This is a genomic window from Spirosoma arboris (genome assembly GCF_009754945.1).
Classification (GTDB): Bacteria; Bacteroidota; Bacteroidia; order Cytophagales; family Spirosomataceae; genus Spirosoma; species Spirosoma arboris.
Genome location: NZ_WPIN01000023.1, coordinates 57,672 through 115,342 on the forward strand (window position 1 = coordinate 57,672; position 57,671 = coordinate 115,342).

The following is a 57,671-nucleotide window of genomic DNA, read 5'->3' on the forward strand; positions in this document are numbered from 1 at the left end:
AATCCGTGGGGCTTGCAATTTGATCGGTGGGGTCAAAGTTTTCTGACAGATGGTGCTGGTTTTGAAGGTATTAACTACGCATTCCCAGGCGCCACCTTTCTCACGTCGCCCGGTGCCGCCCGAATCCTGCGCGGACTAAATCCGGGTCAACCCAAGCATAGTGGATTGGATGTAGTTTCGGGTCGCCACCTGCCCGAATCCTGGCAGGGAAGTGTCATCACCAACGACTTTCGGGCCAACCGGATCAACCGGTTTAAGCTCGAAGAACAGGGGAGTGGCTATGCATCCAAGCAGGCAGAGGATTTGTTATGGACGGATCATGTCGCGTTTCGGCCAGTCGATATCTCTGTTGGCCCAGATGGTGCCATTTACGTAGCCGACTGGTACAATCCTATTATTCAGCATGGTGAGGTAGATTTTCATGATCCACGCCGGGATCACGAACATGGCCGTATCTGGCGGATTGTTGCCAAGAACCGACCATTAGTCAAAAAGACGCAGTTAAGTAAAGCCAGTATCAGCGAACTTTTGGAAGACCTGAAAGTACCCGAAGACTGGACCCGTTTGCAGGCCAAGCAGGTTCTTAAAGCGCGCGGAACAAAAGAGGTGATTCCTGCCCTCCAAAAATGGGTTCAGGAATTGGACAAAAAGGACGCCGACTACGAACATCAGTTGCTGGAAGCACTTTGGCTGTATCAAACGCTTGAGGTAGTCAACGAGCCGCTTTTACTACAGCTTTTGAACGCCGAGAATCACAAGGCTCGGGCGGCTGCGTTGCGGGCGCTTGAATTATGGTATCCTAAACTAAGCAATGTACCCGCTCTTCTTACCAAAGCAGTAGGAGACAAGCATCCGCAGGTACGTCTGGAAGCCGTGATCGCTCTCCGAAAAGTACAAACGGCAGAGGCCGCCCGCACAGCGTTGACCGTATTAGACAACCCAATGGACGAATTCCTGGATTTTGCTCTTTGGCAAACTGTGCGGGAACTGGAGCCGTTGTGGATGACACGATTGAAAAGTGATCCTGCTTTCTTCGGCAATTTCAAGAAGGCCACCTTTGCGCTGAAATCGGTGAGTAACCCCACGGCGGTTGCTCAACTGGCTCAACTGTATCAAAAAGATCAGATACCCGAAGAATATCAAAAAGATGTAATAGGGTCGATTGCCAAATTCGGCAGTGCCGCCGATTTGACGATCATTTTTGACAAAGCCCTTCAGGAGAACAGCAGTTCAACGAAACGGGTAACCACACAAACTAGTCAATTGAGCGCTCTGGAAGAAGCAGCCCGTCGGGGTGTGAAACCCAGTGGTAATCTGAACAGAATTACCGGCTTTATCGATAACGAAGATGATGCCATTGCCACGAATGCTATCCGGCTGATTGGTTTATGGGGGCTGAATGAACAAAATGAAACACTGGTAAGTCTGGCTCAAAAAGGCGATAAAGGTAAACGGAAAGCCGCTTTGGGGGCACTGGCTGCACTGAATACCGATCAGGCCCGAAAGTCGCTAATTGACTTGACGGGTGCGAAAAATCCGGCCGATGTACGACTGGCAGCCGCTTCTCAATATGTTTCCGTAAATGGAACGGAAGCGGCCAAAATTGGGGCCGACCTGCTACGAACTTTGCCGCCACAAACGGATGTATCTGAGCTTTTTCAGGCATTTTTGACAAATAAGCAAGGTACACGAGCACTTGCCGATGAGTTGACGGCGCGGAAAATACCAGAAAATAGAGCCAAAGAAGGGCGGCAGTTTATGCAGCGTGGCGTACCATATAATCGGCGTAACGCTGATGAGGTTAAACTCCTGACACAAGCCCTGGAAGCATCTGGTGGTGTTTTAGTTCCTGAGAAAATGCCACAGGAACTAACTGCCCAGGAAATCACCAGCCTGGCAAAAACGGCGAAAGAAACGGCTGACCCTGTTAAAGGAGAGCTGGTCTTTCGGAAAAGTAACCTCACCTGCCTCACGTGCCATGCGATAGGCGGAGCCGGAGGGCGCATTGGTCCGGACTTGAGTAGCCTCGGAACCAGTTCACCCGCCGAGACGATTATCCGGTCTATTCTTTACCCAAACCAATCCATTAAAGAAGGGTTCGAGCTGCAGCGTGTCGCGAAAAAAGATGGTAGTGAATTAATGGGCTATCTGGTTGGCAATGGCAGTTCCGAACTCATAATTCGTGACGTCTCGGGCTCAGAAGTTTCCATTCCTAAAAGCCAGATCAGCAGTATTGAAAAAATACCGGGTTCACTAATGCCGCCGGGATTAACCGCCAGCCTAGATAAAGAGGAGTTTGTGAACCTCATTGGATTTCTGTCAAAAATGGGTGAATCGGGGAAATTCCGAGTACCCACAGCCCGATTTGTACGTCGCTGGAATACCGTTTCGGCCAACAAAGAACTGGCTAAAAAAATTGGGACAGACGGGATCGGCTACATTGCGAAGGATAATGCAAAAGTATCGTGGCAACCTGCGTATAGTAAAGTAGCTGGCGACTTGCCTCTGGACGAACTACCGGTCATTGACGTGAATGCAGGTAAGCGATACAGCTTCGTTCGATTCGATATTGAAGTGGTTAGTAAAGGAAATGTAAATCTGGCCATGAACTCAACGGCTGGTTTAAGTGCCTGGGTGGGTCAAAAGCCACTTAAACTAACCGATCGTGGCGTAGTGGCCGACTTTTCGCAGGGAATTCATTCGATTACAGTGGCGATTGACCGAAGTGTACAGAAAGATGGCTCTCTTAGTATTCAACTTCTGGACGCAGATAGTTCACCTGCTCAAACAAGGCTTGTGATAGGACGTTAGTTAATGTACCCACGGGCTGAAGCCCGTGGGTACAATTCATACAACCTACAACTTTAGAAATTATGAACCCGGAAATGAAATCTGGTCTCGCTGAGCTCATTGCTCAATTAGAAGCACTACAAATAAAGGCAACGAGCTTGTTGGGATCTGTTGACGCGAATCACCCTGATGCGCACCAGATTACCGACGCAGCCGGATTTATTACGGACGCCATCAATAGTCTGCAAAAAATAGGATTTGGTCTGGAATCCGAAACCAGCTATGACGACTAGTCGTTCTGTTGATCTATCCCAAGTATAGAGGCAAAATTTCAAACGCAGAGACGCGGAGAACACAGCGTGGATAAATCATCCTCAACTCTATGTTCTCCGCGTCTCTGCGTTTAAAGAATATAACTACTTACTGGTCATTACTGTGTCGGACATCCAGCAACGTAACGGTCTCAAACCAGTAGGTTTTTAAATTGCTTAAATACGTCTTCCAGTCACCGTAGCTAAACGGTTTAACCGTAAAGGAGGACGCACCGAATATATAAGCTCGCTCTACAATCTGAGCTGTTTTATTCGCCGACAACACGACAACGGGTAGGACACGGCCTTTCGGATGGGCACGTAACAGCGCAAGAAAGTCTAATCCGTCAACTTTATCCTGTAAGTCGATATCGAGTAAAACAATTTTTGGGCCTTTTCCTTCGAGCTCTTCGATATACTGTTTTGCTTCTTCGAATGAGCTGACATGGATAAATGAAGCTTCGGTGAAGCTAGTTTTTGCCGCCTTACTCAGGATATCGGCTACATTGGGGTCATCATCGACCAGTAAAATGGGAAATTGGCTGGACATATCCGGTTAAGAGTGGGTTTATGCAGGAAAATACAAGCTAAAGGTAGCGCCTTGCCCAGGTTTACTATGAGCCGTAATAGCACCACCGTGGTTAGCTACTACTTTTTCGCAGATGGCTAGCCCAATGCCTGTTCCAGCAAATTCACTCTTGCTATGCAGTCGTTGGAAAACCTGAAATATACGATCTATATACTTTTCGTCAAAACCAATACCGTTGTCTGAGACCTCAATACAATGGTACATTGGTGTTACGCGGCCAGGCTTTATAGAGGGAGAAAGCTCAGAATTAGCTACCGTTCTGGCAGTTACCTGAATCACTGGAGCGATAGTGGGCTGGCGAAACTTTAGTGCATTACTCAGTAAGTTCTGAAATAACTGCTCCAGCTGTGACTTGTCGCCCTGAATTCTGGGTAACGGATCGACTGTGACAAGAGCACCCGTTTCCTGGATACGCAAATCTAAATCGCCCAGAACGGTGCCAACTACATTATTAAGAGAGACTAAAGAGGATGCGTCTTGCCGGGTAGAAATCCGTGAAAAACTCAGCAGGTCTTTAATCAGGTTTGACATCCGGCTGGCTGCTGCCTGCATGCGCTCCAGATAGCCAATGCCATCGCCCAATTGGGCTGCATACTGACTTTTGAGCAAATCACCGAATTGCTGCACCTTGCGCAATGGCTCCTGTAAGTCATGACTGGCTACATAAGCGAACCGCTGCAAGTTCTCATTGGATCGGCTATATAGCTGATTGGCTTCTTCCAGTTCTTCGTTGGTGGCTGCGTATTCTTCATTCGTAGCTGCCAGTTCTTCGTTGATTGCCGAAAGTTCTTCATTCGCAGCTTCCAATTCTTCTGTGCGTTCCTGCACCTGATGTTCCAGGGCAATCTGTAACTGACGTTGGGAAGTAATATCCTGTGCTGTACCCGTAAGCGACAATGGCTCTCCAGCGTCATCATAAAACACCTGTGCCTGTGCACTTATAATACGTACCTGACCCGTAAGCCGGTTAATAATTGGATGCTCATTGTGATAAATACCGGATGAACCGGGCGCAATAGTGGCGGCTATTGCATCGGCAACCGATTGCCTGAACTCGTCGGGGAGCGGATTATAGGCTTCGTCCATGCTCTTCGTTGACTCGGAGAAACCTAGCCAGTCCATAAATCGCTCCGAATAGCTAAAGCGGCTGGTTTTGACGTCCATACTCCAGGTAGCGAGTTCGGCTAGTTCAATAGCCCCCCGAAGAGAAGATTCTGTTTTTTCCAGTTGCTGCTTGGCCAGAATCAGGTCTGTTATTTCGGCAGCCGTATTCATTACGCCGTACACCTTTCCCGAAGCGTCGTAGAGGGGTGTAAAACTATAATTGAAATAGTACGGCTGTAATTTCCCATCTACAGTAATATCGACACGTTGGTTTTTGGCGTGGAAAGGCGTACCAGTTGTGTACACATGATCCAGCTGCTCAAAAATTTCCTGATTTGACAGTTCGGGTAATAGCTCCGAATACAACTTGCCCACCACATCATCGCCCTTTCCGAATACCGCTTTAATTGACTGATTAGCAAGTTGTATCCGCATGTTGCGACCCACATAAACGCCAATAGGGAAGGGCGCACTTTCGACCAGACTGCGCATTTGGGCTTCGCTGTTCTCAAGTTTCTGCAAGGCTAGTACCTGATCTGTAACGTCCAGGACCAGACCTGTAACCTCCCATGGTTTGCCTGACTCATCCATGATGTAAGCTCCCTGCACGCGAATCCAGTGAACAGAGCCATCGTGCCAGATAAACCGAACTTCAAATCGAATCCTACCCGTTACTAACCCATCGGCATAAGCTTGCTGCCGAATAGCACGATCATCGGGATGGATAAAATTAGCCAGCGTAAACTGATCGAACTGCGTGGTTTCTAGCCCCGTTAGAATTTTAGCCAGTAAAGGTTGGTAATCAATATGTCCATCGGCTAACCGAAGATGAAAAGTGGCTACATCGGCCACCTCAGTAGCTAGCTGGTTAATCTGCTCCGAAGTAGCTAAATGCTCCTGTTGCCGTATCAGGGCCGTAACGTCCTGAGCAATACCCGATAACCGAATGGGATTTCCCTGTTGATCAAAATGGGCTTTGCCTTTACATTGCACCCAACGTGATGGATGAGCGTCGCTCTCGAGGGTACGGAGTTGAATATCAAACAGACCATCGGATGGGCTATCGAACGCTTCTTGCCTGGCTGCATCTACCCGCTCCCGATCGTCGGGATGAATTCGGGTGAGTACCTGCTGGAAAGGAACCGTCTCCTCGCCCGGAAAACCAAATAGTTCCTGGCAACGAGTATTCCAACGGATAAGCTGGTTACCGGGGGTAAAATCCCAGGTACCGATTCCGGTAGCCTGTAGTGTAAATTGTAACCGCTCAAGTTCGGCGGCTATATCCTGATCGAAGGGCTTTTGCTCGTCGGTCATTGATTCGTCAGTGATTACAGATAAATTTCTTGCAGTTAACTAGATATAGCAAAGTAAGGTTTTACGTTTAGAGGAAACCGTCATCTATTAGCTTACTTTTTTGGTAAATAGCAGAACTTGGGATAATTAGTAGGGCAGCTTGGGAATAGTCAAATTCATCGTCGGTTTTTGTAAGGCAATACGTTTATGATTTTTGATGCGATTGTGGTCGGATTAGGGGCTATGGGTAGTGCTGCCCTTTATCAGCTATCCAAACAAACACCTCATGTATTGGGTCTTGATCAATTTTCGCCACCGCACACATTAGGGTCTACATACGGCGAAACCCGAATTACGCGACAGGCCATAGGCGAAGGTACTTATTTTGTGCCTTTGGCCCTGCGATCCTACGAAATCTGGCGGGAGCTTGAGCAGCAGACTGGCGAGCGTCTATTGACCATTACAGGTGGTCTTTTTGTTGGCCAGGAGCAGTCTGACGTACAAATGCATCATAAACCCGGCTGGCTCCGAACAACTATTGAGGCTGCGGAGTCATTTGGTATCGCCCATCGTATGCTGGATACGGCTACGCTACAGCGGGAGTTTCCGCAGTTTAAGTTTCGTAGCAATGATATTGGCTATTATGAAAAGGAAGCTGGCTTTCTGAATCCAGAACGTTGCATTTCAGTACAACTGGATCAGGCTCGCAAAAACGGCGCAGCTGTTCGGACAAATGAGCGAATGCTGTCGATTGAGTCGAAGGGAGATTTAGTGACAATACGAACGGATCAGGCGACGTACCAAACCCGGAAATTGATTCTTACGACCGGCTCCTGGATCGCTGAATCGCTTCGGGATACCCCTTATTCTAACCTACTGCGGGTTTATAGGCAGGTTTTGTACTGGTTTGCTATTCGGGGCGACTATCGGCAATATACCCCTGATCGATTTCCTGTGTTTATTCTGAGTGATCGGGAAGTGTATGGTTTCCCGGCAGTTGGTGGCCCTGCTGGTGGGCTCAAAATTGCGACAGAAGTATATGAACACTCAACTTCCCCCGAATCCGTAAATCGCATCGTGAGTCAGGCCGAAACGCAGGCAATGTATGAGCAGCACATTGCTCCAAATTTTGTAGGAATTGGTCCTGAATGCGTTAAATCGGCGGTTTGCTTATATACCATGACACCCAACGGTGATTTTATCATTGATCAGCATCCAACCAACCCTTCTATCTTACTGGCCTCTGTCTGTTCAGGTCACGGCTTTAAACATTCGGCTGCTGTAGGTCAAATTTTAGCTGAGCTGGCCTTAGAAGAACAGACAAGGTTTGCTATTCAGGCGTTTCGGCTAGCGCGCTTTTCTTGACTTTATGATTAGTTAACTAATTGAGATTATTGGTATATAAAATAGGTTCTCTACTATGAAAAAAATAAGGTTGTAACACATTGGTAAATGAATTACTGGCATGATTGATGATGTGTTTACTCAGAAAAGTCAATTATGATCCTTGACAAACAAACTCGTACTGTTTTCTCATCTATCAGCCAACCGCTTATCTGTTTTTGGAATGCCAGAGCCAGTCAGGTGAAGGAAGTTTACGAGGCTTACACAAGTTTGTGGTCATCAACACCAAGTGAGGCCCAGGCCAGAGATATTTATGATTCTCTGATTGCCATAGCTCTGGCCGAAGGTAAATGCTATCCCATAAATTGGCTGATAGAGGAGATACGATTTGAGGCATTCGCTGCGGCAACGGGCGATCGTAAGTGGGCTGCTCTTATGGATTTGACCTATGGCAAAAAGAGTGACGAAGAGCTGGATCTATACAATGAGCGAATGACAAGAGAGCTCTAAATAGAGTTTAGGTATTAAGGATCGTCAATATATTATCTATTTAGTAGAATCCACAGAATCTATTTTGGTCAGGCTCTGGAATCATCGATTTGCTGGATCGGGCAGAAAAGTCCGTTATTTACTGTGAGATCTGAATTTTCTTAGGCCGCTTACCAAAACAAAAGAAGTAAACAAGCCCGCCAAAGCTCCTGTAGCACCCCAGCCAATATCCTCAAAACTAAAGAAGCGACTAGGAATAAGAAGCTGACCGACCTCTGCAAGGGTCACAATTCCTACCAGAATCAGCCACAATATCAGCCATTGGAATATTGAACGAGGCTGAGAAGAGGGTAAAAAACCGGCAAATAAACCCATAAACACAAAAGGAACCGCCGTGCGTATATTGCCATTTGCGTGAACGTCGGTCCAACGCGATACCCAATTAGGAATAAACCATATATGCTTAAAATCATAATGGGGTTGCCAGCTTAAATAGAGAATCAGAGCAACACCAATAGAAAGTATTAAATAGGTTAAACGCATAGGTAATCCGCAATTTTGATTGCAAAAATGTTAATAATGGTCCACTTCTTAATCGAGTCTACGCTCGTTTGTTTACCTCAGATAAGATACATACTTATTTGCTAGCTTCTCTGCCTAAATCACATGTTATCAAACGTAGACTGAATAACAGGTAGTTCTGCTTCAAGCGTCTGCAAATATTGGTTTACCAGAGGTGTTACCTTAGCCACTGTCTGGCCATCGCCTATTTGAGCTCCCAGCACCTGACTTAGGCGAACCATTTCGGTTAAGCCAAACATTTTGAAGGCGACTTTTTGTGTATGTATAATTCCGCCAATGGTAGCTAAGTCGCTTTGCTCCAGGCATTCCTGAATTTTCTGAATCTCACCAGGCGTTTGCTCCAAAAATAACTCCATGACTTCCGCTGCAAATTCCCGGTCGTTGTCCAGGGCGCTCAGTAATACCTCTAATGAGAAACTGGGTTTTACATCCACCACCGCTTTCGGTTTTGTTGAAGACGGTCCCTCCGAATAATGGAGAGGGGTGTACTTGCGTAAAATACGCTGCAACTCCTCCACCTGAAAAGGTTTAGGCAGGAAGTCGTTCATGCCGGCCTGTAGGCACTGCTCTCGCTCGCTCGCTAAGGCATGAGCCGTCATGGCGATGATTGGCACATCTTTTTTCAAGGTAGTACGAATGTGGCGAGTGGCCGTGTACCCATCCATGACTGGCATTTGAATATCCATTAACACAAGATCAAAATCTTCTTTCTGCAGGCGAGCGAGTGCTAACTGACCGTTTTCAGCTAGCTGGGCCGTGTACCCCAACCGTTTAAGGACCTGAAGAGCCAGTTTCTGATTCATCAGGTTATCTTCCACGATTAGAATACGAAGGTTTGAGTGTTCTGGATTCAAGGCAATGGCCGAGCCTGGCGTAATCAGATCAACCGGAATAGCGGCTATTCTGTAGGGAAGCTCCAGGGTAAAACAGGAACCCTCTCCAAGTGTACTGGATACGTTAACCCAGCCGCCCTGCATTTCGGCGAGCGATTTAACAATATTCAGACCGAGACCCGTGCCACCATAATACCGGGTTGTGAAATCGCTGGCCTGGCGGAATCGCTCAAAAATGTGAGGTAAGATATCTGGCGCCATGCCAATACCCGTGTCCTGCACAATGAAGCGTATTCGTACCGATTCTGCCGTTTCCGCCCTTTTTTCAATGCGTACCCGAACACCCCCTTTCTGGGTGAACTTGATTGCATTGTTCAATAAATTAACTAAAATCTGCGTCAGGCGGGTTGGATCACCTAACACAACTGCTGGCAGGGTAGGGTCAGTTTCGACGGTAAGCCATAGATTCTTTTCCGTAGCTGCCGAGTGAAGCATTGTCCGAATAGAATCGGCCAGTGATGGAATACTAAACGGAATAGATTCTAAAGGCAACATGCCGGCTTCAATCTTCGAAATGTCGAGAATGTCATTGACGATATTGAGCAGGTTTTTGCCGGCTGTCCGGATAAAACTGGTGAATTCGGTTTGTTCCGAATCAAGAACGGTCATTTCGAGGAGGTTCGAAAAGCCGAGGATTGCATTTAGAGGAGTGCGAATCTCATGGCTCATATTAGCCAGAAACTGCTTTTCTGTATGTCGAGCATCTTCTGCTATCTGGCGAGCCTGAGCCAGTTCTTCTTCAAGACGTTTGCGCTCGCTCAAATCGAAATGGATACCCATTGAGCCAACTAAAGCGCCGTTTTCGTCGAATATAGGTACACCGCTCACCAGCACCCAGATTCGGGTACCGTCTTTCCGCATCAGTGCCATTTCGTAGGAGCCTGTATTGCCCTGTTTTCGTTGCCCCTGCTGCTGGTTAAGCACCGGCTTATATTCAGGATGTACCAGTAAATCAGCGGCATTCTGGCCAACTAATTCCTCCTGCGTGTAACCCATCATGTCGCAGAATCGGTCGTAGGCGCGCAAAATCGTTTGCTCGTTATCGACTTCGAGTAAGCCCAGTTCCATCGTGTTCATGATGGATCGATATTTTTCTTCGCTTCTGCGGATACGTTCGTCCGTCTGGTATTTTTGAGTAATGTCTCTGTACTTCCATAAATGGCCCCGGTATTGGCCAGCCAGCCAGATAGGAATATAATCCCACTCCAGTATTCGGCCGTCGGCCAGATTAATCATTCTATCTCTGACTGCGACTCGATTGGCTACAACCTCGTCCATCCCTTGAAAGAATTGTTCCGCATTCGCAAATAAAAGGGCTGGCGGAACAGCTACTGAAACGAACTCCTGACCAACCAATGCATCGGGTGACTGGTCAATGCTGAACAGATCGCAATACAACTGATTGGTTAAGGTAATTTTTCGGTTTTCATCTTCCACCAGCACACCCGTATGCAGGTTGGTAATGAGTGATTCCAGTCGAGCTTGGGTCAATTGAAAGGAATCTTCCGTGAGTTTTCGTTGGGTAATATCCCGGGCCACAGCTACTAGTTCGGGAACCTGCCGATCGTCCTTAACCAGTCCAACCGTCTGACCAATCCAAACGGTACGACCATCTTTAGCCCGAACCGGAAACTCAATGTAAGTGGCAGATTGACCAGTTTGAACCATTGTCTGGTAGAACTTGATCAACTCCGCCCGATAATCAGGTAGGATCAGATGGACAAAATGCCGGCCAATCAGTTCTGCCTGAGTGTAGCCTAAACAGTTCTCCATCATCGAATTAGCAAATGTAAAATAGCCTTCAGGCGAAATTTTGAAAATTATATCCTGAACCGAATCGATGAGTTGTCGGTACTGGTATTCACTTTGCTGGCCTTGCTCAAGATTGATTTTTATCTGTTGGTTTAATTTATTGGTGAGCAGGCTGTGCTGCTCCTCCAACTTGGCAAGGCGTAATGATTTTATTTTCAGTTGGCGCTCAACCCGTCGTTGCTCCTTTTGCTGGCAGACTAACTGACGCTTGAGACGGCTAAACCGACGCTGTATAGGTTCTGGCGAGTTCATATTTATGCATTGATACTAACAAAGGTGGCAACTCCTACGGGAAGATACCTGCGTATGGCTCACTACTTTTACTTTATTATATACCTATTTTTGATTTTTCTACAAGTAGGTGTTTAAACCTCAAGAAAGATACAATCACTAAGAACGTGGGAATACTGTATAATTTCTGAAAGGTGCCTGCATCAAGGGTAGCCAACGTCAATACACCCGCTAATCTGGAAACTCCGCCTGACGCACCGAATTGTCTTTTTATGAAGAAGACTAAGGCAGGATGACTAGTTGTTAAACTAAAACAAATTAAGTTAAGGCCGAACTGTATGCGCACATTTGCAGGAAATTCAGTTAATACAATGCGCATCTCACTCAGATAAGCAACAAGCTAGGATGTATTGGTATTTGTTACCAAAAATATATTATAATGTCTATATTTCAATTTTTGTGCTATTTTATTTTGACTTGACTTTCTCTTTAGTTGTCAATTTAAGATTCTTGTATAATTGAAGATTGTTTGATTTTGCCTTCGAGAGCCTGAGTTTGATCTAATGGAGTATTTTCAGAGAAGCTTTTTTATCGGGCTAGATAACTGATTGTCTAGCATTTAATCAATTGATTGATCAAACAAAGTAGCTTACTACTCTTGTCCTCTTTATGGCAATAAAGCATCTGGCAGCATAATCCTGACCAGATGAAAGAGATAGTATAGCTCACAACTATGACCCAGCCCAATGATAAAAACGATCCGGATGTTGGCCGTCAGAGGAAGCTGCTGGAAGATATGATTGGGCAGTGTGATGCCTTAATCGATGAGCTATATGAGACGATTGAGTTATTTACGCTGGATGGTGCTTCTCCTGAAGACGAAGCTATGCACACGACTACAGCCCAGGAATTGGTGTATTACACCCGTAAGCGCATTGAACTGGTAGACGCTGTGCGGTTACTGTCAACAGACACTTCATCTCAGGCTTCAGATTAACAAATGCCCCCGCTCGAAATCACAGTTCTTGCATTCGAGCGGGGGCATGACATACTTTATCTATCGTCTACTAAGAAGCGATTCGTCGATTACTTGCGAAAAACACATCATGAGGCACCTTAGTAGCTACAGGTCGTAGTATGGTAATACGACTCGACTGGATCGCCTTTGGCTGTACCGAAAATGAAGCTGGACAAGGGGTTACAACAGAATCTGAATGGTAACTATATAGACTGTACTCAACAGAGGACGGCATAGCCTGGCAAGGGATTCGAAGGATTCTAGGGCGACGGCGGGGCGGTTCTATTAACAAAAACGAGCAAACCCGAAACAGCCAGCCCCCATAGCCCTGCCAAAGCGAACCAGTGCAGCTTACGGGTAACGAGAAACAATAACGGCCAGAGCCAGAGATAATTTTCATAAAAGCATAATGAAGTGACAGACTAAATAACTTTTAGACTGTTTTTTTAGTGGAAGTAATTGTAGCGATTCGTTTAATCTACCTCGAAGTGGGATTAAAAAGCTCTTTAAGGGTAAGCAGGAAGAGCGAGGATGCTATGGAAAGCATCGCCAGCCAAGTGATTGGCGTAAAAAAGTTTGTTTTCATGAGTTTATGTTACGGTGAATGGTTTAGACAAATATATTTATTTGTTGGATATCCGTGTACTAAATTTACTGAGCGTTACGAAATATAATTATGAGTGACTACAGGATTGTTCGTTCAGTAAGAACTGAGTCGATAAATAGATGATTGATCGTGAGCCTGTAGGAATTGCAGCGGCATCTGCCTCGTTGAAGGATCGTTTATTGACACATCGCTAGCCTCCGTCTAATCAATAAGTTATCTAGTCTATATCAGGTTATTTATTTTAGGTTCGATTGCGCCATTCACTAGATGCAGTCTATTATGGGTTGATTGGGAAGCGTTGACACTTTTAGCGTCAACGCTTTTTTCAATCCAAGAATTAAGTACACATTAATGCGAACGGGACCTACTGGTTAAAGGAAACCTCCGCCAGGCATATACAGTCTCCTGCCGTACACAATGAAAAATAGGGGAAAAATACGGTGTGGCTTATGAGATTGATAATCTGGCCTTTATCCTATCTTTATACGGTACCTATTCCTAACCTAATGATCTCCCTTCATTCACCAGAGAGACTACGACACTTCTCTTTATACCTGATGGTTGCCCTATCCATCAGTCAGTTACAGTCCTGCAAACCCAGAATTTATTCCTTTACGGCAAATCCACGTACCATTGGCCCAAATGACAGTATTCAGGTTAATTGGAAAACCAGAGGAATGGCGACGTTACTTATTCATGATCGACCTATGCCTGGACCCGACACTACGAGTCGATTACGGGAGTTGACGTTAGTGGTACAAAAAAATGGGCATGAAATCAGTAAAATGATTCAGGTCGCGGTGTTGCCCAATGGAATAACAGACAAGATCGTTTTTAAAACCGTGTTGCATGGCGACACGCTGATAGCTGCGGGTGTAAACAATCCCTTACGCTGGGGAGATGCATTTGATATTCGAACAGTACAGGAGGGATCGGGCAGATCGCTTACAGTTCTTCATGCAGGCCATATATTACATCTGGAGCCTTCTTCCGAGCCCAATAAAGCGCTATTGGGAACGCCAGTTAAAGGGAATTGGGAGTTTCGGTCATTACTGACACCGGCAGAAAAGGCAGATCATCGACTGGCTCCAGACCGTTTGAGTATACTTATTACTGTACAACACCACTAATATGGCTATCGAAAATATTAAGACCATTATCCTGCTCATGTTTGAGAATCGCTCGTTTGATCACATGCTGGGTCACTTGAGCTATGAAGGATTACAACCCAATGCTGACGGCTTACGGGAGCCTCTGCAACAGTACGAGAATATATATCAGGGGGGGAGCTATATACCATTTTCAATACCCAGCGATACCCAATTATCTTCAGATATTCCGCACGAGTTTAATCAGGTAGCTACCCAGCTGGCTCGTTCAAGTGTCAACGGAAAACTGACTATGTCCGGATTCGTTGAAGCCTACGCTGATTTTACGCAGGAGAATCCTAATGTGCAGGCCGAACCGATGGGTTTCTTCAAATCGACTCAAGTGCCTATTACCAGCTTTTTAGCCCGTCAATATTGCGTCTGTGACCGATGGTTTTCATCGCTGCCAACGAGCACACAACCTAATCGTACGATGGCATTTTGTGGAGAAAGCGCCATTTACAAGACGGGTCTACAGGTGATTCCTGCTACGGGTAATTTATTTGACTGGCTGAATCAGGCTGGGATTAGCTGGCGGGTCTACCATGATGGTTTTTCTTTTTTTGGATTGTATCCCAGTTTGTGGAGCTATGTCCTGGGGAGTAAGTTTCGGGATTATGAACGTCTCTATAGCGATATGCAGCAGGGAGATGTTCCGCAAGTAATTATTGTGGAGCCAAGCTATCAGGATGCTCCGCATATTGGCCCTGACCATCCCAACGACAATCATGCTCCGTTAGCAATTGGTTGGGGAGAAGATTTCCTGCGCAGAACCTATGAAGCCGCTATCGCTAATCCGGCTGTCTGGAAAGAAACATTAATGGTCGTTTACTATGACGAGCATGGCGGTTTCTATGATCATGTGGCACCACCCGATTTTCAAAGTCAGACTACGCATACGCCACCTTTTACATTTGATAGTTTAGGACCAAGGATACCAGGTATTCTGATTTCACCCTGGGTTAAATCAGGGAGTGTTTGCCATTCGCTTTTCGATCACACGTCTGTATTACAATTTCTGGCCGAAAAATTTACTCCTGGTAAACCATATTCAGCTGCTGTGGAGGCCAGAAGGAAGCAAACTCCCGGAATTGCCAGCCTATCTGCCGCCTTGAGTGATACGTCTTCTCTACAGCCAACACCGCCACCCGCTGGCCCTATCTTCGTACAGTCGGCTTTAGGAGACACGATTGCTACTCCGCCAGATAGTGCCATGGGACAGTCTTTTGAGCAGGCAGCCCGACAAATGATGACCCTTAAGCCGAAAAAGGTACGTGATAAATACCCCGAATTATATCAATGGAAGGCTGCTGTTGACCAGGCGAGATCTGGTTAAGGTTCACTTAGGGATAATAAAGTTGATTTGTCTGAAAATCAGTAACTAACTCTTCAGGCTGATAGTCCATTAACATCGATTTTTCGTAGTATTGAACAGTCACGTACAGCGATGTACGATGGTGTGGATAAGATTGCTCAAACGCCAGTCTCGCTGAGGCTGGCGTTTTTTTGCGATAAATGCAACAAGAGTTACAGTATTTGCAACAAGAGTGATAGTCTGGCGGGCGTCATCAAGCTAATTTTGAACCGTTATTCAGAGGTCGCTTGCGACTGGGAAATCTGAATGACGCTTCAACCATACCCTTTGTAAAGCCAAAAGCCCCAACCGCAAGGAAGGGGCTTTTGAGTTATAAAGAAAAAAATAGATCGATCCGAATAGTCGTGGGGAGCCAGAAACGCAACGAGCGATATTGAGGAATATCCCGCCAATATTGGCGGGATATTTACCGCACTACATTTCTTAACTTAAATTCTGACTCTACTTACAAGTCAGGCAAATCAAGCGTAAAGCCGAATGACATTGGGAAATTCCGATAAAGATTTTCGTTTAATCCTATGATGTAAAAATTTATGATCTAAACCACCCTCGCGCTACAATCGGTGGTATGCCTTTCGGTTTCATGATTTATTCTTACAATACTTATTTGCCCTACCATTTTGAAAAACAACCTTACCAAAATGGAAAACTATCCGCGGGTTCACAGTTAGAACATTTTTAGTTTATATCTAGTAATGGGCTCATTAATAGTGTCTTATAGGTAATAGGCTGCGGCAAGAATACAATCTGGCACAGGTTTGGCTAAACGAATTCATCCACTAGCTGCGAACTGTATCGGATTACCCAAAATGCAGCAGACAGATGTGATTAAGTTACGTTTCTCGGTGCATAATCCTGTTTTCCAATTAATGAAAACCAGGTATAAAATATATAGCTTATTGATCGTCGGTATACCGTTACTGGGCGTTTGGCTGGTATGGGATTATCTGCCCGGTCGATTCCCAATCTACCTAAATGACAATGATAAGCCCGATCATTTTGTGTCGCGGCAGGAATGGCTGCGCATGTTGTTGAGTGTCCTGTTCATCCTGGGACTCATTCGTAGTGTGGTTCTTGCCCTTCTGAGTAAACGTATCAATGAGCAAGACGTGCGTTTTACACGAATTTACCTCCTGTCCGCAGCTTTCATAAGTAGCATTCTGGGGCTATTTACGATGAAGACTGTTTATCATTCTTCTGATTTTCTACCTGTTCTACTCGTGCTGTTTGGGGCTGCTGGTGTGTATCTGACAGTTGCTACAAACAGACCTTCTGATGATCAGACGGTTAACTCAAGCCTTGTCCGCCAACGGAATGAATCGTTAAGCCAGATGCATACGCTATCTCGTCTGGCGCTCATTCGAGTGAATCTACTGGCTGCTTTAGTAATGCTCTTCGCGAGGAGTGAGGATCGCTGGACAATTGGTATAACGGCTAATCTGCTGGCATTAGCTGCCCTATCTGTTATGGAAGTAATTCGTCGACCATCAGGTTAAATTCAATCGATTAATAACCTGATGGAGAATGGCTGTTTTCCCAACGGGAGCTCATTGCTCAGCCTAGTATACAACCGACCAAAGGGTGCATTGTACGCAACCACCCTACTTAATTTCTATGACTGATAAAAAAAATATCGATACTGTTTCGGCGGCTGGGTTGCTGGTTGCCATGGGTATCATTTATGGAGATATTGGTACCTCACCACTCTATACGTTACGGGCTATTATTGGGCCAACAGCTGCCATTAAAGCAGAGGTCGTACTGGGGGCGCTTTCCTGCGTATTCTGGACGCTTACTTTACAAACAACGGTGAAGTATGTTATTCTGATCTTGCGGGCCGATAACCGGGGAGAGGGTGGCATTTTTGCGCTTTACGCACTCATTCGCCGGCATGCCCGCTGGTTAACGTTGCCTGCCATTATAGGCGGTTCGGCCCTATTGGCCGATGGCATTATTACGCCCCCTATTTCAGTTTCCTCGGCGGTTGAAGGCCTGCGGCTGCTGTATCCGACCATTACGGACACGCTGATTATTCAGATTGTCCTGGTCATCCTAACCATTCTTTTTCTAATTCAGGCGTTTGGGACTAGTGTGGTGGGTACTGCTTTTGGCCCTATTATGTTAGTCTGGTTTATCATGTTGGGTACGCTGGGTATTTTTCAGATTGTGCAGGCTCCCGGTATTCTTACTGCGTTAAACCCATACCATGCCTGGTGGTTAGTATCAGAATACCCCGGCGGATTCTGGTTATTAGGCTCAGTATTTCTATGCACAACAGGGGCCGAAGCCTTGTATTCAGACATGGGTCACTGTGGGCGAGGCAATATTCGATTGAGCTGGGCATTCGTGAAAACGTGCCTGATCCTGAATTATTTGGGGCAGGGTGCCTGGTTGCTGAGTGTAGAAGGTCAGTCACTGAATGAACGAATTCCGTTCTATGAGTTAATGCCCCCCTGGTTTCTTACTCTGGGCATTATTATCGCTACTGCGGCCACGGTCATTGCCAGCCAGGCGCTGATTAGTGGGTCGTTTACCCTGATCAGCGAAGCCATTCGACTAAACTTCTGGCCCAAGGTTCAACTGCGATACCCTAGTGCACAAAAGGGGCAGCTGTATGTGCCGAGCGTTAACCTGCTGCTATGGGCAGGATGCGTTGGCGTTGTCCTTTACTTCCAGAAATCGTCCAATATGGAAGCCGCTTATGGGTTGGCTATTACGCTGACGATGTTGATGACAACATTACTGATGTCGTATTACCTGTATACTCACAAGTACCAGGCTTGGTGGGTCGTTTTATTTCTGACGGTCTATCTAGGTCTGGAAGGTAGTTTTTTAGTGGCTAACCTGATCAAGTTTCCGCATGGTGGCTGGGTTTCTGTGTTAATTGGAGCGGCCATTGCGTCGGTTATGTATATCTGGTTGCAAGCCTTTCAGATTAAGTTACGCCTGACCGAATATGTGCGGATTGACCACTATATCCAGGCAATCAAAGAGCTTAGTCGGGATATTAGTATTCCCAAGTATGCTACTCACCTGGTATTCATGAGCAATGCAGGTCGCCAGTCGGAAATTGAGTCGAAAATCATTTATTCGATTTTTCAAAAACGACCCAAACGCGCTGATATCTACTGGTTTGTGCACGTGGATACCACCGATGATCCGTATACAATGGAATATAAAGTGAACACCATCGCTCCCGATGATGCCTATAAGGTGACGTTTAAACTGGGTTTCCGGGTCGAGCAGCGGATCAATCTATTCTTCCGCAAAGTGATCGAAGACATGGTTCGTAATAAGGAGGTTGATATTACGAGTCGCTATGAATCGCTCAGTCGTCAGAACGTCATTGGTGATTTTCGATTTGTGGTTCTGGAGAAGTTCCTTTCTTTTGAAAATGAACTGCCCTTTCGTGAGCGGTTCATCATGAATATTTACTTTTTTATTAAGGGATATACTACGTCTGAAGATCGCTGGTTTGGCCTGGACAGCAGTTCGGTTAAAATTGAAAAAGTACCCTTAGTGATTCGCCCGGTTGATAATATTCAATTAAAACGATTGGCTACTTAAACGAGGCTTTCTGAATTAGTCAATTGACTGTTTCTTAGCCTAAAGACTGATAGTGATAGCGATAAAGTAGCCCCCAGGCAGCCACTATATTACCAACGGCAAGCAGTTCTGTAAATCCGAACAGAATGAGTAAAAGGGAAAAAGTAAACAACCCGAATACTGCCCGTAAATAATAATCCATACGTTGGCCGAGCCCGTACAGAAGAGCGCGAAATAATAGGGTTATACTGAGCGTCAACAAGGTACCGATCAGTCCCTCTCTGACCCCACCGACAGCCAGAAACCAGACTATCTCCGGTAGCAACAGTAAACTATACAGGGCTCCTTGCTGACAGTACAACTGCCATTGGCTGTAAGGAAAGTTTCGGGCGAAACGCAGATAGAATAACTCGAACTCACTCGACTGATAAATGAGTATAACGTGTGCCAGAGCAATACATAAACTTAGTATTCCGAACAGTCGTATATCTGTATGGGCGTCTGGGAATATAGTGAAAATGAGTACAATGCTGATCGCTGATGCTAATTTGGTAATGGCATACGTGACGCGTTTCTTGGCGATCACTTCATATAAAAACAGGCTAAAGAACGGCTTGGGCCAACTTCTTAGCCAGGTTAACCGAGTTACGTTAGCTGGTTCGGTAACCGTCGTATTGATCAATCGAGTATAATACGAAGCACTGTACAAAATAAGCGTCAGCAGATAAACGGGTATCAGTAAAGGAATGATCCAGTGCCCGAAAGCAAATCCGATGATCATGGCAAATACGCCTAAGGCAACAATGGGTAGTACAATGATAAGCTGAACTATTGACCAGGACTGAACCTGCCGGACCTGACTTAGCGCATTACTACTATAAAACAAAAACTGGACGTCCACTCGCTTCAGCCGTCCGGCAACGTATTGCCAGCTTTTCATCGTGTACAGGAAACAGAGACTAAACAGGAACACCACGCCCAATGGCTCGCTAACCGACGTGATGGCTAGTTTTAACGCATTCAGAATGATTTGTTCTTTGGTTAAGTGGGTCTGATTCAGTACACTAGTATAGAAGAAGTTGATAAAAATAACGATAAACAGAGATAGCAATAAGCCGGTATGCTCCCGGTAAAAACCGTTGGTCACTACTTTGACTAATACGCGGGTCAGGGGTCTTTTCATGAGTTATACCGTATTGTAGTATGCTCAACGACTATTTCCTGAACGGTCGGTAGAAGGCCTCCCTCGAATGCCTGATGCGACGACAGCAAAACGATTGTTTCCTGCTGGTGGCACTGTCTGGCAATCCATGAATACAGAATAGGTAAGGATTCGACATCAAGTGTCGTCAGGGGTTCATCTAACAGGATACAGGTGGGCCTCCCCAGAAAAGCCAGAACCAGGGAAAGTTTTTTAAGCATGCCACTCGAATACGTACTGACCGGATCGTTCACATAAGAAGTCATATGCATACTTTCCAGATAGAAATCCTCCTGATGGCTGGACACGTTTTTGGCTGATTTAAACAATCGAATGAGTTCGATTCCGGTTAGAAATTCAGGGAATATGGGCTCGGCTTCGGCAAAATTGACTACACTACGATAGGCTACCGACTGCTTCTTGATGTTCAATCGTTCGTTTAGGATAATATCGCCCTCAAAAGACGTTATACCCGCTAGTGCTTTCAGAAACGTGCTCTTGCCCGATCCATTACTGCCCCGAACCCAGTAAATACCCGGTGTAATCGTAAAGGTATCGATCTGAAGAACGACATGGCTGTTATATGATTTTCTGAAATTCTTGATTTGCAGCATTTGGAAAAGAAGCAAGATTCGCCGAGTCACAAATAAACGTCGAATTAGCCTATGGTGAGAACAGGAGCTGCTTAAAATTGCTTCGATTGTAAGGGAACGTGAGCTTACAGGACAGGAAAATCGGAGCGAATTGGCTTAATTGAACGACCGTCTGAATTCTAGTGGCGAAAGGTTCGTTTTCGTTTTAAATAGCTTGCTAAACGATTGCGAATGCTCAAATCCTAAAGCGTATGCCACTTCGCTTATCGATAAAGTAGTGGTAGACAGTTGCTCTTTTGCTTTTTCAATCAGTTTATCATGAATATACTGCTGTGCATTTTGTCCGATCAATGACCGCAGCATATCACTTAAATAACTGGGCGATAGGTTGAGGTGATCAGCCAGATAACTGACGGTTGGCAAGCCCTGTTCTAACAACGCCTGCGTGTTAAAATAATGCTCCAGTTCCTCCTCCAGCTTTTGTAGCAGATTATGGTTTACCGCTTTTCGGGTAATGAACTGACGTTTATAAAAACGATTCGCATAGTTCAGCAACAACTCAATTTGAGAAATAACTACGTCCTGACTGAAATCATCGATCCGGCTGGACAATTCTTTATCGATTAGGTTGAAGATCTCAAAGATTGTTCCTTTTTCATCCTCAGAAAGATGCAACGTTTCATTGGTTGAATACGAGAAGAAGCCATACTGCCTGATGGTTTTGGCCAGGGGATAGCCTAAAAAGAAATCCGGATGAATCAGCAATGTATACTCCGAACACGCGCTGACATCGTTATTATTGCTGCCGATGAGCTGGCCTGGAGACGCAAATAACAGACCACCTTCATCAAAATCATAATAACTCTGACCGTACCTTAAATTACCCTTCAGTTTGGGTTTATAGGCTATCTTATAAAAGCCAAGCACGTGGTAGTGAGGAATCTTGGACCCGTCAACCTGCGTATAGGAGCCATTGATCAAACTAACCAACGGATGCTGAGGTTTCAGTAAACCAAATGCCCGGTGCGCATCGGTTAGTGATTCTATTTTATAAGGGCTGTTTTCTTCCTTCTTCATAACTTAGTGGATGAAAAATGATAACCGACCTCCATTTAACGATCGGTTATCATGGATGCTTTATCAATAAATTTTCCAGTGCCTGAGTTCCTTAGTTGGATGAACCCTGAGCCGAATTAGAAACATCTTCCCACGCTTCCCAGGTCGCCAGACGCTCGGCGTATGCTGCTCGTACCCAAGGCAAACAATGACTGCCTAAAAAGAATCTCAATGGTGGATTTTCTGCATCTACAACGTTGAAGAGCGCTTCCGGGGTTGCTTCCGGATCGCCCCTTTCCAGCGTTTTTAAATTATCAATAAACTGCGCCTTGAAACCGGTGTAGATGTCGAGACCTTGGGCGAACTTCAAGGATTCCTGACTTCCGAATTCGGTGGCGTAGGCACCCGGCTCGATAATGGTTACGTTGATACCAAACGGTTTAACTTCTGCGGCCAGGCTTTCATGAATTGCCTCGAATGCCCATTTTGACGAACAGTAGTAGCCAATCACGGGTAAGGTTACGTGGCCAAGATTGCTCGATGTGCCCAGGATGTGACCGCCACCCTGCTTCCGTAGCAGCGGCAGAGCTGCCTGAATAACAGAAACCGGCCCAATTACATTCGTTTCGTAAAGTGCGCGAATATCATCTGCGCTGGCTTCCTCAATAGTGCCCACTAGTGAATAACCGGCGTTATTAAACACAATATCGAGCCTGCCGAAATGAGCGTAAGCTTGCTCTACGGCTGTTTTTACCTGATCTGGCCGTGTCACGTCCAGTTCCAGTGTTAGCACATTTTCTCCATATTTTTCGTTCAGGCCAGCAATGCTTTCCAACCTGCGTGCGGTAGCAGCCACCTTGTCGCCACGCTTGAGGGCGGCCTCAGTCCAAACACGTCCAAATCCACGGGAAGCCCCCGTAATGAACCAGATTTTAGTAGAAGGTACAGATGTTGTTGTCGGTTGACTGTTTGCCTTTTCACTCTGATGTGTCATATCGTAAACTTGATAATTAATGATGCATCAAAGGTCAGGCTCTCCCAGTAGTTGGCTGTAGTCGAATTGAGGGGATTTGTAGTCAAAATGAGAAAAAGGTCGCCACGTCAAAAGCGCAGCATGGCATGTGGCCAATGGTTCAAAAGCTATATCGCGAAGAGCCATATCCCTGTTTAGGGGAAGAGTGGCTCAATGACTTTGCCAACATTACCATTGGGCTCCAGGATATGTAAAAGGGCAGACACCGTTGGGGCTGTATCAGCTACAATGGTACGGGAGAAAGTTTCTCCCGCTTTAATTCCCCAGCCATAAAACAGTAAAGGAATATGGGTATCATAAGCATAGGGGCCACCATGACTGGCCGTGCTGCCTCCCGACATCCAGCCCGGTTCAATAACGAGTTGAATATCTCCACTTCGTTTGATATGGTTGCCATTCTTATACAAGGTCAGCTGGTAGTCGTTTAGCGTAGCCGTTGCTAAATCATGTAAATTCAATACGTTAGCGATACCCCTTTCATTAAGAACACGTTCTCGAATAGCTTCATAAGCATCTCGAATCGTAATTTTTTTAGCCCGCAGCGTTTCGTGATTAAGATACAGCTGATAGTTCTCCGACGCACGGATGTAATCGCCTTTGCCAAATTTTTCGGTTAGTGTCTCTTTAATGGTAGAGTTGATCTCTCCACTATTAATGCGCCCCGCCGGAAGATGATGTTCCTGCCATAACTCAACGACGTCCATAACGCCGTGATCAGCTGTCAGAAAAAAAAGATAATTCCCTTTACCCACCCAATTGTCTAATGTGCTTAATAGCTCCGCCAGATCGCGGTCCAGACGCAAATAAATGTCTTCCTCTTCGACGGAATTAGGGCCAAAGGCATGGCCTACGTAATCGGGGGTTGAGAAACTGATGGCCAGAAAATCAGTGGCCGTTCCTTTTCCCAGATTCTCGTTTTTCAGTGCTTCGAGGGCCATTTCCTTGGTTATTGTATTGCCCTGAGGAGTACTGGCAATGATACCAAAGGCATCTCCTGCCCGACCTGCCAGATCATAAGGGAAAACGGATTTTTTAGCACCGGCCAGTTTGAATTCGTAGGCTTTATTGTCGGCGGTACTTTCGGTATACTGATCAATGGGTAATAGCGTCTGCCAGCCAGATTTCATTAGGTCAGCAGGGCGTTTTTTGTCATTGTAATCTTTTACCCATTGGGGTAGGTCAGGGCGGTAGAATGTACTGGTAATCCAGTTGCCTGTTTTACTATCGAACCAGTAAGCACCATTGGCCGTATGGCCAGCAGGAAGAATAGCTCCTCGATCTTTAAGGGCAATGCCTATTGTTTTCGACTGGTAGTTGGTGCCAATCCGCAATTGATCGGTAACGGTGCTGACCATCAGGTTTCGGGGCGACATTTTGCCCGCCGATTCATTTGTCGTTCCTACTGCCTGTACGGTGCTATCTCCTACGCAATACACACCTTTGCTCAGTTGTTTGTCGTACCATTCATTGCCAACGATGCCATGAATGGCCGGCATCGAGCCCGTGTACACTGATGCGTGACCAGCTGCCGTAACCGTCAGTGCATAATGATAATGGTGATTACGACAGTTGAACCCATCCGCTAGGAGCCGCCGGAAGCCCCCATCCACGTATTTATCATAGTACCGATACCAGTAGTCGTAACGCATCTGATCAACGACAACCCCAACGACGAGTTTAGGTCGAGACAATGGGGGTAAGGAGTTAACTGGTTGTGGCGACTGCGCCAATATGACAGAGGAAATCAATAAGAACACTATAGTAAACAGACGCATAATGATCGGATGGATAATAGGTTTATACGGATAAGGATAGGCAGAAGGCATTGCTACTTTCGCTTCTTTTTTTTCTTCTTTAACTTGTGCTGGGTAGCTTGTCGGCTTTCCCACCATAGAGCCGCAATACTCAGACCAACCACTCCAGCAGTTATCATTATCATGATGAAACTTCCCATACGCCAATAAGGTCTATTGCTTTACTAACTGTCAGGAATTTATAGCCATTGATTAATAACCTATAGCGCAATCGGTGCATTTACGGGAGAATCCGGAATTCTTTCTCAGTCCGTTTTCAATCCCTCATGCCGCATCAACTGCATTCGTTTCAGTCAAAATAACAACCCAATTCTGGAAGAAATTGGGAAATTTAATTAGAAACGAAGCAATTAGAGACTAGCCGATTGGTTCGCTTGGTGTCCAGTTTTGGCTGGTGATGAACACCACAACAGACTACCGAGGTGGATAACCGCTGGGGGGAGTGAGCTGGGCCTGGGGATAAGCCTGGAAACAGTCTTGTTTTTCGGGAATAAACCGGCTGCCAAACTGATTCAGGAACCAGTTGATATTAATGGTGTCGCCGGGTATCGTTAATCGTTGCTGACTGACAGCCGAAGCCCCAAAATAGCCCAGAGCCAAGATAGTCGTGTCAGACATGGCGCGTACGTTGCCTTCGATTGAAGCAGGTTGAGGGTCAAACAAGGAACCACTTCGACTGCGCTGCTGCTCGAAAAGTAACCAGTATTGGTAAGCCCCTCGACTCAGGGAATACTGGCGGACCTGAACGTATTGATTGCCCACCGCATAAATGGGAGAACTCAACACAAGCCGCCCGCTAATGCGATGGCCATTGATCCGCTCATCCGATAAAACCTCCGTCAGCGGTCCAAGATAAGGAACCCAACACGAACAGGTATTACAAACTTGAGGGCGCTCGCCGGGTGGAGTAGGTGGGGCATGAAGCGGATCACTCTTTGCCCAGCGAGGTAGATAACTCTGGGCTTCCCACCGGTAAAAATTGCCTGGTGTGGGCGGGTCCTGCGTATCAACCCGGATCTGGTAGATATCCGGTTGCCCCAATTCCCGAATCTGGCGGTAATACTGAGCGTCCAGAGGGTCCAGGGGAGCCACAGCTTGTAAAGGCTCTGACCGGGACTGGTAATGACTGCCGTCAGGCAGCTTGACCGAAAGCGTGTAGGATCGACCGGGTTGTCCACGAAAGGTGGGATCGCGCAGCCAGTAATAAGCCGGATTCAACGCATCCTGTTCCAGACTGACTGTGCGCCCTGTATTATCGGACACGGTAGCCTCAGCTCCGTTGACCGCCAATTCTTCAGGAATTAACAGAGAACCGGTCAGATTACCCGAATAGGTCAGCTTGATCAAATAGGGTGGAGCTTCATCGGTTATCAGCCCATCAACGACCAGGCGACGTTCGATTTGGCGAATGGGCAAGGCTACCGGATCGACGCAGGCACTCAAGCCTACTAGTAGGCTCAGTAAGGAAAGAAAAGTAGCCAGCGAACGGTGCATAATAGAGTGGACAATCGTGAAAGGATGCTGGTGAGCTTTATTTAGGCTGAAAAGTCCACCAGTCTGTGCAGGCGACTTGCCGAATGCCGGTCGTGGTCCGCTGACTTTCGTACCCCCAGCCCAGATAAACCCGATCGGCCGTGCTAAGTACGGCCACATACCGGTTTCCCTGTCCGGGGTATTGGGTTGCGTACTGCCACTGATCGGTGGTGGGGTCATATTGCCAGAGATCACGCAGGCCCGCTTGATCACTAACGGCCGCGCCGAGTCCGTAATAGCCTTTCCCTTGCAGAGAAAACCCAACTCCCCGACTGCGAGGAGTGCCGGGAAAATTGGCCCGTTGTTGCCATGTATCGGTGCGTGGGTTGTAAGCCCATAAATGGACTGGCTGACCAGGAGATTGATTGACTACGTAGCCAACATTATTAACGGTGAAGGTCGCTAGTGTACCCGGTGCTTCAGGCAGCGGAGCGCAGGCAAGCTGGGGAAAATCAGCATTGATCGACCGCATGGCTGGCGTGCCGTTCTGGGTTAAAAAATAGGCTTGATCCGTGTCCGAGAGTTCATCTTTAGCGATAAAAAACGCCACTTCGCCCTCTTCTCCTTCGTAGGTCGGTACAACAAGCCCATCTTTACCTGCGATGATACACCAAAGATCGTGGTAGTAAAAGAACCTGCTCGCCCCCTGTTCATTTATGGCGTAGCCCAGCCCATAGAAGTAATGCCGGTCACTTTTAAAAAACAGGTTGAATTGCAACACACCCCGGCGGGGCTGAATTTTGAGGAGTTTGGTAATTCCTGGGTCCTGAGCTGCCTGAATCCATCCATTATTGGCAGACACATACTGCCAGACCTGCATTTGGTCAGCGCCCGCATAGCGAGCCAGTACAATGTTATTGAACTCATCGGTGACCGGATAAGCCGTGAAATCTCCCCCGACCAGCGGGGCGTGGGGTAGGCGTTTCCAGTTCAGGTCCGAGGAACGGTGTGTATAGGTGCGAAGGGCAGTGACCGAGTCCTGATAGTTAAGGAGAAATCGTAACTCAGCCTGATACGTACGGTTATTGATCAGCCCTTTGGCTTGCAGCGGAATTAGTGAAAAGCTGCCCAAGTTCAGATCATCTCCCTGGGTTAGTTCTATTGATTGGCCAGTCGTATCCCGGAGCGTGAGACGCCAGGCGTTAGTGGGGAAGCCCTGAGTACGCTTCAGCACGAGTTCGGCTTCTGATGAGGTTACCGCCTGTATACTAACCAAAGAAGCCTGGGGTAACGCTGATGGATCAACACTGACTACAGGAACCAGGTTAGCTGATTTACAGCCCGCTAATGTCAGCAAAGAACAAACCATCAGCCTCCGTAAGCTGGGCAATTGGAATAGGTAGGGTGCGCTAATAGTATATTTGGGTAACGAGCAATGGTCAGTAAACCCCGGCGTTTCTTGCTGATTTGGAGCCAAGAATAAGCGGGTAAAATAGGTATTTGGCATAACGTGTTACAGTCAACCGATTTATGTGTTTACCGCCTGGCTAGAAGCCCCATTAGAGCAAAGTAAAAGCCAGCCACCCACAGGCCAATTAGTATAACATAGCTTACCCAATAATAGTCTAGTAAATTTGGGGCTGTCCGGGCAATAAATGCCATCATTACCTTCCAGTTAAGAGCGAGGATGAAGGTTAATACAAGTGTCGTGCTTAAGACCCATCTCGCTCTAAAGTTGTATTGCTCTTTACTCATGGCTTAACTTTCGTTTCTTTGATACGCTGCCTAAAGATCGATAAAGTCAGGCATGAGATTAAATTAGCAATAAATAAAGGCTCACAACACCTTATCCGGCGTAATTGGCAGGTCTCGCACCCGTTTGCCAGTGGCGTTGAAGACCGCATTGGCGACGGCGGCTGCAACAGCAACGATGCCTACTTCGCCGATACCTTTTACGCCCAGCGTGTTGACGTGCTCGTCTTTCTCACGAATGAAAATAGCATCCAGATGACCGATGTCCAGGTTAGACGGGACGTGATAATCGGCGTAGGAACGGGTAACGAAATTGCCCCAGCGTGGGTCAACCACCGATTCTTCAGTCAGTGCCATGCCGATACCCCAGACGTTACCCCCAATGATCTGCGAGCGGGCGGTTTTCGGATTCAGAATCTGGCCGGCCCCCGTCACCGCCAGAAAGCGATTGACCCGAACCATGCCCGTCGATTTATTGACGGCGACTTCCGCAAAATTGGCGTTGAAGCTATGAGACGAATAGTCCTCAGCACTGTCAGGAGCCTTAGAATCCACCCGAGTCTGATAGTCAGTCAGTTTCTCCGACCGCATTAGCTGTGCGGCCGTAGGAGGGGCGAAAAATTGCTTACCAGACTTAGCTACCAACTCTTCCGTAATCTTCCGGCAGGCATCGTTCACCGCATTGGCGTAGCTGGCGGCTCCTACCGATCCTACCGCACCAGCAGCCGGAGGAAGATCCGAGTCACCGATTTTCACTTTGACATGCTGGATCGATAATCCCAGCGCATCGGCAGCCGTTTGTGTCAGAATGGTGTAGGTACCCGTGCCCAGGTCTGCAGCGGCCAGTTCGACAGTAGCGGTTACCTCATCGCCTGTGCGTTTCAGCTTCACCGAGGCTGAGGTAGGGCGCTGGTGAGCAGGATACGTTCCAGCCGAAACACCATAGCCAATCCAGTAATTACCCTGTTGATTCTGGCGCGGCTCAAGGTTGCGTTTTTCCCATCCAAAGGCTTTGGCACCTTCCTGCAGGCACTGCACCGTCGCGCGCGACGACCAGGGTTTTCCATTGGATGGATCACGTTCGGGTTCGTTTTTGATCCGGAACTCAATCGGGTCCATTTTTAACTTGTACGCTAACTCATCCATCGCCGATTCGAGCGCAAAGCTGCCGGTTGATTTACCGGGTCCACGCGTATAGGTCGGTAGAATCAGGTTCATGGGCACCACTCGATACGTAATGAGCGAGTTAGGTGCGTCATACATGATTTTTGAACAGTCGCCACAAGGTTCAATAAACTCATCATTGATGGCACAGTGGGTTGTAATCTCGTGCGCCAGCGCCGTCAGTTTCCCATCGGCTGTAGCTGCCAGGCTTACTTTCTGTTGATTGTGTTGCCGGAATCCAACGGAGTTGACCATCTGTTGTCGAGTTAGGGCAAGCTTCACGGGGCGGCTTACGTGCTTAGCGGCTACTGCTGCCAGTGCTAAATTGGCCCATTGTCCACCTTTCGAGCCAAACCCACCCCCGATATAAGGGGACACGATACGCACTTGTTCAGGCTTCAGATTCAAGGTAGCAGCTGCAGCACTTTGCGCGCCATTCACGATCTGGGCACTGCTGTATAAGGTCACCTTGTCACCGTCCCATTCGGCAATAGCGGCATGAGGTTCCAGCGGATGATGGTGTTCAATGGGTGTTTGGTATACCTCTTCTACTTTAATCGTCGCCTGGCTGAGCGCGGCTTTGGCATCACCCCGGTTAGCGTCGGCCTTTTCTTTATCCTTTGGCAGGCGGGCCTGGTTAGCCAGCTTGTCAAAGTCGACTTTAGGCTCTTTTTTATCGTAGGTAACCTTGATCAGCCGCGATGCGTAGCGAGCTTGTTCAAACGTTTCAGCTACGACAATGCCAATGTTCTGCCCGAAGAACTCAATTTCTGGACTTTGTAACAGTGCGCCCCCGCGCAACCCACCTTTAACGTTCAGCTTTGGCGCATTTTGGTGGGTAATCACGGCCAGCACACCAGGGGCTTTCTCGGCAGTAGAGGTGTCGATCTCACGAATTGTTCCGGCAGCAATGGTGCTTTTAAACAGAATTGCATAGGCCGAATTCTTGACCGGATGATCCATAGAATAAGCGGCCTTACCCGTTACTTTGGCAATCCCATCGATCCGACTAATGGGCGTGCCGATTGTTTTAGTGGTATCCTTCATGGGGTTTCTTGAGTTTACCATTAGGCTTTGCCGCCGTTCATGGCCATCTGCAGGGCTAGAACGATGCTTCGATTACCCAGTTCAACTTTAAACGCATTATGTTCCAGTGGTTTGGCATCAGCCATTTCGGCAGTAGCGGCCAACTTAAAATTGGCGTCGGTAGCTTCTTTTCCAACCAATAATTGCTCAGCTTTCAACGCCCGCCAGGGTTTGTGGGCTACACCACCCATGGCAATACGAACTGCTTTGATTCGTTTACCTGATTCGTCGGACGGGTCCATCTCCAAAGCGGCTGCGACTGACACCAGTGCAAAGGCATAGGAAGCACGATCGCGGACTTTGAGGTAATATGACTTATCCGCAAATCGGTTCTTCGGCAGTTCGATGGCTGTAATCAGTTCGCCATGTGGTAGATTGGTATCCTGTTCAGGTTTATCACCCGGCAACCGGTGAAAATCGGCAATAGGAATCGACCGTTCCTGCCCATCTGCGTTGCGAACCTTAACGACTGCGTCCAAAGCCGCCAGAGCAACAGCCATATCAGATGGATAAACCGCCACGCATTGTTCCGACCAGCCAAAGATGGCGTGCATCCGGTTAATACCTTCCTTCGCACCACAGCCTGTTCCGGGTTCGCGTTTATTGCAGGGCATAGCCACTTCATAGAAATACGGGCAGCGGGTTCGTTGCAACAGATTCCCGCCGTTGGTTGCCATGTTCCGTAATTGTCCCGATGCGCCCGCCAGGATTGCCTGCGTAAGTAGCGGGTAGTTCTGACGCACCAGCAGATGGTTAGCTGTGTCCGTGTTTTTGCCAAGGCCACCCAATGAAATGCCTCCCTGGTTCGTTCCTGCGGCTATTGGTTTAATGTCGCTCAGACCTAGTTCGGAAATGTCGATGAGGGCGTTAGGCCGTTCGACATCCTCCTTCATCAGATCGAGCAGATTGGTACCGCCAGCGAGAAATCTGGCGTTTGGATTCTGGGCGAGCATCTTGATCGCCGACGAAGGGTCTGTAGCCCGGCTGTACGTAAACGGTCTCATTGGAAACGGCTGATAATGAATTAAACCGAGCGGAAAATTTGTTCAACGGGCTTGCCACTATGGACCTCATGAATGGCAGCTACAATGTTAGGATAGGCCCCGCAGCGGCAGATATTTCCTGACATGCGTTCCCGAATCTCTTCATCGGAAAGTTTCGCTGGCCCCGCTGGTTGACGAACGTTTTGGGTAACATAGCTCAAGTGGCCTTTTTTCACTTCATCGAGCATTGCCACCGCCGAGCAAATCTGACCGGGCGTACAGAAGCCGCATTGGAATCCGTCGTGTTTCAGAAAAGCCTCCTGCATAGGGTGAAGTGAACTACCTTGGGCCAATCCTTCAATCGTCTGCACCGTTTTCCCTTCGCAACTGGCGGCCAATGTCAGGCAGGACAACATCCGATGACCATTTACAATTACCGTACAGGCTCCACACTGGCCGTGATCACAACCTTTTTTGGAACCAGTCAGATCCAGCCGTTCCCTTATAGTATCTAGTAACGTCATTCGGGAATCGACCGTTAGTTTGCGGGCTATACCATTGACATTGAATGAAACGTCCACCCTGTTTTCGAGACTGTCCGAAGTAGGGTTCTCTGGGCCTGATTCGTTGAATGGCCGAGTCATTAACTGCTCCGCAACCGCCGATTGGGCAGCCAGGATGCCCCCACCTGCCATCGCCATCAATTTGAGAAAATGACGCCGATTGACACCTGTATCGAGAATTTCGGTGAGGTCTTCGGGCATCAGATCAGCAAACAGCCGCTTTTCGTCCTCCGTCAGTTCAGATGATTCGTGTTCGTCCATCATGCCATGATTAGTCATTAAATGGTTATCGCACCATCGTTACATTAGTACGATCAATAACAACAGATGAGTAACCAAGTAGTGAAGCTTATTGTTAGGAGCCGGTCTGCGCATTGATTCTATGCACGTTATCCGAGCCTACTAACGGCATTATAATCACCTTCCAGAGCGCAGAAGGCACGATTATCTCATTACTGGCAATACTGGGCCGATGTCGACTATAGATAATAGGCCGACTAACATTCAGTTCGAAGATAAGCTTCAGTTCATCATTAGCAGGTTAACGAAAATTGCGGCAATAAGGAGTATCTATTTTCCATTGACCTCCTTCCTTGTATAAGCGATATCTTGAATCATATACCATTTTTTTTCCATTCTCCCGGTTGCCACCCGAAACTGTACTTCCTCCCTAGTCTTTATCAAAAATGTGGACCTCTCCGTCAGTTGTAGTGACTTTCATCGCTAAAAGAAGTGAATCTCCAACTTGTTGTAACTGGCTGATTTCGTAGGATTTAAAATTAGTATAAAAGGCTATCTGGACAGTTTGATTGAGATCCGTTTTAGGTCTAAGATTGGCGAGCTTGATTTTACAAGAATCGGATAAATAGCTTGCGGCTAGTGGGTAATTTTTGTCGATCAACGCACCATAGTAATTCTTAAAGGTATGGCGGGCTGAACGACAACCGACGTGTAGTCCAACGACAGTTATCAGTAACAGTTTCACCGTGAGTCTACTCATAAGGGTCACAGTGAAATTTTAAATTTCGCTGTTGTATAAGTGGCAAAATGTTAGGTTGTCTAGCACTAAGCTCTACTTGTTAAGTCGTTTATATAGCTCTAAATAACTCGTTTTGATTGTGCCTCGTTGATAAGCCTGCTTAATCAGGGGATAATATTTACGCTGATAGTCGCGATCAGCGTGCCAGACAATCAGCCAGGCAGTAAATGATTCATGTTCACCGTACTGATGGATTGTTGGCCATCCATATCTAGTGACAATCTTAGTTAACAAAGCTTGGTTGGCACTATCATTCGCTTTGATTTTACGCCAAAAGTAATCTTGCTTTTCCCTCGATTTAGAACCATTCATTACACTATCTCTGTAGCGTTGATCAATCTGGTAAAGCTGATTAATTAACTGCTTACATTGAGATACAGAATAATGGGTAATCTTTAAAGAGCTGTCAATATCAGCGATATTGCCCGTATAAGTTATCCACTCAGTCATTACCTCAGCACTACCTTTAGGTATATTGGTTTGTGCAATCAGAGGAGATTGACTTATGACCCAATACGTTAGTGTGATCGCTGCTAAAGATCTATGACAAATCATAGAAGTGCTGTTATATGATTAAACGCTGTGTTAATTAAATAGGCTTACTCGCGATTATCTACTAAAAGACGCTTGAAATTAAATAATCGAATGATGGTCAGTTTCAGACATTACCCGTATTATTCCCGAATCTTTCAGGTACTGTTTGATAGATCAGAGCTTACTGGGAAACCTAATGTAACCAGTTTTTTATGCCTGATATTCTCCCCTTGGCCCAAGTACTCCTAATTTTGAAATACATGGTGAGTAGGAGATTAATCCCGAATTCTGAGCTTGTCAAAAAGTACGTTTAATACAGAATGAATAATCTTGTGATTGTTATCGCCTTGATGAGGAAGAAAAGTGACTTTTTAAGGGTGGCATTTTGCCATTTTGGGCTGGATCAAACCTTGTTTCTCAATGAGAATCCTTTGCCATTAAGACCCCGCCAAAAACAAAAAACGCCCAAATCAAGCTGATTTGGGCGTTTTTTGTTGTGACCATGGGGAGATTCGAACTCCCAAGCCTTGCAGGCATAGGGGTTAAACTACTCGTTATTTATTGTTACTTTTTTATAGTCTGTAAATCAGCTAAATATAGGCAATGTTCTAATTATTGTTTGTTATTGTCATGCCTTTGTTTGTTATATTTGTTTCAACCACTGATTCAACCGGAAGGATACCATGCCTACAGCGCATAGGGAATTAGGTTGAGGGTAGAAATGAACAGTAGCTATGGCAAAGACCACTGACCACAAAGAGGGTAAGGCAACTGTTAAAGTTGTTTACTACACTCACAAGACCCTAAAGGATGGCTCCCATCCATTTGTTGTTCGGATTACAAAGAACCGAAAAAATCGCTGGATTTCGACCGGAAGGAGTTTACCGGCTAAGTATTGGAACGATAACTATACGGACTACAGACAAGCTATTCGTAAAAGCTATCCTGAGCCTTATCGCAACGAGCTAATCGTAGAGCTTGAGCGATGGGAAAAGAAATATGAAGGAGCCGCTGAATCGTTAGCGTCGGCTGACGAAGTTCATGACGTAAAAGACGTAGCGAGTAAAGCCATTGAAGGCCGTAAACAACTTCGAAGATCAACGTTAATTGCTTATACTGACGAGCTGATTGTAAATATGAAACGGGCTGGTCAGTTAGGCAATACGGTCGTTTATCAAATACTTAGAAATCAGCTTACCGATTTTCTTAAATCAGAATTTAATAAGACTGACGTTCGGTTTGTTGACGTAACGGTAAAATTCTGCAACGACTTCGAAATATATATGCGGGAAAAGGGTAACGCGGATACGACGCTATCAAATCGGTTTAGAACCCTGAGGGCAATACTAAATAAAGCTATCTCTGAGGGTGTTGCCAGTCTGGAAAATTATCCTTTTAGCCGCTCAGTTAGTGATCGCCATAAATTTAGCGTTAGCAAGTTCATTACCTCAACTCAGAAGCGGGCTATTACACGGGACGACATTCGTAAGGTTGACGCATTTCAGCCGGTTGCTACGCACGTCGGCGCTTATGCGGAGGTAAAGAACGCAGCAGAGGTTGAGCGCTTACAACGGGCTAAAAACATTTTTATGTTTAGCTTCTATGTTGGTGGAATCAACTTTGTCGATCTGGTACAAATTCGTTGGCGCAACCTTAGCCAGGATGCCGAAGGGCATACCCGGTTAACGTATGTCCGGCAGAAAACGGGCGGTAAGTTTTCGATTCGATTATTAGCCCCAGCCATGGCTATTATTGAACAATATCGACCTTTCACCCACAACAAGCCTGATAGTTATATTTTCGACGTGCTTAATACGACGGTGCATAACAACCCTAAGTCTATCACAAACCGGCTCAAAAAAATAATGGGTCAGGTAAATACTGATTTGAAACTGATAGGAGAGCGGGCAGGTATTGATACACCCCTAACGACGTATGTGGCACGCCACAGCTTTGCTACAAGCTTAAAACGGGCGGGGGTTGCGACAAGCGTTATATCCGCTACGATGGGACATAAGACCGAAGCCATTACAAACGTCTATTTAGATTCGTTTGCATCGGAGACTATTGATTCGGCCTTTGACGCTTTATTATAATTTATTGACTACTGTCCAATCAGAAATAAATATTCAAAATGACAGAATTAGAAGAAGTATACGACCGAAAGTTCGATACTCATAACAGACGCTTAGATATAATCTATTTAGATGCTTTAGAAACATTGTATGGCTTCGAACATCAATACCTTATTGATTTACAGGATAATTTTATAATAATTCCTCCTTCAACTGAGTTTGCTGAACGCTTGGCTGTATTGGTTGAAAGTAAGCGTTACAGCGAAATATTTGGCGAAGCATTGGGAGGTAATTTGTGCATTTTTGAACCATATGGAATTGTAGAGCTAAAGCTAGATAACCTTCATATATTTGAATTTCCTACGTCAGATTGGTTAATAGCTGTCTCCGAAAATCAACTCGCTTTAACAAAGCATATCCAATCTGTTAGACAAGAACTAGGCCCTCAATTCCCCGATAAAATAAAAGGCTATACAGTTGTAATAGCAGATATGAAAGACCCTAATGGTAAAAAGGTTGAGCTAACAACGTATGATAACATTGAGGGTGGAAATTTGGAAAATCTATTTAAGCTATACGCAGTTTGGTTTTCCAAGCACACCCAAAAGCTGTCTCCTTTGTTTCAAGAAATATCAGATGAGGTTACAGATTTGCTTGTTAACGAATACAAAATCAAACCAAGCAAAGATGGTTTTATAAACTGGTTCATGTTAAATAAGATGAAGGCAGGAATTACCATTCAAGCGACCCGAAATGCTAGCGAATTGTATGATATTGAGTTTGGTTTTGATATGCTACAAGCCACATTAACCCCGGCTGTTATTGAACAGGATGTGCACGATTACTGCCGTTGGCGGAAAGAACGACATGATAGAGCACAACAACTAGCTAGCTTTTCAATAAATAAGAACGCTAGACAGTATCTGTCTAAAACTCCTTATTCGACATTTGAAGAGTTAGTTGATTACTTTGAGTGGTGGACGGAAAAATATTGTCAATCTTTCCTTATTAAATTACAGGAGGTGCTAATACCCTACCCGGAACAGCATCTAACTATATTCAATAATGCATTAAAAGAATCGGTAAGTATAGTCAGCAAAATTGAGGCTAATAGAAAAGAATATTATCCAATTATAAGTTTTGATAGCAATTCTAGGCAAGTGATTATTGAAAAAATCACTGGACCTATCAGTAAGGCACTGTGCTACCGGCCAAAAAAAGAGGTTGAACAACATTTCTTCTGGCAACTGAATCTCATAGGTATAGGTAAAGTAATTCGATACATAGAAGAACAAATTGCCTTGTTAGCACTATCTGAATCATCTCCAAAGCTGCCAATATCTACCGAAACTGACTCGCCAAGATTAAGCGTTAGGGAAAAAATGCTGATACACTGTTATGAACAACGTAGAGTTATTAACAAAGGTGAACCGTATTATAACGACTACATAATGTATGCTACACCTACAAAGCGGAAAGGTTACCCAAATGGATCAGTACCTAAAGCTAAACAGCTCATCAAGTCTATCAAAAATATACTGCCACATCTAAGCAAAAAAGCTGCCCAACAAGCTGAAAGTGAGATAAATACTTTAGAGGCTAATATTTAGTAACCCGGTTGCTACCCGGTTGCTTACTTAGTGTCCGGTTAATCTTTGTCATCGTCAATAACATGAAAACGACGATAGACAATGAGCAATCCATTTGAGCCGATTAATAACCGGCTAAACAATTTAGAATCGTTGACTTTAGAAGTACTACAACTTCTACGTAGTTCAGGATCTGCCTCGGCTGACGAGGTTGGCGGTATTGAGTTGGCCCGACAGGTTACTCGCCTTAGTGCCGCCCGAATCTATACGCTTGTATCAAAGCGACTTATTCCCCACAAAAAGCGTGGCAATCGTTTGACCTTTCGCCGTTCTGAACTGCTTGCCTGGTTGGATGAAGGTAATCGTGAACAGAAAGAGGAGGTGTTTGCATGAGCCAGCTCCCCGCATTTTGCCAACACCAGTCCTTTATAGGCGAGCAGACCGCCCGTAAGACCAGACAGAAAGGGCCTAAACCGGAAACGGCTAATAGCTTAACTAAGAAGCTTATAAGCTATCTACGCAATCGTGGCCACTTTGCCGCTCGTATCAACACAACAGGACTCTACGATGAGAAACTGGGTAAGTACCGACCATCGGGGGCTACTACTGGCGTACCGGATGTAATCGCCTGCATTGAGTCCCGTTTTGTGGGCCTGGAGATTAAAATCGGAGCCGACCGATTGAGCAAAAAGCAACAGCAAATCGCCTTGCAGATCAACAGCGCAGGAGGCTTTTACCTGATCGTTCGCTCGTTTGATGATTTCGAGAAGTTCTACGCCCAACTAAAGATCCCGTCTTTCTGATGAGCTACCTCGATTACATCTTCCTAGGCTTCCTTCACTACCACAAAAAACGGGCTGATGCCACCACACATCAACCCGTCTAACTCCTTGATTATATGATCACTGAACAGGACAAAGATACGTATCGTCCGCCATTTTTCGATATGTCGGACGAGGAATTAGCGGCTACTGCAAGCTATAATTTTACCGCGGAAGAGCCTCTACAAAACCAGTCTGAACAGAAAAAACAAACCCAGTTTGATCAGCAGCAAACGATATTGAATCGCCTATTAAGCAAAGAGCAGATTTTAAGCGAGGCTGCCACACAGCCCGTTGTGTTTAGTCCCCCATTGATTAGTCGAGCCGAGGTTGGCATTATTGGACGGGGGACGATTAATGTTATTCAAGGGGCTTTTGGGTCGCACAAGTCTCGATGGGCTGAACTGCTGGCAGCACTGATGCTAACCGGTAATGATTCCAACGACCCGCAGTTTCTGGAGTTTAAAAAAGCAATGCTTGAACGTTTTTGCGTGTGTTACATTGATACAGAGCGTAATCTCACTGAAGAGTTACCCTATGCTGTTCAAGGAATAAAATTACGCGCTGGTTATCGGCTGGATGAAAAGCCCGAACACTTTCGATTTACCTCAATTAAAGGGGAAGAACGGAAAGATCGATTTAAAGCAATTGAAACATTTATCCACCATGTTCGGGAGGGCACTAGTTTACATCTGTTTTGTCTAATTGACGTGGTTACCGATGCCATAGGGGACTTTAATGACCCCAAGGAGTCGATGAAGCTATTTGATTTCCTTGGTAACCTTTGTGACAACTACGATGCCACGTTTTTGCTAGTCATCCACCAGAATCCTGGCACCGAAAAAGCCAGAGGGCACACGGGTACCGAATCCGCTAACAAGGCCAGTACGGTTTTACAAATAGGCTTAGAGAAGGATGCTAACGGTAATGATACCGATCTGATTAAGCTGCGCTACCTCAAATTGCGACGTGGCAAAAAGCCTGAGCCTCTTTATCTACAATTCAGCAAAGAGTCCAATGGCCTGCAACTAGCAGGGAGCGACGCGATTGCCAACCACATTAACCATCGCAAACACAAGGCAGATTCGGACGATGTAGCGGACCGATTAGTGAGCCTATTAGCAGACGGGCCATTAGAAAAAGGAAAAGTAATTGAAATGCTGGAAGCTGAATTTGGAGCCAAAAACGCCACCATTCGGGGACGACTTAAACAGGTCATTGATGAACAGCCACTCATGACAGATGATCAGGGATGTTGCGTTAAGTTAGGCGAATATCGAGATGGTCGACAGCAATATTACCGGCTTGAACCACTTGAGGAGGAACCAGACTAAAAGTTACTGCTAACTGCTAAAACCCCTATATGGCAGTTGGCAGTTAGCAGTAACTTTTATACTGCCAAAATCAAATTAGCACCCACTTTAGCAGTTAGCAGTATGGATATTTTACCATTTCGCCCCACTTTACTTGACGTCCCAATTAGCTATTTTGAGTACGACCGACAGCGGGATACGTTCGGCAATGTGCCTGCCCAGCAAACTACATTACGGCGTATGGGGATGACCAAATTTTACCGACCGCCTATTGAAGCCATTCGGTTTGAATCCGATAAAGCCATTCAGGATACACTAAAAAAACAACTCCCTGCTTTCACGCCGGTAGCCTGGCTCTATCACCGCCGACGAGACACCAGTTTTGCCCAAAAAATTCGTCAGCAGTGGCCATTACTCATGGGGGATGTCGACCAGAAAGATAACCCTAGACTGAATATGGCTGAGTTAAAAAAGCATCTTGCTCGCCTGCCCTACATATTACTTTGTGCCTATTCAGTACGAGGTGGGTTGTGGTTTATAACCCGATTGCCAGATGAGCAAACACCCGAAACCTTAGCGGCACACTTTCGCTATCTGCAAAAACTGTTCAGCCATAAATTCGGCGTAAAACTGGATTCAACTAAGGGTGGTAATCCAACCGATTTGCGGTTTGTCAGCTACGACTCAGATCCATACGTTAACGAAAACGCTACGGTAATGGTAGGTGTATATACGCCACCGCCACCAAAACCACGTACGGTCGATTATAGCCGATCTAATGGCGAAGATGAAAGCAAGCTCTTAACCAGACTCGTTCGATTCACGGAATCGGCTGGTGAGGGGGAACGACATGCTACTTTGTTAAAGGCATCTAAGTTGGCAGGTGGGTTCGTTGCTGCTGGAAGGATGGATGAGCAAACAGCGATTTATGCGCTTGAAACAGTAGCCAGTGAATGGCCGACTTTTAGCAAATCCCAGAAAACAATTCGTGACGGCATCCGATACGGGCAAGCCACTCCTGTATATCCTGATTCATCTTACGAACGAGAAACATATGGACGAACCCAACCATTATTATCTCAAAACATACTGCTAACTGCTAAACCCCCTATAAGCACTTTAGCAGTTAGCAGTAACACTAGTGAGTCATTCAATGGTGAGATTGAAACTTCCGCCACTGGTTCTACCAGCAAAAGTAACGATAAAGTAGTAGAGCGTATAGAGCCTATCGTTAGCCTAATAGTCACTTCTACTGTGGACGATATACTATCTGCCCCACCGGGTACAATAATCCGTCCAGACCCTACCAAGATTGAGACATTAGTCGTAGAGCCACAGGATTTCGATAACTACCCTACGGAGTGTGATGAGGTTAACCCACTAAATACCATTCCACAGATTAAGCAACAGTCCTTCTTTGAGTGGCAACGATCCTGCCCACCCTTTAACCAGCTAGGATTAGCCTCTCTCAATAAACAAATAAATACTAACACATAACTCCAGACAAACCATGAGCACAACACCCGCTTACATCGTTTTTCACCAGCATGAAGCTATCCCTATGACTCAAACGCTATTCACCCATGATAGGCTCTTAACGGCCCGTAAAGCCGCCATGAGCCACGTCGAGAAACTGCTCGCCGAGCTGTGGCAACGAGGGGATTATCAGACCATCATTGAAGTACGACTGATTGAAACTGGTACTGAGCCCATCCCCTTCGATAGCCCCGCTATTGCCCTGGTCTACCAGCTGACCTATTCCCGCAAGCACAACCTGACGTATCCGGAGGCAAAGGCCGCTTTCTGTGCCGCGATGGATCAATTGCATGCCGAGTTCCTATATTACCAGGCGAATGCCTATAGCATGGGCTTCGGCTACTTTCGGACCGAAATGGAGCTAGGCGAAAATCCCCGCCAGACCTTCTGCCACCTCTATGAGGCATCCGGCTATACTAATGTGCTATCCAGTCAGTGTGAAGCGTATCATACCGATACCGAGCTGCCCGGAATGACCCTGATTTCCTACTACGAAGATCAGCATGACCGGGCAGGCCTACTCGTGGACGAGCTAGTTGGCTAAATCCCTTTTCTGTTTTACTCAAATTATAACAACCCATGGCAGCACCCAAAGACAATGAATTCTGGAAACTCCGATCCAAGCATGGCCGCGATAAACTGTTTGAAACTCCTGGGCTTCTGGAAGAGGCTGCTTATGAATACTTCGCCTGGTGTCAGGAAAATCCCTGGCTAAAGACCGACTTTCGGGGCAAAGATGCCGAGCAGGTGGACATACCAACACCCCGCCCCTTCACCATTCGGGGCCTGTGTCTGTACTGCAATGCCAGTGAGCAGTTCTGGCGCACTTTTAAGGCTTCACAGGCTGGTAAAGATTTTTTAGCGGTCATTACCCGCATTGAGGACATTATCTACACCCAGAAGTTCGAAGGGGCGGTCGTGGGCGCTTTCAATGCCAACATCATCAGCCGGGATCTGGGCCTGGTCGACAAGAAAGAATTATCGGGTGAGCTGAAACTTGAGCAGATCACCGGCATGCGTATCGTATCCAGTAACAGCTAAGCGTATGGAATTACTGTTTGATGTCTATGGCAACCAGAAGCAGCTGGAAGTCTGTCAGCACTGGAATGATCCATCGGTCACCGATATTGTTTACGGAGGTTCCAAGGGCTCAGGAAAGTCGTACCTGGGCTGTAGTCTGATCTTTGGGGACGCCTTCACCTACCCCGAAACCCACTACTTTATTGCCCGTGATTCACTCACCAATATCCGCAAGTTTACTATCCCTTCTATTCACGAGGTGTTTCAGCATTGGCAGGTCGATGAGCGGTATTACGACTACAACGGCCAGGACAATTATTATACCCTCTACAATAAAAGCCGGGTGTATTTACTGCAAGCAAAGCCCTTACCCGGAGACCCATTGTTTGCCCGGTTCGGCTCCATGCAGATGACCAGGGGCTGGATCGAAGAAGCAGGTGAGTTTGTCGAGGCTGCCAAGAACAACTTGGCGGCCTCCGTCGGGCGGTGGAAAAACGATGTCTATAACCTGCCGCCCAAACTACTACAGACCTGCAATCCGGCTAAGAACTACCTCTACAAGAAGTATTACAAAAAGCACAAGGAAAAGACGCTGGAAGCCTGGAAACGCTTTGTGCAGGCCTTGCCTCAGGACAATAAGCGCCTGCCTGCTGGCTATCTGGAGAACCTGCTAAGAACGCTTTCGCCCAATGAGATTCAGCGGCTTCTGTACGGTAACTGGGAGTATGATGACGACCCAGCGACGCTGATTGAGTATGAGAAAATTGTAGACATCTGGACTAATCAGCACGTGCCCCGAACCGGCCTTCGCTTCATTACCTGCGACGTGGCACGCTATGGCCGTGACAGTAGTAAAATCTGCGTCTGGGATGGGTGGCGAGTGATCGAATACAAGACCTACAAAGGACTTTCTGTGCCGGAGGTAGCTGGGAAGGTGCGCGAAGCCATGAACCGCTACCGCATACCGGCCTCCCAAGTGGTGGTGGATGATGACGGGGTAGGTGGTGGGGTGACTGATCTGGTGAAGTGTAAGGGCTTTGTCAATAACTCAAGGCCCCTGGAAGAGCTTCGGCCCATTGCGGGTTGGGAGCAGCCCAACTATTACAACCTCAAATCCCAGTGCTATTACCGGCTGGCGGATCGGATCAATAAAGCCGGGATGTATATCGAACCCGGCGTGATGACTCACCAGGAGCAGGAAGAAACCAGTGAGGAGTTGGAGCAGGTCAAGCAAAAGAACATGGACCTCGATACCCGCAAAGCAGTCGTCCCCAAGGAGGAAGTCAAAGAACTGATCAGCCGCTCTCCGGATAACAGTGATGTACTGATGATGCGGGAGTTTTTTGAGCTCACTTATCGGCCCGCACCCATTCGGGCCAACCGCCCCAAAGACCGGGGCTATGGCAACAGAAACTAAGACAAAGAATGGAATTAATATTATCCTATCCTGACCCCTATTTAATTGTCATATACTCATAAATAGGTATATTTAATTATGAAAATTTTAAAAAAATAAGGCTTTTATTATTAATCATTCAACGCTAATTGAACTAGATCATGCCTGGAAAACGAAAGCAAAAACATGCTAGCCGCCCAAAGCCGGTGGCGCAAATGATACCTCAATCCTCCGCCAGTGATCGCTATCTGGAGGAGGCCGACCGGAGGCTTAACAGCCTGGGTCATGGGCTCAGCGCAGCCAGCACACCCCAGGAGGTTGCTGCCGCCCGAGAGGCTCTGGACACCTCCATTGGCCTGATTCTGCAGGGCTTTGCCCTCTGGGATGTCGAACAGGCTGAGCAGCAGCTGAGCCAGGGCCATCTCTCTCAGAAAGACTATCAACAGCGGGTCGATCAGGCTTTAGACCGATTCAATAAACCCGCCGAGGTGAATCCAGGTCCGAGTAAGCCACCTATCCATATAGAAGGGCCCAATGGTGAATTCATTTATATCTGTGAACAAGACTAACCCCTACCAAACTCATGGCAAAGCGAGTAGAAAGACAGGAATTAATTGACCTCGACGGACTGCGTCAGGCCCTGACCGAAACCCGAAATGACTATGTCAGTTTCGTTGGAGAGATCACCAAGCTCAACAGACAGATGCAGGATTCCATTCTGGCGAATGTGAACGCCCTGGAAATGATGCGGAAAGGCAACGCCAGTACCGATGATGGCAAAAAGCAGGAAGAATACGCCAAAGCGGCCAAAGCGACGACAGATCAAATTCGCGATCAACGCCAGGCCGTAGCGGCCCTGAGTCAATTCAACCAGCAACTTGAAGAAGTAACGGGAGGCCTACTTGCCCGCCAGAAACAGTTGCTGGACCAATATGCCGCGATTAGCGGTACCACGGCCAAGGATGTAGCCCAGAAAAAACGGCTGGCCTCCGAGATTGTCAACTTGCAAAACCAGTTTGATAAGCTTGATAAGTCAACGCGTAGTTCCGTTGGTGCCGCTAAAGAATTATCCGGGCAGTACAACAAGCTGCAAAAGGAGCTGGCTGATTCGCGGAACCAGCTAAAAGGGCTGGAAAATGCCTTTACAGGCACCACGCTGGAGATCAATAAGAACAATTCATCTGCGGTGGCGTTGGCGGCCAAGATTAAGGTGCTGGATGCTGCGCTGAAGAAAATGGATGCCGATATGGGCAACTACGCCCGAACGGTGGGTAATTACCGATCGGTTCTGGAAGGATTGGCTACGGGTGGCATTACGGGGGCTATTTCGGGTCTCAGTGCCCAAACTGCTTTGTGGGGCACAGCGTTTCTTGCGGTGGGGACAGCTGCCGTAAGTTTCGGTAAGGACGTGCTAGATATTACGGCCAAATTTGAGAAGTACAACGCGATTTTGGCCGCTTCGCTGGGCAGCACTGAAGCAGGAGCAGTCGCCTTTAAACTCATTCAGGACTTTGCGGTAAAGACCAACTTTTCGGTCGATGAGTTAACGGATTCGTATATCAAGCTAGCCAATCGGGGGCTTCGCCCTGGCACTGCTTCATTGACGGCTATTGCCGATGTAGCCAATACAACAGGCAAAACTTTCGATGAGTTAGTTGAGGCTATTAATGATATTAATAATTCTGAACGTTGGACAAACATTGGCATAAAAGCTAAAACCGTAGGTGATAAAGTTCAACTTACGTTCAGGGGGGTCACTAAAACGGTAGAGCGCACCGAAGCGGGCGTATTGGGAGCGGTAGAAGCATTCGGTAAACTGCCGGGCGTCGTAGGTATGACGGCGACAATTTCGGGTACGCTCGACGGACAACTGTCCAATCTAGGCGACAATTTCGATAAGCTTAAGACGACTATTGGTGGAGACCTAAAGGATGGCTTTAGAAACCTGATTAGTCTGGCTTCCTGGCTAATCGATGTGTTTATCTCCATCTGGAAAGGCACAGCCTCGATTCGGGAAGGATTTAGCCTGATGGCCGAAGCGGTGATCGATGCCGGAAAGGTTGTCTGGGATCTAATCAAAACGTTACTGACTACCGATGAACGACTAGGGGGCACATTCGCACTCCTGAAAGCGCTTGCCTGGGGCGTGGGGGTGGCCTTTAAACTAGTGAGTAGCGTCGTCATTACTGCCGTTGGTCAGGTTCAGTTTTTAGCCGCTGCCTTCAATGTGCTCATCAACAAAGTACGAGAGTTGGCTAATGCTTTCGGGGCTAGGTTCACCATTGACCCAACAGCAACGCTGGCTAGTCTGGACAAAATACAGGCGGATATCGCCCGACGACTTCGCAATGTATGGACGGATGATCCAGCCAAACCAGCAACCGCTGGACCTACCGTTGATACGACCGTAAAGCCGACCAAAGATGCCGATGCCGCAGCCAAAGCGGCTGAGAAAGCCCGCAAAGAGCAACTGGCACTCGATAAGGCTCAGTTTGAGGAACGCAAAGCCATCCTGGCTGCTCAGTACGAAGATGGACTTATTTCCGAGCGGGAATACCTCAAGCGTAAGCTAGCCCTGACCAAAGAAGAAATTACCGAGGAAATGAAGCTGATTGTGGGTACTGGAAAAGAGCAACAGGCCGAACGCATCAAGCTCAACCGTCAGCGCATTGATGCTGAACGGGAGTATAAGCGTAATCTATTGAAGGTTAACCTGGACACATCGGTCAACAGCACGGCGGGTCGACTTACCAAGCTAGATCAGGACAAAGAGGATGGACTGGTATCGGAGGTAGACTACATTGGCAAGCGTCGAACGCTTACGATTGAGGGCATTCGGGATCGACAACAATTACTTGCCGCAGCGGGGAAAGCCGAAAGCGAAGAATATAAAAAACTTAATACGGAGATCCTCAACGCCGAACGGGACTACAGCAAGGCCCGCAATAAGTTGCAGGAGGAGTCTTTTAAGAAGGCACTGGATGCCACCAAAGAGGCCATTGCCACTGACGAGAATACGATTAAGTCAGGATTGCAAAAGCGCCTGACAGACCTGGAAACAGCTTACGACCAGGCGCGGTCAGCCATTGAATTGTCCGTTGCCAAAGGCCAGCTTTCCCAGATGCAGGGCGATAATTTACTCCATGATCTTCGAATGAAAAATATCAAGGATGTGCAGCGGGCGGTCGCCGATGCCGTTGAGTCGGAAAAGCAGCGCATTGCTGCTCGTATCGCTGATCTGAAAAGTCAGGGTAAAACAGAGTTGCAAATCGCCGAAACGCTAAAGCTGGAGAAGGATGCCCTCGGCAAAGCCGAACAGGAGCAAGTAGAAGCGAATGCGAAGCGGGAAAAAGACCTGTCGGAAGAGGTGGCCAGGAAAAAGATTGCCGATGCCAACAAGGTAAAAGAGGCTAAACAGCAGATGGAGAGCCTCATCTGGCAAAACGCATCGGCGGCTGTCAATGGCTACTTCGAGGTTAGTTCCGCGTTTCGGCAACAGGACTTAGATGATCTACAAAAAAAGCATGATGCCGAACTAGCGGCAGCGGGGGATAATGCGTCCCAGAAGGCAGCTATTGACGAGCAGTATAATCAAAAAGCCCGGGCGATAAAGCGCAAGCAGGCCCAGGCGGATCGGGCTCAAGCCGCGTTTAATATCGGCTTGTCGACCGCAGAGGCTATTATGAAAACTTACGCCCAATTTGGCCCATTAGGAACGCCCCTGGCTGTTGCCCAGGGTATCCTCGGTGCCTTGCAATTGGCCGTCGTACTCAGCAAACCGCTACCGGAGTTCTGGCGCGGGTCGGACGACGTACCCGAATCAGGTCCAGCGTGGGTAGGTGAACGAGGCTTTGAATTGATTGAGACCAGGAAGGGCGGAAAGCCGCATTACCGATTAGCTGCCGAAAAGCAAATCATGTACCTCAACCAGCACGACCGGGTCTATACCCATCAGGAAAGTAAACAGCTCCTTCAGGCGAATACCGAGCTGGCTCAAGAAGTACGTTCAGCTCCTGGTGGTAGTCAATATATGCCCCCTGTCATTAACGCAGGCATAAGCGAAGGGGCAATGCGTCGGGTAATGGAGGAAACGCTGGGGAACCAGGTAATCGAGCAGACCGTACTTAGTGATGGTGAACTAAAGAAGTACATTATTGAGAAGCAGAAGCGTATCGACTGGAAGAATAGCTATTTCAGTTTGCCCAGGAGTAAGCGACGCGGCTAGAAGTCATCCGCGGTGGCCAGGGCCTTTTGTAACGATGCGACAAGGGCCTCGGCTTCCGTATTTACTTTAGTATAGAACTTATCAATCCACTTTCTGCCCACAGTTGGAATCTTTTCGACATTGATAGATTCGCCTTTTTCCTCAATCACAAAGTCTGTCAGAACTATTCTGTACTTACCCTCTTTGATATCGACCGCTAACAGATGGCGAACAGGATAGGTATGTGCGGTTCCAATGTAGGACTCTACAATTGGAAATATACCCTTCCCGGTTAACTCTCCCGTAGACGGATCATTCACTTGTAGTACCTGATTGGCTGAGTTATAGGTTTTGACAAACCATTTTCTTCCACGCTTATAAAGTTCATCCTTCCCGGCGCCATCAACGCTTTTAACTACCTGATAAGTAATCTTCCCCGATTCGTTAACCGGCAGGATACCATTCAATTTACCGTTCTCAATGGTGATTTTTTGGGCAAAGGAGGTGAAAACAGCCGAACAGGTAATCAGGAGAAGGCAGACGTATTTTTTCATGTGTAGGAAAAAGAGGGTTTTAGCAAATATAAATTGTTCTACCCTTGTCGTGCTAGGCATCATTAAATAATCAATGAGCTGTGTAAGCTAGCCCATGTTTGCAATAGGGGATTTTCATGCGCTGCATACACTTCTTTAGTTGCCATCTGCCAAGTCGTTTGATTAATACCGCGTACCCAATTTACTTCTGCATATTTATACGAGACAACTTTTTGTAGCGGAAGTGGCCCAAGTTGATTACCTTCCATAACGATAATCAACAAGTGGTATGGCGTTAAAGGAAACAAGAAACCAACTTGCCCAATGAATCGGGTATTATGAATCATATTGTTTGAGTCTTGGCAATATCCAGGATTATCTGATGTAATGAATTGATGGTTTAGAGTGGTCTTTAGTATAGTCCAGTTACCCCTTGCCATCTTGTTGAAAACCAATTGCCGAGTTTGGCTCGGGTTTATTTTATTTTCCAGCAAAGACCGATTATGTAGTTCTTTAATTGCGGCATCGTCTTTTGTCCAATCATGCCTAAGGCCTTCCGTAAGCTCGACTAGTCTCTCAAAGGTGCTGCCCTTTGCTTGGAGAATTGGCTCAAGCTCCTGCCGCCTTTGGTGATGCTCAACCAATAAATCGTTAATAACGGTATGTATATTCTGTTTAGAGAAAGAATGCTGGCGCATGTATTGATTGCGAGCCTTAATGTCAAACAACATCAATGCAAATTCTTCTGCAACCTCTATCGGTAAGGGATCGGTGGACGTTGTTAGTCGCTCTATAAGCTTGCCTAACTTGTTTTCATACAAGAAGCCATAATCTTCTAAAATATTAGTCTCGTTTATTGTATAACCCTGAATGGGATTGGCATCATTAAATTGATAAAAGCCTTTTTGGTAACAAATGCCGGATGGATGAACCTCAGTGGGCCTCGGACGTTTCTGTAGGTCCGTCCTTAATTTAAAAAGCTTTCCATTCGACTTAGTAAAGTTATTCAAATAGGCCTTGGGGACGATATGAGACTTGACGGGTTTCTGCTGTGCCATATCCAAATATAACAAATTCATTAAGTTGAAAGATCATATCAAAGCCCTGCTGAAGGATGCGAACTGGATGCACCGGAGTGATACCTAGTAGCTTTAGTGCCAAAGCCCTTTCCACCCAGATGGGGCTTTTTAATGCCATTGCCTCATTGTTAGCAACAAACCAAACGCGTGTGTAGTAGTGAGGGGGCAAACGTTTTTTAGTCAGATCAATCAGCCAACTTCTACTTAGAGATTGGCTGATTTCATATCAAAAAAAGCCGACTCAATCCGGGTCGACTTTTTGTTTTTTATATCTACATTACTAAGCGCCAAGCGGACACATAGTTACTGTAGTTATAAAGGGCAGTACCTGGTAGTTATACTCTTAAAAAACGCCAGCCCCAAAGAGACTGACGTTTTTGTTACTATGTCTATTGTTTTAGCGCTACGAATATAGGCAATTGGCTGATGAGCTGCCTGAACATTCCGCTCAGGATGGAGTGCCCGTCAGTAGTACGGGTTCGCTTTGGGATGGGTTTGGAGGCTGGTTAGTTCGGGTATGTGCTGGTCTGCTCCTTGAACCCGTCCGTCGTCAGCCCCGCGCCACCCACACGGTTTGCCGGGTGATTCAGCCCGGTAGTGACTGGCAGGGTAGGAGGTCTCCCTCTCAAGTCTGCCTGAGTCAGCGGGTAAAATGCTCCTCATCCTGCTCCCGAACTCAGTGGAGTTAACCAGGAGATGGTATTGACCCATCAGCGAGTTTGCTGACAAGTTCGGGCAAGCAATTATGGGAATACTACCCTAATTGCTTGGGCAGGCATAAGGAGGGCACGAATCGCTACACATGGACATCGAATTGTCTCTTCCAACCACGGCTTGAGTGAAGCGTTAGGTTTTACTAAAAATTAAATTTTAGTTAGGATTCGGCCCATTTAAGTCCATTTTGGGTCCTGTTTGTTGTAGAGTAAAATCTGTCACTTAACGTTTTGAAAACCAGGATAAAATTACCGTTTTTTGCCTTCCCTAATCGGTACTGCTTCACCGTGCCAGTCAGCGCCACCGGCTCCTTATGGGCAGGCTACGGGGGCTGGCGTTATTTGGCCTGTTCATTTGCCCTCAGGAGGCTAACCACCCAGCACAAAAGCCGCAAGACGCCTTCGGCTTGTCAGTTTATTGCGCCTGATGTGGACTATACCGCTAGTCCATTTTCGTCGCGTCCACTACGTTCCCAGTTTCAGACCTGGACTCGGATTGATGAAGTGATGAGCTTACCCATACCGGAGACGCATTTACCCAAAATGGCGGCTTAACCGCTCCTACTTCGTCATGGACATTAAAAAGAAATCTTTATTTATACCGGGTCCCTGGACGCTTGTCTCCCTAATCTCGGCTTCCTTAGCCTGGCTTGTGGTCAAAGACATTTTGGAGCTGCTTTTCTAAGCGGCTATTTCAGGATCAGGAAGTGGTAAAGTACACTGACCGCTAAGCAACCCCGGTATAGGCGGGTGCGCTGGCATCCCATTCCGCTTTTACTTCGTGGATAGCCGTCCCAGCATATTTGGCCTAGCTAATCCCTAAGCGTCTAACAACGGCGCTAATTCGTCTTCGGCCAATGGAATGACGAGCGCCATTTCGCATAATCAAATGGGCTTCGATCGAAGAAGCGACAACGCAGCTATGAATATGTTGCGGGTTGACCAGGCTACCTTTGTGAACACGTATAAACTGAGGCCAGCGCTCACTGTACCATTTCAGCGTCCGACTCGTTAAAATTGACTTCCCGGTCAGTAAATACACCGTACAGTAGTTAACATCACCGACCAAATAAAGGACCTTCTCCGGCTCAAACTTGTGCTGTAGTTGAGCAGCCTCTAATCGTTTCATAACAGGAACAGTTAAAAGGAGTGGAAAAATAGAAACTATCATATGTGAATACGAAATATAATAATATTAGTTTGGTATTTATTGTTTTGTTAGTAAAGTAACAAAAGGTGGCCTTTTAAGTATATATAATAACCTAAGGCGTGGCCGTGAGCGTAGAACTCAGATCGCGGAGTTTTTTTTAAACTAGCCGCTGACTTATTTAGGAGTCAGACTTCATTACGGGTTCGCCGTTAGGTTGACTTCTCAAAGTTCTCGTTGTTTTACAGAAAGGCCTGTCCGGTTTGGGACAAAGACTAATCCGTTTGGGACATGTGAGCAGGCCCGCCAGGAAAAGTGATGATGAGAACTGGGCTTGATTTGCCTTTTCTATAAAAGACGATTAACGCTATGCAGCAGAAAATCTATCAGGGTGAACTCTCTCCGGAAGCACTGGCTGACTACTTAGTAACCTATTTCGATCCTCAGCATGATATTCAAGCCCAGAAATTAGGCAAGGATGCTACATTCATTGTGCAGATTGGGGCGGGGGATGTGATTGAAAAGATTCATAATGCCGTCAGTGTCACTATTACCAAAGGGGAGACAGGCTCGGGCTTGGTGGTTACCATGGGCGAACAGCGCTGGTTCACTTCTAAAATGGCCAGTAGCGCGGCTTTCTGGGGGATCATTGCGCTACTAATCACTCCCTGGGCCTTGTTCATGCTGCTTTGGCCGTTACGGGATGCGATTGCGGGTAGTGTGATGCCCGATGAGATCTGGAATCAGATTGATTTAGGGGTAGCTAGTCAAGGCGGATCGCTGACAGCAACCCAGTCGCTTAAACATCCACATGAGAGCTAATGCTGCCCATCTTTGAGGAGCTGGCAAGGTATTTTTACAGGAAACAATACGGACTAGCCGCCCTGGAGATGTAGGTGATCTACTTATGCAACAGCCAGGAGTGTTTCTTATAGTGAAAGCATAGGTTCTGAACCACTAGGGGCAAAATCTCCAGATTTAGGACGAAAAGCAACGAAGTAGAAGCTAGTTAGGAGTCCTCGTTTTGCAGCTCATATTGCTGCGTAGATTGATCCACAAACAGCCGGTACATAATGGGACTATTAAATCGCCCCATCTTTAGGTAATATAACCCACTGGGTAGTTCGGTAAGGTTCAGACTGCGTTTGTATTGGTTGGTGTTAAAACGCTGCTCGAAGATTTCCTGGTGGTCTGCATCCTCTAGCGCTACCATTAGCCATCGACTGGAGAATTGCGCGCATTTCACGGTTAATTTACCGGATGGGTTCATACTCGGCTCGACCAGCAGGACAGCATTTCCTTTTCGCAAGACCACATGGCGAAGCGACTGCTCGGCAGTGGGTCGGTAAACAGGTATATAAGCTGCCGAAACCGCAGGTTTCTCAGTTAAATAGGTGGTCGTAAGAATCCGGTTATTGACCAGATGGGCCAGCAACTTATCCAGTGCGCGTTTAGTCTGCCGGTCGACATGCCGGGCACTAGTAGGAAGGGGCTCCTGATAGAGGAGTTGATGATGGGTATTGTAAAATTGGACCGTTGGTGTTTGGTCGGTTTGGTCGGCTCGCAGGGTCCAGTAGGCTTTGGATGAGTCAGGTTTAGTGTAAGCATACTGATCGGGGGACTGAGCAATTGCATAGCCTACGGCCAGAAAAGACAGCAAAAAAAGGAACCCGCAGGTTTTTGAGGCTTTCATGGGAGTATGTTTTATAGTTGTTTACAGCTTAGGTAAAGTCAAGTCCTGTGCCAAGTGAAAAATAGGCTTTGGGAAGCTGTAAGGGGTATTTTTTCGACTCATTGCGTTCGAAATCGGACAACGAGTGTCCGATTTCGAACCGCTACTGACGTGAATGCGAGTTCACTTCTATAGGGGATTACTGGTATCGTGGATTCAGGTCATGCCGAACCGGAATGAGCTGAATTTGTCAACAGCAAAACGAGGTTGCTGGCTGCCTACATAGAATTGATTCCCGCAAAAAGGCCCGGCACTAGTAGCGCCGGGCCTTCCGTACCCACTCATAGATATAAAGCCTGTTAGCCTTCCAGTTCTTTTACTTTCTGCTCAATAAACTCGTTCATCTGCATCTGAAACTCGCGTAGCTGCTGAACCGTGTTTAAGGCCGTAGGAGCGCTTAAGTTACGGATAGGGTCTCCTTCCCCTCTCAGCAGGTATTCAGCCGATATACGGGGCTCTACGGCGCAAATGCGCTCTACTAGATCGAAGCTCGGGCGCCTTTCTTGATTAACTACATTAAACAATGATGCACGATTCAATCCGTACTGATTGGCGAATTTGTAAGGCGTAGTATTTAGGGCAACTAAGGCAGTTTTAACCCGTTCATTGAAAGGTAGCATTAGGATAGTCCTTTAGATGAGATAAAAATAAGGTCTTAGATGCTTTGCTGCAAATAATTATAAGACCTTAGAAAAAATAGGCATACTAAGTTGGAATTTAGTCTAAACTCTTATATGTTTGTTAAAGCAATTAGAAACGAAGGAGGCCACATAGAACCCTAATCAGGTTGCCTGGCTGAAACGGTAAACTTCTATTAGCTTAAAAACAGTAAACCCCTTCGCTTACACCCTAGGAAAGTAGCAGCGGAGGGGCCCTAGTGCCAACATTTAAACTTTCGTTATCATGTCAACGGGACAAAAGTACTCGGGGAAAGGGGAAACTACAACCCTTCCTGAACAAACGGTCAATTTTCAGCTACAGACGGCTGTCATTGCCGCTATGTCGGAAAGCGATGGGGCACTCATTGTGCCCAGAACCTATGGAGGTAGCTTCCGATCTCCTATCAAAATCCAGGCAAATGCCTTTGTTGATTCCTTGGGGGACTTCGCCTATCTGATTGAGGTTCGCGAAGCCATACGCGCCTGGTTTTGCTGCTACATCCCGGATGATATACATACCAGTGTTCCGGGCCCTAACCTGGAAAGAAGTGCGACCCTGTTTCAGCATCTGGATGAGTTTGTCAATGATCTAATGGTGTCCGCTTTTGCAGAGGTATCTGCGAAGCAATAAGGGACATTCTAAGACTTTCTAAAAGCACTCCTAACATAAGGGAGTGGCTAAGCTATTCTCAATTCTTATTTATTGTCTCACGCCCAGATTTTTGGGGAAATTACACCTGTACAAGTATGTATAATCAGATGTTGCTGCCTCGTCAGCCAATGGACATTCGTTTTGAGTTCCGACCCATAACTCCATCACGCAAGCCCTCCGGCAGTTCCGATGCCAAGCCGACCCATGATGGGGTTATTTGCGCTGTACTAATCTTTACTGAGCCCCACGACTCTCCTACTAAACTATTTAAAAAGGTTCCTAGCACGCCCTATGCCACCGAGATAAAAACCTTTCGTTCTGTTTGGGATGGAAGAAAGGCGATTCGGGTTGGCGCCGAAAGTCGGGAGTTAGCCAATGCCCTATCTGACGTACAGGCTACCCTGGAAGCCGCTCATTCACACCTGGAAAAACTAGGCGCTCCCGTTAGTGGGCAGTCAGTGATGAACGCTTACTGGCAACTTCGTTCCGGACGAAGGCCGACTGGTAGTTTTGTTCGCATGGAAGCGATGAGTTTACCTAAAGTGTACGAGGAATTTTTAGTCTGGAAAGAATCGTGCATTGAACCCAATCGGCGCAAGCGCCAGGATGATCAAATTTCCCAAGCTACGTATGATACCTACCCGCGTCGCTGGGTGATGATCATGGAATACCTGGCCTATATTAAGTCATCCAAGCTCTCAATTCTGCTAGTCAATACCCCCTTTACTACCAATTTCAAAGAATGGTTACGCAAACACAAAAAGCCAGATGGACAGGTATATGCGCCTGCTAGTATCAATAAAGCAATCTCTCTGCTAAAAATGCTCACGACCTACGCCCTTTCGAAGGGGTATATTGATACCAATCCGATTGCCAATTTCGCCTGCCGGGGCGGCTCGCCTGCTAACCCAAAGCCGTTGACGGAAGAACATATGCAGAAACTCGAAACCTGCGAACTCCCCTCTTTCCAACGCTGGGTCTGTGATAGTTGGCTGGTGGCGGCAGAGCTTTGCAAGCATTATTCGGATTATATGGAGCTAAGGGGTGCTAAAATTGAAATTAGACCCAACGGCAAAGGTATCGTTGAGCAGGAACGAAGCAAACAGGCAGGAATGAGCTTAAAGCAAACTATCAACGTGACCCAACGCGCACACCGCATTATTGAAAAGTGGGGTGGACTTCGTAACCTCTATTATAAGGACAGCGCTAACTTCTCTAAGCAGCTTAAGATTATCGCCAAGGCAGCCAATATTCGCGACGAAGAGGGTGAGGTCATTGGGCTTCAATTCGGACAAGGACGAGATACGGGCCTGACTGACCGGGCGATCAAAGGAGCCAATAATATTCAACTGACACCTATGGGTGGATGGAGTCGGGCAGCTTATGCCAACAGGTATCTAGGTCTGGCTAAACGCGTTGTCGATGGTTTTGTGGATAGTCTATAGCGTCTAGGCCATCAGTGACACTTTTCTCAAAATGATCCCAAAGCTTAATTGACCACTAAAATCATCCTTAAGATTAGTTAATCAAGACATTTTTCATCCCTTTTCAAATCTATAAAGCTTCCTAAGTCATGTTTACCCCCTTATTTAACAAACTCACCCTGTGCTTTAGCACCCGCTCCAAACAAACCCAATCCCAGATCATGGTGTTCTGCCGACTCCGATTTAACGGTGAAATTACAGCCTTGTATCGAGTAGGATTTTATGTGACCCCTCAGGTATGGAAGGACAGAATTACCTTGGCCAGAGAAGGGCATCCCGAGGCCCAGACCATTGCCTTAACACTGGCTCACATCCAGGACCAACACGAACGCTGTTTAGTGGCTTTGCAATTGGAAGCAGGAACTATACCCGTTACAGCAACTGCTGTTAAGCAACGATGGCAGGATGAAAACGTACCCCAAAAACTATCAAAAGCAGGCTTAAACAAGCCTGATCCCGAGGCCACCTTATTAGATGTTTATCAGGACTTTCTAACCCATTTGGATTCTCGGCCAAAACAAGAGCGCAAAGCCGATAAAACCAGGGGTAGTTATCGAATGGCAGGCGTTCACCTGGCCGCTTTTCTGAAGGTTAAGAAGGATAAGTCGTTTTTAGCCGAAAAGGTAACGCCGGGCTTTGGGATGCAACTCTATGATTATTTGCGGGAGCGGGACATGAGTGCCGATACAGCTAATCGCTACCTCAACTTTATTAAAGCTGCCTTACAGCACGCTTTGCAATACGATAAGATAGGCACTAATGGCCTGTTTCAGTTCAAAGCACCAAAGGGTAGCCCGGCCAAGCGAATTGTTTTCTTATCGGAATCGACCCTTGCTGAGCTGGAAACATTACCGCTCAAAGGGGTTTATGATACAGCCCGAAAGTGGACGTTGTTTCTATCCTATACGGGTTTGGATTATAAGGATGCACGTCAAATAGTGGCGAATGAATCCGCCTACCGGGTTCGAACGGAGCACGGTGATAAATGGGTCTATCAACGGTTAAAGCTTCGCCATTCCCCCACCTGGGGGGAGTGTCATATCCCAATCCTGCCTCAAGCGGAACGGTTATTGCGCGAACTTGTCAAAACGAAGGGCAAGCGCGGTTATCCTGAATTAAAGGTCATCAACACCCACCTGAAGCCCATTTCAGTACAGCTTCAATTGCCCTTCAAAATTTGCACTAAAATTTGCCGCAAAACCGCTGCATTTATTTATCTAAAGACGGGATATACTATGCCGAGTATCCAAAAGATAATGGGGCACCAATCGCTTGCTATGACCGAGAAGCACTATCTATCCATTCAAGGCTTTGTCGTGGATAGAGATATGGCTAAAGTTAAACAGTCTACAGTCGTTGATACACAACCTTTTATTCACATCCACAGAGCCTCCTAGTCATGAAAACAAAACCATCCTCAGGAGACCCGCGCGATTGCTACGACTTTGAAACGCTCTGGCAGTGGGTGGAAGACCTTCAGGAATTAGCGACTGTACAGCGTGAACTAGTAACGTGCAGTAACAGACAGTGTGATGTGGCGGACAAGCTCTACCGGCAACTGGATGAGAAAGTGACTCTGTTGGAACAGAAAGCAGCCCTGCTGTCGGAGAAGCTAGATTTGCTACTAGAGCGTATCGCTCAGTACGAAGTAGCCTTCTCGGCCGCGTCGATCAATGATGTCAGGCGGCTAAATTGAGCCTGCTTGTGATGAGATGTTAGCAAACGCTGGTTCTGGTTGGAGCTGGCGTTTTTTATTACTATTCGCCAACCCTTCGTCTAACGGACGATATTAGTAAGTTACACAGGATGTTTTACGACCAATTGGTCATCTCTGTTCCGGCAACACCTAGTCGTAATGATCAACCGCCATGGTCTAGATAAGCATAATTGAAAAATAGCCGCCTTGCTATACCAGTGAACGAATCGCAAAGGAAAGTTCTCCACTCAAAGTTTGAGGATTTCGCCACGTACTGAATAGTTTTGCCCACGTTCTCTTCAAAATGATCCAGCCGTTGGGTTGCTTTAGGCATCAAACCAATCATCTTGTCTATGAAACGTTTACTCTACGTAACGCTTTTACTCGCCTGCCCGGCTTGGAGCCAGTCTGTTGATTCAACCACCAATTTTACCATTCCCTTAAAAAGTAATTTCAGGTCCGGGTTTATGCTCGAACCTAGCTTTGCATATACGCTGACCCAATTGACAGCTATAAAAAGCTTTTTTCGGGCTAACCAGGTCGAGTATAACAAAAAATTGGACCGTGTTGTCGCGGCAGGCTTTGGCTACCGACGCCAA

General features: G+C 46.7%; 48 protein-coding genes (2 of these 48 cut by a window edge). 28 read left to right on the forward strand and 20 right to left on the reverse strand.

Features of this window, described 5'->3' with window-relative positions; genetic code table 11:
- Positions 1-2,811: the 3' portion of a PVC-type heme-binding CxxCH protein gene (locus GO755_RS35870; RefSeq protein WP_227687223.1), read on the forward strand. It extends 681 nt beyond the left edge of the window; only the last 2,811 of its 3,492 coding nucleotides appear in the window; its start codon lies beyond the left edge, outside the window; the stop codon is at positions 2,809-2,811.
- A gap of 62 nt (positions 2,812-2,873) precedes the next feature.
- On the forward strand, positions 2,874-3,083 hold the full coding sequence (locus GO755_RS35875) for a hypothetical protein (protein WP_198175032.1): 210 nt from the start codon (positions 2,874-2,876) through the stop codon (positions 3,081-3,083).
- Positions 3,084-3,210: 127 nt separating this feature from the next.
- On the opposite strand, the gene GO755_RS35880 is transcribed toward GO755_RS35875, so the two are convergent.
- Both GO755_RS35880 and GO755_RS35885 read right to left on the reverse strand, forming a co-directional pair.
- Positions 3,211-3,651, reverse strand: coding sequence for a response regulator (locus GO755_RS35880; protein WP_157590259.1), 441 nt, complete (start codon positions 3,649-3,651; stop codon positions 3,211-3,213).
- 18 nt (positions 3,652-3,669) lie between these two features.
- Positions 3,670-6,108: a PAS domain-containing protein gene (locus tag GO755_RS35885; protein ID WP_157590260.1), complete on the reverse strand. Its 2,439-nt coding sequence runs from the start codon at positions 6,106-6,108 to the stop codon at positions 3,670-3,672.
- A 186-nt stretch (positions 6,109-6,294) separates the two neighbouring features.
- Here GO755_RS35885 and solA point away from each other — a divergent pair, with 186 nt between their 5' ends.
- A complete protein-coding gene (solA, locus tag GO755_RS35890; RefSeq protein ID WP_157590261.1) occupies positions 6,295-7,452 on the forward strand; it encodes an N-methyl-L-tryptophan oxidase in 1,158 nt (385 codons plus the stop codon).
- 135 nt (positions 7,453-7,587) lie between these two features.
- The gene (locus tag GO755_RS35895; RefSeq protein ID WP_157590262.1) at positions 7,588-7,941 is read left to right on the forward strand and encodes a hypothetical protein; all 354 of its coding nucleotides are present in this window, start codon (positions 7,588-7,590) and stop codon (positions 7,939-7,941) included.
- A gap of 114 nt (positions 7,942-8,055) precedes the next feature.
- Here the strand turns inward: GO755_RS35895 and GO755_RS35900 are convergent, their stop codons facing one another.
- Together GO755_RS35900 and GO755_RS35905 are read right to left on the reverse strand one after the other, a co-directional pair.
- Complete coding sequence (locus GO755_RS35900) at positions 8,056-8,463, reverse strand: VanZ family protein (protein WP_157590263.1); 408 nt, start codon at positions 8,461-8,463, stop codon at positions 8,056-8,058.
- Between the two features lie 119 nt (positions 8,464-8,582).
- Complete coding sequence (locus GO755_RS35905; RefSeq protein ID WP_157590264.1) at positions 8,583-11,459, reverse strand: PAS domain-containing hybrid sensor histidine kinase/response regulator; 2,877 nt, start codon at positions 11,457-11,459, stop codon at positions 8,583-8,585.
- A gap of 712 nt (positions 11,460-12,171) precedes the next feature.
- Here GO755_RS35905 and GO755_RS35910 point away from each other — a divergent pair.
- The 5 genes from GO755_RS35910 to GO755_RS35930 all read left to right on the forward strand — a co-directional run bounded on the left by GO755_RS35910 (position 12,172) and on the right by GO755_RS35930 (position 19,153).
- The gene (locus tag GO755_RS35910; RefSeq protein WP_157590265.1) at positions 12,172-12,435 is read left to right on the forward strand and encodes a hypothetical protein; all 264 of its coding nucleotides are present in this window, start codon (positions 12,172-12,174) and stop codon (positions 12,433-12,435) included.
- Between the two features lie 1,185 nt (positions 12,436-13,620).
- Positions 13,621-14,193 carry a hypothetical protein gene (locus tag GO755_RS35915; protein ID WP_157590266.1) on the forward strand — a complete coding sequence of 191 codons (573 nt, stop codon included), beginning with the start codon at positions 13,621-13,623 and terminating at the stop codon, positions 14,191-14,193.
- Position 14,194: 1 nt separating this feature from the next.
- On the forward strand, positions 14,195-15,547 hold the full coding sequence (locus GO755_RS35920; RefSeq protein ID WP_157590267.1) for an alkaline phosphatase family protein: 1,353 nt from the start codon (positions 14,195-14,197) through the stop codon (positions 15,545-15,547).
- A gap of 797 nt (positions 15,548-16,344) precedes the next feature.
- Positions 16,345-17,082, forward strand: coding sequence for a hypothetical protein (locus GO755_RS35925; protein WP_157590268.1), 738 nt, complete (start codon positions 16,345-16,347; stop codon positions 17,080-17,082).
- 118 nt (positions 17,083-17,200) lie between these two features.
- Positions 17,201-19,153, forward strand: a complete 1,953-nt coding sequence (locus tag GO755_RS35930; RefSeq protein WP_157590269.1) for a KUP/HAK/KT family potassium transporter — start codon at positions 17,201-17,203, stop codon at positions 19,151-19,153.
- A gap of 34 nt (positions 19,154-19,187) precedes the next feature.
- Here GO755_RS35930 and GO755_RS35935 read toward each other — a convergent pair whose 3' ends face one another.
- The 11 genes from GO755_RS35935 to GO755_RS35985 form a co-directional block, all read right to left on the reverse strand.
- Positions 19,188-20,315 carry a hypothetical protein gene (locus tag GO755_RS35935; protein ID WP_157590270.1) on the reverse strand — a complete coding sequence of 376 codons (1,128 nt, stop codon included), beginning with the start codon at positions 20,313-20,315 and terminating at the stop codon, positions 19,188-19,190.
- Positions 20,312-20,947 carry an ABC transporter ATP-binding protein gene (locus GO755_RS35940; RefSeq protein WP_157590271.1) on the reverse strand — a complete coding sequence of 212 codons (636 nt, stop codon included), beginning with the start codon at positions 20,945-20,947 and terminating at the stop codon, positions 20,312-20,314. Before GO755_RS35940 ends, GO755_RS35935 begins: the two co-directional genes overlap by 4 nt.
- A 135-nt stretch (positions 20,948-21,082) precedes the next feature.
- The gene (locus tag GO755_RS35945; RefSeq protein WP_157590272.1) at positions 21,083-22,003 is read right to left on the reverse strand and encodes a helix-turn-helix domain-containing protein; all 921 of its coding nucleotides are present in this window, start codon (positions 22,001-22,003) and stop codon (positions 21,083-21,085) included.
- 91 nt (positions 22,004-22,094) lie between these two features.
- On the reverse strand, positions 22,095-22,976 hold the full coding sequence (locus tag GO755_RS35950) for an SDR family NAD(P)-dependent oxidoreductase (protein ID WP_157590273.1): 882 nt from the start codon (positions 22,974-22,976) through the stop codon (positions 22,095-22,097).
- 173 nt (positions 22,977-23,149) lie between these two features.
- Positions 23,150-24,790, reverse strand: coding sequence for an alkaline phosphatase PafA (gene pafA / locus GO755_RS35955; protein WP_157590329.1), 1,641 nt, complete (start codon positions 24,788-24,790; stop codon positions 23,150-23,152).
- 453 nt (positions 24,791-25,243) lie between these two features.
- Entirely contained in the window at positions 25,244-26,323 is a 1,080-nt protein-coding gene (locus GO755_RS35960) for a DUF4249 domain-containing protein (protein ID WP_227687224.1), read from the reverse strand.
- 37 nt (positions 26,324-26,360) lie between these two features.
- Positions 26,361-27,809 (reverse strand): Kelch repeat-containing protein, encoded by a 1,449-nt coding sequence (locus tag GO755_RS35965; protein WP_157590274.1) that lies wholly within the window; start codon positions 27,807-27,809, stop codon positions 26,361-26,363.
- A 329-nt stretch (positions 27,810-28,138) separates the two neighbouring features.
- On the reverse strand, positions 28,139-30,265 hold the full coding sequence (locus GO755_RS35970; RefSeq protein WP_157590275.1) for a xanthine dehydrogenase family protein molybdopterin-binding subunit: 2,127 nt from the start codon (positions 30,263-30,265) through the stop codon (positions 28,139-28,141).
- Positions 30,266-30,285: 20 nt separating this feature from the next.
- Positions 30,286-31,308 (reverse strand): FAD binding domain-containing protein, encoded by a 1,023-nt coding sequence (locus GO755_RS35975; protein WP_157590276.1) that lies wholly within the window; start codon positions 31,306-31,308, stop codon positions 30,286-30,288.
- A 20-nt stretch (positions 31,309-31,328) separates the two neighbouring features.
- Positions 31,329-32,111: a 2Fe-2S iron-sulfur cluster-binding protein gene (locus GO755_RS35980; RefSeq protein WP_157590331.1), complete on the reverse strand. Its 783-nt coding sequence runs from the start codon at positions 32,109-32,111 to the stop codon at positions 31,329-31,331.
- An 811-nt stretch (positions 32,112-32,922) separates the two neighbouring features.
- Positions 32,923-33,444: a hypothetical protein gene (locus GO755_RS35985; RefSeq protein ID WP_157590277.1), complete on the reverse strand. Its 522-nt coding sequence runs from the start codon at positions 33,442-33,444 to the stop codon at positions 32,923-32,925.
- A 713-nt stretch (positions 33,445-34,157) separates the two neighbouring features.
- Between GO755_RS35985 and GO755_RS35990 the strand changes: the two genes are divergently transcribed.
- The 11 genes from GO755_RS35990 (at position 34,158) to GO755_RS36040 (ending at position 47,398) form a co-directional block, all read left to right on the forward strand.
- Positions 34,158-35,519 carry a site-specific integrase gene (locus GO755_RS35990; RefSeq protein WP_157590278.1) on the forward strand — a complete coding sequence of 454 codons (1,362 nt, stop codon included), beginning with the start codon at positions 34,158-34,160 and terminating at the stop codon, positions 35,517-35,519.
- 38 nt (positions 35,520-35,557) lie between these two features.
- The gene (locus GO755_RS35995) at positions 35,558-37,108 is read left to right on the forward strand and encodes a hypothetical protein (RefSeq protein ID WP_157590279.1); all 1,551 of its coding nucleotides are present in this window, start codon (positions 35,558-35,560) and stop codon (positions 37,106-37,108) included.
- Between the two features lie 81 nt (positions 37,109-37,189).
- Entirely contained in the window at positions 37,190-37,480 is a 291-nt protein-coding gene (locus tag GO755_RS36000) for a helix-turn-helix domain-containing protein (RefSeq protein WP_157590280.1), read from the forward strand.
- The gene (locus tag GO755_RS36005) at positions 37,477-37,890 is read left to right on the forward strand and encodes a VRR-NUC domain-containing protein (RefSeq protein WP_157590281.1); all 414 of its coding nucleotides are present in this window, start codon (positions 37,477-37,479) and stop codon (positions 37,888-37,890) included. The genes GO755_RS36000 and GO755_RS36005 overlap by 4 nt, the downstream gene beginning before the upstream one ends.
- Before the next feature lie 95 nt (positions 37,891-37,985).
- Complete coding sequence (locus GO755_RS36010; RefSeq protein WP_157590282.1) at positions 37,986-39,242, forward strand: hypothetical protein; 1,257 nt, start codon at positions 37,986-37,988, stop codon at positions 39,240-39,242.
- A 102-nt stretch (positions 39,243-39,344) separates the two neighbouring features.
- A complete protein-coding gene (locus tag GO755_RS36015; RefSeq protein ID WP_157590283.1) occupies positions 39,345-40,718 on the forward strand; it encodes a BT4734/BF3469 family protein in 1,374 nt (457 codons plus the stop codon).
- A gap of 13 nt (positions 40,719-40,731) precedes the next feature.
- Entirely contained in the window at positions 40,732-41,301 is a 570-nt protein-coding gene (locus tag GO755_RS36020; RefSeq protein ID WP_157590284.1) for a hypothetical protein, read from the forward strand.
- A gap of 35 nt (positions 41,302-41,336) precedes the next feature.
- A complete protein-coding gene (locus GO755_RS36025) occupies positions 41,337-41,798 on the forward strand; it encodes a DNA-packaging protein (protein ID WP_157590285.1) in 462 nt (153 codons plus the stop codon).
- A gap of 4 nt (positions 41,799-41,802) precedes the next feature.
- On the forward strand, positions 41,803-43,194 hold the full coding sequence (locus GO755_RS36030; protein ID WP_157590286.1) for a terminase large subunit domain-containing protein: 1,392 nt from the start codon (positions 41,803-41,805) through the stop codon (positions 43,192-43,194).
- Positions 43,195-43,334: 140 nt separating this feature from the next.
- Positions 43,335-43,742, forward strand: coding sequence for a hypothetical protein (locus GO755_RS36035; protein WP_157590287.1), 408 nt, complete (start codon positions 43,335-43,337; stop codon positions 43,740-43,742).
- 14 nt (positions 43,743-43,756) lie between these two features.
- Positions 43,757-47,398, forward strand: a complete 3,642-nt coding sequence (locus GO755_RS36040; protein WP_157590288.1) for a hypothetical protein — start codon at positions 43,757-43,759, stop codon at positions 47,396-47,398.
- Here the strand turns inward: GO755_RS36040 and GO755_RS36045 are convergent.
- Both GO755_RS36045 and GO755_RS36050 read right to left on the reverse strand, forming a co-directional pair.
- Complete coding sequence (locus GO755_RS36045; protein ID WP_198175033.1) at positions 47,395-47,931, reverse strand: DUF4468 domain-containing protein; 537 nt, start codon at positions 47,929-47,931, stop codon at positions 47,395-47,397. The two genes, GO755_RS36040 and GO755_RS36045, sit on opposite strands and share 4 nt — an antisense overlap.
- Positions 47,932-47,993: 62 nt before the next feature.
- A complete protein-coding gene (locus GO755_RS36050; protein ID WP_198175034.1) occupies positions 47,994-48,968 on the reverse strand; it encodes a DUF4238 domain-containing protein in 975 nt (324 codons plus the stop codon).
- A 440-nt stretch (positions 48,969-49,408) separates the two neighbouring features.
- Here GO755_RS36050 and GO755_RS36055 point away from each other — a divergent pair, with 440 nt between their 5' ends.
- Positions 49,409-49,678 (forward strand): hypothetical protein, encoded by a 270-nt coding sequence (locus GO755_RS36055; protein WP_157590291.1) that lies wholly within the window; start codon positions 49,409-49,411, stop codon positions 49,676-49,678.
- Between the two features lie 255 nt (positions 49,679-49,933).
- Positions 49,934-50,257, forward strand: a complete 324-nt coding sequence (locus GO755_RS36060; RefSeq protein ID WP_157590292.1) for a hypothetical protein — start codon at positions 49,934-49,936, stop codon at positions 50,255-50,257.
- A 253-nt stretch (positions 50,258-50,510) separates the two neighbouring features.
- Here the strand turns inward: GO755_RS36060 and GO755_RS36065 are convergent, their stop codons facing one another.
- Positions 50,511-50,831, reverse strand: a complete 321-nt coding sequence (locus GO755_RS36065; RefSeq protein ID WP_157590293.1) for a LytTR family DNA-binding domain-containing protein — start codon at positions 50,829-50,831, stop codon at positions 50,511-50,513.
- A 387-nt stretch (positions 50,832-51,218) separates the two neighbouring features.
- Here GO755_RS36065 and GO755_RS36070 point away from each other — a divergent pair, with 387 nt between their 5' ends.
- On the forward strand, positions 51,219-51,671 hold the full coding sequence (locus tag GO755_RS36070) for a hypothetical protein (protein WP_157590294.1): 453 nt from the start codon (positions 51,219-51,221) through the stop codon (positions 51,669-51,671).
- A 187-nt stretch (positions 51,672-51,858) separates the two neighbouring features.
- Here the strand turns inward: GO755_RS36070 and GO755_RS36075 are convergent, their stop codons facing one another.
- Both GO755_RS36075 and GO755_RS36080 read right to left on the reverse strand, forming a co-directional pair.
- Positions 51,859-52,542, reverse strand: coding sequence for a T9SS type A sorting domain-containing protein (locus GO755_RS36075; RefSeq protein ID WP_157590295.1), 684 nt, complete (start codon positions 52,540-52,542; stop codon positions 51,859-51,861).
- Positions 52,543-52,880: 338 nt separating this feature from the next.
- Positions 52,881-53,201, reverse strand: coding sequence for a hypothetical protein (locus GO755_RS36080; protein WP_157590296.1), 321 nt, complete (start codon positions 53,199-53,201; stop codon positions 52,881-52,883).
- A 283-nt stretch (positions 53,202-53,484) separates the two neighbouring features.
- Here GO755_RS36080 and GO755_RS36085 point away from each other — a divergent pair, with 283 nt between their 5' ends.
- From GO755_RS36085 to GO755_RS36105, 5 genes are all read left to right on the forward strand, one after another.
- Positions 53,485-53,871, forward strand: a complete 387-nt coding sequence (locus GO755_RS36085) for a hypothetical protein (protein WP_157590297.1) — start codon at positions 53,485-53,487, stop codon at positions 53,869-53,871.
- 116 nt (positions 53,872-53,987) lie between these two features.
- Positions 53,988-55,337, forward strand: a complete 1,350-nt coding sequence (locus GO755_RS36090) for a phage integrase SAM-like domain-containing protein (RefSeq protein WP_157590298.1) — start codon at positions 53,988-53,990, stop codon at positions 55,335-55,337.
- A gap of 128 nt (positions 55,338-55,465) precedes the next feature.
- Entirely contained in the window at positions 55,466-56,773 is a 1,308-nt protein-coding gene (locus tag GO755_RS36095; protein WP_157590299.1) for a tyrosine-type recombinase/integrase, read from the forward strand.
- A gap of 2 nt (positions 56,774-56,775) precedes the next feature.
- Positions 56,776-57,072: a hypothetical protein gene (locus GO755_RS36100; RefSeq protein WP_157590300.1), complete on the forward strand. Its 297-nt coding sequence runs from the start codon at positions 56,776-56,778 to the stop codon at positions 57,070-57,072.
- A 353-nt stretch (positions 57,073-57,425) separates the two neighbouring features.
- Positions 57,426-57,671, forward strand: partial view of a hypothetical protein gene (locus GO755_RS36105; RefSeq protein ID WP_157590301.1) — the 5' end (the start) only. The gene runs 507 nt beyond the window's last position; only the first 246 of its 753 coding nucleotides appear in the window; the start codon lies at positions 57,426-57,428; its stop codon lies off the right edge, out of view.

Coding starts and splice junctions, on each gene's coding strand:
- GO755_RS35875 (WP_198175032.1), top strand. CDS start 2,874: ATGAACCCGGAAATGAAATCTGGTCTCGCTGAGCTCATTGCTCAATTA.
- GO755_RS35880 (WP_157590259.1), bottom strand. CDS start 3,651: ATGTCCAGCCAATTTCCCATTTTACTGGTCGATGATGACCCCAATGTA.
- GO755_RS35885 (WP_157590260.1), bottom strand. CDS start 6,108: ATGACCGACGAGCAAAAGCCCTTCGATCAGGATATAGCCGCCGAACTT.
- solA (WP_157590261.1), top strand. CDS start 6,295: ATGATTTTTGATGCGATTGTGGTCGGATTAGGGGCTATGGGTAGTGCT.
- GO755_RS35895 (WP_157590262.1), top strand. CDS start 7,588: ATGATCCTTGACAAACAAACTCGTACTGTTTTCTCATCTATCAGCCAA.
- GO755_RS35900 (WP_157590263.1), bottom strand. CDS start 8,463: ATGCGTTTAACCTATTTAATACTTTCTATTGGTGTTGCTCTGATTCTC.
- GO755_RS35905 (WP_157590264.1), bottom strand. CDS start 11,459: ATGAACTCGCCAGAACCTATACAGCGTCGGTTTAGCCGTCTCAAGCGT.
- GO755_RS35910 (WP_157590265.1), top strand. CDS start 12,172: ATGACCCAGCCCAATGATAAAAACGATCCGGATGTTGGCCGTCAGAGG.
- GO755_RS35915 (WP_157590266.1), top strand. CDS start 13,621: ATGGTTGCCCTATCCATCAGTCAGTTACAGTCCTGCAAACCCAGAATT.
- GO755_RS35920 (WP_157590267.1), top strand. CDS start 14,195: ATGGCTATCGAAAATATTAAGACCATTATCCTGCTCATGTTTGAGAAT.
- GO755_RS35930 (WP_157590269.1), top strand. CDS start 17,201: ATGACTGATAAAAAAAATATCGATACTGTTTCGGCGGCTGGGTTGCTG.
- GO755_RS35935 (WP_157590270.1), bottom strand. CDS start 20,315: ATGAAAAGACCCCTGACCCGCGTATTAGTCAAAGTAGTGACCAACGGT.
- GO755_RS35940 (WP_157590271.1), bottom strand. CDS start 20,947: ATGCTGCAAATCAAGAATTTCAGAAAATCATATAACAGCCATGTCGTT.
- GO755_RS35945 (WP_157590272.1), bottom strand. CDS start 22,003: ATGAAGAAGGAAGAAAACAGCCCTTATAAAATAGAATCACTAACCGAT.
- GO755_RS35950 (WP_157590273.1), bottom strand. CDS start 22,976: ATGACACATCAGAGTGAAAAGGCAAACAGTCAACCGACAACAACATCT.
- pafA (WP_157590329.1), bottom strand. CDS start 24,790: ATGCGTCTGTTTACTATAGTGTTCTTATTGATTTCCTCTGTCATATTG.
- GO755_RS35960 (WP_227687224.1), bottom strand. CDS start 26,323: ATGCACCGTTCGCTGGCTACTTTTCTTTCCTTACTGAGCCTACTAGTA.
- GO755_RS35965 (WP_157590274.1), bottom strand. CDS start 27,809: ATGCCAAATACCTATTTTACCCGCTTATTCTTGGCTCCAAATCAGCAA.
- GO755_RS35970 (WP_157590275.1), bottom strand. CDS start 30,265: ATGAAGGATACCACTAAAACAATCGGCACGCCCATTAGTCGGATCGAT.
- GO755_RS35975 (WP_157590276.1), bottom strand. CDS start 31,308: ATGAGACCGTTTACGTACAGCCGGGCTACAGACCCTTCGTCGGCGATC.
- GO755_RS35980 (WP_157590331.1), bottom strand. CDS start 32,111: ATGGACGAACACGAATCATCTGAACTGACGGAGGACGAAAAGCGGCTG.
- GO755_RS35985 (WP_157590277.1), bottom strand. CDS start 33,444: ATGATTTGTCATAGATCTTTAGCAGCGATCACACTAACGTATTGGGTC.
- GO755_RS35990 (WP_157590278.1), top strand. CDS start 34,158: ATGGCAAAGACCACTGACCACAAAGAGGGTAAGGCAACTGTTAAAGTT.
- GO755_RS35995 (WP_157590279.1), top strand. CDS start 35,558: ATGACAGAATTAGAAGAAGTATACGACCGAAAGTTCGATACTCATAAC.
- GO755_RS36000 (WP_157590280.1), top strand. CDS start 37,190: ATGAGCAATCCATTTGAGCCGATTAATAACCGGCTAAACAATTTAGAA.
- GO755_RS36005 (WP_157590281.1), top strand. CDS start 37,477: ATGAGCCAGCTCCCCGCATTTTGCCAACACCAGTCCTTTATAGGCGAG.
- GO755_RS36010 (WP_157590282.1), top strand. CDS start 37,986: ATGATCACTGAACAGGACAAAGATACGTATCGTCCGCCATTTTTCGAT.
- GO755_RS36015 (WP_157590283.1), top strand. CDS start 39,345: ATGGATATTTTACCATTTCGCCCCACTTTACTTGACGTCCCAATTAGC.
- GO755_RS36020 (WP_157590284.1), top strand. CDS start 40,732: ATGAGCACAACACCCGCTTACATCGTTTTTCACCAGCATGAAGCTATC.
- GO755_RS36025 (WP_157590285.1), top strand. CDS start 41,337: ATGGCAGCACCCAAAGACAATGAATTCTGGAAACTCCGATCCAAGCAT.
- GO755_RS36030 (WP_157590286.1), top strand. CDS start 41,803: ATGGAATTACTGTTTGATGTCTATGGCAACCAGAAGCAGCTGGAAGTC.
- GO755_RS36035 (WP_157590287.1), top strand. CDS start 43,335: ATGCCTGGAAAACGAAAGCAAAAACATGCTAGCCGCCCAAAGCCGGTG.
- GO755_RS36040 (WP_157590288.1), top strand. CDS start 43,757: ATGGCAAAGCGAGTAGAAAGACAGGAATTAATTGACCTCGACGGACTG.
- GO755_RS36045 (WP_198175033.1), bottom strand. CDS start 47,931: ATGAAAAAATACGTCTGCCTTCTCCTGATTACCTGTTCGGCTGTTTTC.
- GO755_RS36050 (WP_198175034.1), bottom strand. CDS start 48,968: ATGGCACAGCAGAAACCCGTCAAGTCTCATATCGTCCCCAAGGCCTAT.
- GO755_RS36065 (WP_157590293.1), bottom strand. CDS start 50,831: ATGAAACGATTAGAGGCTGCTCAACTACAGCACAAGTTTGAGCCGGAG.
- GO755_RS36070 (WP_157590294.1), top strand. CDS start 51,219: ATGCAGCAGAAAATCTATCAGGGTGAACTCTCTCCGGAAGCACTGGCT.
- GO755_RS36075 (WP_157590295.1), bottom strand. CDS start 52,542: ATGAAAGCCTCAAAAACCTGCGGGTTCCTTTTTTTGCTGTCTTTTCTG.
- GO755_RS36080 (WP_157590296.1), bottom strand. CDS start 53,201: ATGCTACCTTTCAATGAACGGGTTAAAACTGCCTTAGTTGCCCTAAAT.
- GO755_RS36085 (WP_157590297.1), top strand. CDS start 53,485: ATGTCAACGGGACAAAAGTACTCGGGGAAAGGGGAAACTACAACCCTT.
- GO755_RS36090 (WP_157590298.1), top strand. CDS start 53,988: ATGTATAATCAGATGTTGCTGCCTCGTCAGCCAATGGACATTCGTTTT.
- GO755_RS36095 (WP_157590299.1), top strand. CDS start 55,466: ATGTTTACCCCCTTATTTAACAAACTCACCCTGTGCTTTAGCACCCGC.
- GO755_RS36100 (WP_157590300.1), top strand. CDS start 56,776: ATGAAAACAAAACCATCCTCAGGAGACCCGCGCGATTGCTACGACTTT.